General features: G+C 62.3%; 53 protein-coding genes. 19 read left to right on the top strand and 34 right to left on the bottom strand.

Annotated elements, in window-relative coordinates:
* The 3 genes from R0J92_RS13860 to R0J92_RS13850 all read right to left on the bottom strand — a co-directional run.
* On the bottom strand, nucleotides 1–107 hold a 107-nt coding region (locus R0J92_RS13860; protein ID WP_170444454.1), incomplete at its 3' end, for a GTP-binding protein.
* Between the two features lie 113 nt (nucleotides 108–220).
* Entirely contained in the window at nucleotides 221–832 is a 612-nt protein-coding gene (locus R0J92_RS13855) for a hypothetical protein (RefSeq protein WP_411052074.1), read from the bottom strand.
* 142 nt (nucleotides 833–974) lie between these two features.
* Nucleotides 975–3,323, bottom strand: coding sequence for a DNA topoisomerase IV subunit A (locus R0J92_RS13850; protein WP_106164289.1), 2,349 nt, complete (start codon nucleotides 3,321–3,323; stop codon nucleotides 975–977).
* Nucleotides 3,324–3,626: 303 nt separating this feature from the next.
* Between R0J92_RS13850 and R0J92_RS13845 the strand changes: the two genes are divergently transcribed.
* The 6 genes from R0J92_RS13845 (at nucleotide 3,627) to R0J92_RS13820 (ending at nucleotide 7,971) form a co-directional block, all read left to right on the top strand.
* Complete coding sequence (locus R0J92_RS13845) at nucleotides 3,627–4,292, top strand: SH3 domain-containing protein (protein ID WP_317385265.1); 666 nt, start codon at nucleotides 3,627–3,629, stop codon at nucleotides 4,290–4,292.
* Nucleotides 4,293–4,323: 31 nt separating this feature from the next.
* Nucleotides 4,324–5,154, top strand: a complete 831-nt coding sequence (locus R0J92_RS13840; RefSeq protein ID WP_411052073.1) for an SDR family NAD(P)-dependent oxidoreductase — start codon at nucleotides 4,324–4,326, stop codon at nucleotides 5,152–5,154.
* A gap of 75 nt (nucleotides 5,155–5,229) precedes the next feature.
* Nucleotides 5,230–5,433 (top strand): twin transmembrane helix small protein, encoded by a 204-nt coding sequence (locus R0J92_RS13835; protein ID WP_106164286.1) that lies wholly within the window; start codon nucleotides 5,230–5,232, stop codon nucleotides 5,431–5,433.
* 2 nt (nucleotides 5,434–5,435) lie between these two features.
* Entirely contained in the window at nucleotides 5,436–6,008 is a 573-nt protein-coding gene (locus R0J92_RS13830) for a cob(I)yrinic acid a,c-diamide adenosyltransferase (RefSeq protein ID WP_411052072.1), read from the top strand.
* Nucleotides 6,009–6,283: 275 nt separating this feature from the next.
* A complete protein-coding gene (locus tag R0J92_RS13825; RefSeq protein WP_317385262.1) occupies nucleotides 6,284–7,042 on the top strand; it encodes an electron transfer flavoprotein subunit beta/FixA family protein in 759 nt (252 codons plus the stop codon).
* Nucleotides 7,042–7,971: an electron transfer flavoprotein subunit alpha/FixB family protein gene (locus tag R0J92_RS13820; RefSeq protein WP_411052071.1), complete on the top strand. Its 930-nt coding sequence runs from the start codon at nucleotides 7,042–7,044 to the stop codon at nucleotides 7,969–7,971. The genes R0J92_RS13825 and R0J92_RS13820 overlap by 1 nt, the downstream gene beginning before the upstream one ends.
* Before the next feature lie 128 nt (nucleotides 7,972–8,099).
* On the opposite strand, the gene R0J92_RS13815 is transcribed toward R0J92_RS13820, so the two are convergent.
* The gene (locus R0J92_RS13815; protein WP_207796934.1) at nucleotides 8,100–8,924 is read right to left on the bottom strand and encodes a DUF6473 family protein; all 825 of its coding nucleotides are present in this window, start codon (nucleotides 8,922–8,924) and stop codon (nucleotides 8,100–8,102) included.
* Nucleotides 8,925–9,091: 167 nt separating this feature from the next.
* On the opposite strand from R0J92_RS13815, the gene R0J92_RS13810 reads away from it, so the two are divergent.
* Nucleotides 9,092–9,967 (top strand): 3-hydroxybutyryl-CoA dehydrogenase, encoded by an 876-nt coding sequence (locus R0J92_RS13810; protein ID WP_106164281.1) that lies wholly within the window; start codon nucleotides 9,092–9,094, stop codon nucleotides 9,965–9,967.
* Nucleotides 9,968–10,076: 109 nt separating this feature from the next.
* Here the strand turns inward: R0J92_RS13810 and R0J92_RS13805 are convergent, their stop codons facing one another.
* Genes R0J92_RS13805 through R0J92_RS13775 form a run of 7 tightly spaced genes read right to left on the bottom strand, consistent with a single transcriptional unit; the run spans nucleotide 10,077 to nucleotide 15,522 of the window.
* Nucleotides 10,077–10,976, bottom strand: coding sequence for a lysophospholipid acyltransferase family protein (locus R0J92_RS13805; RefSeq protein WP_207796933.1), 900 nt, complete (start codon nucleotides 10,974–10,976; stop codon nucleotides 10,077–10,079).
* A 37-nt stretch (nucleotides 10,977–11,013) separates the two neighbouring features.
* The gene (locus tag R0J92_RS13800; RefSeq protein ID WP_106164279.1) at nucleotides 11,014–11,283 is read right to left on the bottom strand and encodes an HPr family phosphocarrier protein; all 270 of its coding nucleotides are present in this window, start codon (nucleotides 11,281–11,283) and stop codon (nucleotides 11,014–11,016) included.
* Nucleotides 11,284–11,691, bottom strand: coding sequence for a PTS sugar transporter subunit IIA (locus R0J92_RS13795; RefSeq protein WP_411052070.1), 408 nt, complete (start codon nucleotides 11,689–11,691; stop codon nucleotides 11,284–11,286).
* A 9-nt stretch (nucleotides 11,692–11,700) separates the two neighbouring features.
* Nucleotides 11,701–12,603: an RNase adapter RapZ gene (gene rapZ / locus R0J92_RS13790; RefSeq protein ID WP_411052075.1), complete on the bottom strand. Its 903-nt coding sequence runs from the start codon at nucleotides 12,601–12,603 to the stop codon at nucleotides 11,701–11,703.
* Nucleotides 12,587–13,015: an HPr kinase/phosphorylase gene (locus R0J92_RS13785; protein WP_411052069.1), complete on the bottom strand. Its 429-nt coding sequence runs from the start codon at nucleotides 13,013–13,015 to the stop codon at nucleotides 12,587–12,589. The genes rapZ and R0J92_RS13785 overlap by 17 nt, the downstream gene beginning before the upstream one ends.
* A 32-nt stretch (nucleotides 13,016–13,047) precedes the next feature.
* Complete coding sequence (locus R0J92_RS13780) at nucleotides 13,048–14,781, bottom strand: sensor histidine kinase (RefSeq protein WP_106164275.1); 1,734 nt, start codon at nucleotides 14,779–14,781, stop codon at nucleotides 13,048–13,050.
* Between the two features lie 39 nt (nucleotides 14,782–14,820).
* Nucleotides 14,821–15,522: a response regulator transcription factor gene (locus R0J92_RS13775; RefSeq protein ID WP_106164274.1), complete on the bottom strand. Its 702-nt coding sequence runs from the start codon at nucleotides 15,520–15,522 to the stop codon at nucleotides 14,821–14,823.
* A gap of 364 nt (nucleotides 15,523–15,886) precedes the next feature.
* Between R0J92_RS13775 and R0J92_RS13770 the strand changes: the two genes are divergently transcribed.
* Nucleotides 15,887–17,485: a phosphoenolpyruvate carboxykinase gene (locus R0J92_RS13770; protein ID WP_411052068.1), complete on the top strand. Its 1,599-nt coding sequence runs from the start codon at nucleotides 15,887–15,889 to the stop codon at nucleotides 17,483–17,485.
* 109 nt (nucleotides 17,486–17,594) lie between these two features.
* On the opposite strand, the gene R0J92_RS13765 is transcribed toward R0J92_RS13770, so the two are convergent.
* Nucleotides 17,595–18,275, bottom strand: coding sequence for an SGNH/GDSL hydrolase family protein (locus R0J92_RS13765; protein WP_411052067.1), 681 nt, complete (start codon nucleotides 18,273–18,275; stop codon nucleotides 17,595–17,597).
* Nucleotides 18,276–18,427: 152 nt separating this feature from the next.
* Nucleotides 18,428–20,125 carry an acyl-CoA dehydrogenase family protein gene (locus R0J92_RS13760; RefSeq protein WP_411052066.1) on the bottom strand — a complete coding sequence of 566 codons (1,698 nt, stop codon included), beginning with the start codon at nucleotides 20,123–20,125 and terminating at the stop codon, nucleotides 18,428–18,430.
* A gap of 148 nt (nucleotides 20,126–20,273) precedes the next feature.
* On the opposite strand from R0J92_RS13760, the gene R0J92_RS13755 reads away from it, so the two are divergent.
* The 3 genes from R0J92_RS13755 to dgt all read left to right on the top strand — a co-directional run bounded on the left by R0J92_RS13755 (nucleotide 20,274) and on the right by dgt (nucleotide 23,576).
* The gene (locus R0J92_RS13755; protein ID WP_411052065.1) at nucleotides 20,274–21,041 is read left to right on the top strand and encodes a sulfite exporter TauE/SafE family protein; all 768 of its coding nucleotides are present in this window, start codon (nucleotides 20,274–20,276) and stop codon (nucleotides 21,039–21,041) included.
* 4 nt (nucleotides 21,042–21,045) lie between these two features.
* On the top strand, nucleotides 21,046–21,969 hold the full coding sequence (locus R0J92_RS13750) for a cation diffusion facilitator family transporter (RefSeq protein WP_411052064.1): 924 nt from the start codon (nucleotides 21,046–21,048) through the stop codon (nucleotides 21,967–21,969).
* Between the two features lie 239 nt (nucleotides 21,970–22,208).
* Nucleotides 22,209–23,576 (top strand): dGTP triphosphohydrolase, encoded by a 1,368-nt coding sequence (dgt, locus tag R0J92_RS13745; RefSeq protein WP_411052063.1) that lies wholly within the window; start codon nucleotides 22,209–22,211, stop codon nucleotides 23,574–23,576.
* Nucleotides 23,577–23,816: 240 nt separating this feature from the next.
* Here the strand turns inward: dgt and R0J92_RS13740 are convergent, their stop codons facing one another.
* The 13 genes from R0J92_RS13740 to folK form a co-directional block, all read right to left on the bottom strand.
* On the bottom strand, nucleotides 23,817–25,700 hold the full coding sequence (locus tag R0J92_RS13740) for an alkaline phosphatase PhoX (protein WP_411052062.1): 1,884 nt from the start codon (nucleotides 25,698–25,700) through the stop codon (nucleotides 23,817–23,819).
* 159 nt (nucleotides 25,701–25,859) lie between these two features.
* Complete coding sequence (gene recO / locus R0J92_RS13735; RefSeq protein ID WP_411052061.1) at nucleotides 25,860–26,585, bottom strand: DNA repair protein RecO; 726 nt, start codon at nucleotides 26,583–26,585, stop codon at nucleotides 25,860–25,862.
* A 3-nt stretch (nucleotides 26,586–26,588) separates the two neighbouring features.
* On the bottom strand, nucleotides 26,589–26,918 hold the full coding sequence (locus tag R0J92_RS13730; RefSeq protein WP_317385252.1) for a DUF1491 family protein: 330 nt from the start codon (nucleotides 26,916–26,918) through the stop codon (nucleotides 26,589–26,591).
* A 208-nt stretch (nucleotides 26,919–27,126) separates the two neighbouring features.
* On the bottom strand, nucleotides 27,127–28,032 hold the full coding sequence (gene era, locus R0J92_RS13725) for a GTPase Era (RefSeq protein ID WP_411052060.1): 906 nt from the start codon (nucleotides 28,030–28,032) through the stop codon (nucleotides 27,127–27,129).
* Nucleotides 28,029–28,715, bottom strand: coding sequence for a ribonuclease III (gene rnc / locus R0J92_RS13720; protein ID WP_411052059.1), 687 nt, complete (start codon nucleotides 28,713–28,715; stop codon nucleotides 28,029–28,031). Before rnc ends, era begins: the two co-directional genes overlap by 4 nt.
* Before the next feature lie 281 nt (nucleotides 28,716–28,996).
* Nucleotides 28,997–29,833: a signal peptidase I gene (gene lepB / locus R0J92_RS13715; protein ID WP_106164264.1), complete on the bottom strand. Its 837-nt coding sequence runs from the start codon at nucleotides 29,831–29,833 to the stop codon at nucleotides 28,997–28,999.
* Nucleotides 29,834–30,035: 202 nt separating this feature from the next.
* On the bottom strand, nucleotides 30,036–30,449 hold the full coding sequence (gene acpS, locus R0J92_RS13710) for a holo-ACP synthase (RefSeq protein WP_106164263.1): 414 nt from the start codon (nucleotides 30,447–30,449) through the stop codon (nucleotides 30,036–30,038).
* A 19-nt stretch (nucleotides 30,450–30,468) separates the two neighbouring features.
* The gene (locus R0J92_RS13705) at nucleotides 30,469–30,906 is read right to left on the bottom strand and encodes an ABZJ_00895 family protein (protein WP_317385249.1); all 438 of its coding nucleotides are present in this window, start codon (nucleotides 30,904–30,906) and stop codon (nucleotides 30,469–30,471) included.
* Nucleotides 30,903–31,661 carry a pyridoxine 5'-phosphate synthase gene (locus R0J92_RS13700; protein ID WP_411052058.1) on the bottom strand — a complete coding sequence of 253 codons (759 nt, stop codon included), beginning with the start codon at nucleotides 31,659–31,661 and terminating at the stop codon, nucleotides 30,903–30,905. The genes R0J92_RS13705 and R0J92_RS13700 overlap by 4 nt, the downstream gene beginning before the upstream one ends.
* A 178-nt stretch (nucleotides 31,662–31,839) precedes the next feature.
* Nucleotides 31,840–32,544, bottom strand: coding sequence for a DUF2062 domain-containing protein (locus tag R0J92_RS13695; RefSeq protein ID WP_317385247.1), 705 nt, complete (start codon nucleotides 32,542–32,544; stop codon nucleotides 31,840–31,842).
* Between the two features lie 31 nt (nucleotides 32,545–32,575).
* A complete protein-coding gene (locus tag R0J92_RS13690; RefSeq protein ID WP_106164259.1) occupies nucleotides 32,576–34,708 on the bottom strand; it encodes a RelA/SpoT family protein in 2,133 nt (710 codons plus the stop codon).
* A gap of 36 nt (nucleotides 34,709–34,744) precedes the next feature.
* Nucleotides 34,745–35,098: a DNA-directed RNA polymerase subunit omega gene (gene rpoZ / locus R0J92_RS13685; protein ID WP_106164258.1), complete on the bottom strand. Its 354-nt coding sequence runs from the start codon at nucleotides 35,096–35,098 to the stop codon at nucleotides 34,745–34,747.
* Nucleotides 35,099–35,208: 110 nt separating this feature from the next.
* Nucleotides 35,209–35,778 (bottom strand): 2-amino-4-hydroxy-6-hydroxymethyldihydropteridine diphosphokinase, encoded by a 570-nt coding sequence (gene folK / locus R0J92_RS13680; RefSeq protein WP_411052057.1) that lies wholly within the window; start codon nucleotides 35,776–35,778, stop codon nucleotides 35,209–35,211.
* Between the two features lie 136 nt (nucleotides 35,779–35,914).
* On the opposite strand from folK, the gene R0J92_RS13675 reads away from it, so the two are divergent.
* The 7 genes from R0J92_RS13675 (at nucleotide 35,915) to R0J92_RS13645 (ending at nucleotide 40,534) form a co-directional block, all read left to right on the top strand.
* On the top strand, nucleotides 35,915–36,487 hold the full coding sequence (locus R0J92_RS13675) for an NYN domain-containing protein (protein ID WP_106164256.1): 573 nt from the start codon (nucleotides 35,915–35,917) through the stop codon (nucleotides 36,485–36,487).
* Between the two features lie 167 nt (nucleotides 36,488–36,654).
* Nucleotides 36,655–37,605 carry a 4-hydroxy-3-methylbut-2-enyl diphosphate reductase gene (gene ispH / locus R0J92_RS13670; protein WP_411052056.1) on the top strand — a complete coding sequence of 317 codons (951 nt, stop codon included), beginning with the start codon at nucleotides 36,655–36,657 and terminating at the stop codon, nucleotides 37,603–37,605.
* A 139-nt stretch (nucleotides 37,606–37,744) separates the two neighbouring features.
* On the top strand, nucleotides 37,745–38,362 hold the full coding sequence (locus tag R0J92_RS13665; protein WP_411052055.1) for a LysE family translocator: 618 nt from the start codon (nucleotides 37,745–37,747) through the stop codon (nucleotides 38,360–38,362).
* Nucleotides 38,362–38,820: a DUF3429 domain-containing protein gene (locus R0J92_RS13660; protein WP_411052054.1), complete on the top strand. Its 459-nt coding sequence runs from the start codon at nucleotides 38,362–38,364 to the stop codon at nucleotides 38,818–38,820. The genes R0J92_RS13665 and R0J92_RS13660 overlap by 1 nt, the downstream gene beginning before the upstream one ends.
* Nucleotides 38,817–39,416, top strand: a complete 600-nt coding sequence (locus R0J92_RS13655; protein WP_411052053.1) for a class I SAM-dependent methyltransferase — start codon at nucleotides 38,817–38,819, stop codon at nucleotides 39,414–39,416. The genes R0J92_RS13660 and R0J92_RS13655 overlap by 4 nt, the downstream gene beginning before the upstream one ends.
* Nucleotides 39,409–39,867, top strand: coding sequence for a ribonuclease HI (gene rnhA, locus R0J92_RS13650; protein ID WP_106164251.1), 459 nt, complete (start codon nucleotides 39,409–39,411; stop codon nucleotides 39,865–39,867). Before R0J92_RS13655 ends, rnhA begins: the two co-directional genes overlap by 8 nt.
* 43 nt (nucleotides 39,868–39,910) lie before the next feature.
* Nucleotides 39,911–40,534, top strand: coding sequence for a trimeric intracellular cation channel family protein (locus R0J92_RS13645; protein WP_317385242.1), 624 nt, complete (start codon nucleotides 39,911–39,913; stop codon nucleotides 40,532–40,534).
* 164 nt (nucleotides 40,535–40,698) lie between these two features.
* Here the strand turns inward: R0J92_RS13645 and R0J92_RS13640 are convergent, their stop codons facing one another.
* The 6 genes from R0J92_RS13640 to def (R0J92_RS13615) form a co-directional block, all read right to left on the bottom strand.
* Nucleotides 40,699–40,935, bottom strand: coding sequence for a GlsB/YeaQ/YmgE family stress response membrane protein (locus tag R0J92_RS13640; protein ID WP_411052052.1), 237 nt, complete (start codon nucleotides 40,933–40,935; stop codon nucleotides 40,699–40,701).
* Nucleotides 40,936–40,966: 31 nt separating this feature from the next.
* Nucleotides 40,967–41,203, bottom strand: coding sequence for a hypothetical protein (locus tag R0J92_RS13635; RefSeq protein ID WP_106164248.1), 237 nt, complete (start codon nucleotides 41,201–41,203; stop codon nucleotides 40,967–40,969).
* A complete protein-coding gene (gene fmt, locus R0J92_RS13630) occupies nucleotides 41,200–42,126 on the bottom strand; it encodes a methionyl-tRNA formyltransferase (protein ID WP_411052051.1) in 927 nt (308 codons plus the stop codon). Before fmt ends, R0J92_RS13635 begins: the two co-directional genes overlap by 4 nt.
* 165 nt (nucleotides 42,127–42,291) lie before the next feature.
* Entirely contained in the window at nucleotides 42,292–42,789 is a 498-nt protein-coding gene (gene def, locus R0J92_RS13625) for a peptide deformylase (protein WP_106164246.1), read from the bottom strand.
* On the bottom strand, nucleotides 42,786–43,295 hold the full coding sequence (gene def / locus R0J92_RS13620) for a peptide deformylase (RefSeq protein ID WP_411052050.1): 510 nt from the start codon (nucleotides 43,293–43,295) through the stop codon (nucleotides 42,786–42,788). Before def (R0J92_RS13620) ends, def (R0J92_RS13625) begins: the two co-directional genes overlap by 4 nt.
* Entirely contained in the window at nucleotides 43,292–43,816 is a 525-nt protein-coding gene (gene def, locus R0J92_RS13615; protein ID WP_106164309.1) for a peptide deformylase, read from the bottom strand. Before def (R0J92_RS13615) ends, def (R0J92_RS13620) begins: the two co-directional genes overlap by 4 nt.
* Nucleotides 43,817–43,979: 163 nt before the next feature.
* Here def (R0J92_RS13615) and R0J92_RS13610 point away from each other — a divergent pair, with 163 nt between their 5' ends.
* Nucleotides 43,980–45,152: a MalY/PatB family protein gene (locus tag R0J92_RS13610; protein WP_411052049.1), complete on the top strand. Its 1,173-nt coding sequence runs from the start codon at nucleotides 43,980–43,982 to the stop codon at nucleotides 45,150–45,152.
* A 127-nt stretch (nucleotides 45,153–45,279) separates the two neighbouring features.
* Here R0J92_RS13610 and R0J92_RS13605 read toward each other — a convergent pair whose 3' ends face one another.
* Nucleotides 45,280–45,444, bottom strand: coding sequence for a hypothetical protein (locus R0J92_RS13605; protein WP_411052048.1), 165 nt, complete (start codon nucleotides 45,442–45,444; stop codon nucleotides 45,280–45,282).
* Between the two features lie 503 nt (nucleotides 45,445–45,947).
* Entirely contained in the window at nucleotides 45,948–46,313 is a 366-nt protein-coding gene (locus R0J92_RS13600) for a hypothetical protein (RefSeq protein WP_106164243.1), read from the bottom strand.
* Nucleotides 46,314–46,571: the final 258 nt, after the last annotated feature.

Here is a 46,571-nt window from a genome sequence, read left to right as displayed (position 1 = left end):
AAGTATTTGGTGATTGCTGCGGTCAGCGTGGTTTTACCGTGGTCAACGTGGCCGATGGTGCCGATGTTGACGTGCGGTTTGTTACGCTCAAACTTTTCCTTTGCCATTCCTTAGGCGCCCTTTTGAATATTGGGGGGTCCGACGGGACCCGGTTTCCTCTGCGCGCGCGGCTTATTTGGTTTGCGCGCAAAAATCAAGCGGTTCGTTCTTGACAAACGCGCTATTCGCTGGCGGTGGACGGGCTGTTCCAGCTTTGCACGGGCTTTTTCGCCGGTGCGGGAGCAACTTCGCCCTCCGCTGCAAACCAGCGATTTTCCGCGTGATTCTCCGCCATCCAGATCTCGATCTCCTTCACCGCATTGCGCGCCAGACCCAGCATCTGCTCGTCGCGGGTGCGGGTATGGCCCGAGCCGAGCAGGAAGCTCTCGCCCGAGGTGGTCTCGAACACCGTGAAGGTCTCTGGCTCAGCGTTCAGCTTCTTGTTGGCGGCGTCATCCCAGACCGTGACCTTGATGGCGAGCACGGATTTCGGGCTCAGCACCAGGGGCACACCACCGGGGGCCACAAAATAGCCCTCGACGCTCAATCCGAAGTGATAAAGCTGATCGCCCTCGTAACGCGAGAACCGCGCCGCCATTTCATTGGTCAGAACATCCACCCATTCATCCGGCTCCACCTTGCGGGACCCGGGCACCATCTGCACCTTTGGCGCCACGACGATATTATGGCCCAGCTTGAAACGACCAAGATCGCGCAGCTCGTCATCTGGGGTCGGTGGCGTACAGGCAGCAACCAGAACGGTCAGGGCCAGAAGGGCAAGGGTGCGGATCATGAATTCTCTCTAGCTCGCGGTCGGGTCAGGGTTGCCAAGTGATAGACCGGGTTTTTGCTCCCGGTAAACCCGCAAGACGGCGAACCCCCGCGCGGTTGCGCGGGGGCCACATGTTTTCAGGCATTCTGGCAAATTATTGCCGTCATTTGAATTTGTAGTCCTTGGGGAACCCATAGGGCGGGCGCTTGCCAACACCGGCACGTTTGCCCAGCCACTGGCTCAGGTCGGTCTCATGCCGGGTCTTGCCGCCCCCCATTTCCCACTGCAGCCCGTCGTCCCAGTTGAAGGTGGTGACATCCGCCAGTCCGCCATCAAGCTCGAGCGAGCCCTGTCGGCCGCGGGCCATATTGTACTTCTGCAGGCGCACACCTTTGCCACGGGTCAACTCCGGCAGTTCCTCAACCGAGAACACCAGGAATTTGCCATTTTCCGACACCACTGCCACGTGGTCACCGGAGACCGGAATGCAGATCTTGGCGCGGTCGTCATCTTTGACGTTCAGCACCTGCTTGCCGCCACGGGTCTGGGCCACGATCTCCTTCTCGGCGCAGATAAACCCGTTGCCCGCATCCGAGGCCACCAACAGGCGACCATCGGGATTGTGGATGAACAGATCGACGATCTCCACCTCGTTGGGCAGGTCCACCATCAACCGCAACGGCTCGCCCATGCCGCGCCCGCCGGGCAGGTTGGCTGCCGACAGCGTGTAAAAACGCCCGTTGGAGCCAAACGCCAGCAACCGGTCCGTGGTTTCCGCATGGAAGATGAAACGCGCGCCGTCGCCGTCCTTGAACTTCAGCTCGCGGGTCAGGTCGATATGGCCAGTCATCGCCCGGATCCAGCCCATCTGGCTGCAGACCACCGTGATCGGCTCACGGTCGATCATCGCTTCCAGCGGCACGTCCTCGACGTCCCCCGCTTCGGCAAAGCGGGTGCGGCGAGCGCCACCTGCGTAGCTTTTGCCGAACTGCTTCTTGGTGTCGCGCAGCTGCTCGGTGATCTTTTTCCACTGCAGATCTTCGCTGTCCAACAGCTCCGCCAGACCGGCCCGCTCCTCGCGCAGAGCGTCGCGCTCGCGCGTCAGTTCGATCTCCTCCAGCTTGCGCAAGCTGCGCAGGCGCATATTGAGGATCGCTTCGGCCTGAACCTCAGACAGCTCTCCATCACCAGGCGGCGGGGTCAGATACTCCGCTTCGGTAAAGGCCCGGGGCTGCTCACGCCCCCAATCTTCGCGCATCAGCGCCGCCTTGGGGTCGTCGTCGTAACGGATGATATCGATCACCCGGTCGAGATTGAGGAAGGCGATGATGAAGCCGTCGAGCACCTCCAGCCGGTGGTCAATCTTGGCCATCCGGTGCCGCGTGCGGCGTTGCAGCACGTCGCGGCGGTGGTCGAGGAAGGCGCGCAGCACCTCCTTCATCGAGCAGACCTTCGGCGTCACCCCGTCGATCAGCACGTTCATGTTGAGCGAGAACCGCACCTCCAGATCGGAGCTGCGATACATCAGCCCCATCAGCACCTCCGGGTCGACGTTCTTGGACTTGGGTTCCAGAACGATGCGGATGTCCTCGGCGCTTTCATCGCGCACATCGGCGAGGATCGGCACCTTCTTGGTCTGGATCAGCTCGGCGATCTTCTCGATCAGCTTGGACTTCTGAACCTGATAGGGAATTTCCGTAACCACGATCTGCCACTGGCCACGGCCAAGGTCCTCGATCTCGTGGGTTGCCCGCAGACGGAAGGAACCACGCCCGGTCCGATAGGCCTGGGCGATGTTTTCCGGCGGCTCCACGATCGTACCCCCGGTGGGGAAATCCGGTCCCGGCACATATTGCAGCAGCGTGTCGTCGCCCGCATTCGGCGATTTGATCAGATGCACGCAGGCGTCGACCAACTCGGCAATGTTGTGCGGTGGGATATTCGTCGCCATGCCGACAGCAATACCGCTGGAGCCATTGGCGAGGATATTGGGGAAGGTCGCGGGCAGAACGCTCGGCTCTTGCAGGCGGCCATCATAGTTGTCGCGAAAATCAACCGCGTCTTCGCCTAGGCCTTCCAGCATCGCCTCGGCGATAAAGGTCATCCGCGCTTCGGTGTAGCGCGAGGCGGCCGGGTTGTCGCCGTCGATATTGCCAAAGTTACCCTGGCCATCGACCAGCGGGTAGCGCACGGCAAAATCCTGCGCCAGTCGCGCCATCGCATCATAGATCGCCGCATCACCGTGAGGGTGGAAGTCCCCCATGGTGTCACCGGAGATCTTGGCGGATTTCAAAAAACCACCGGAGGAGGACAAGCGCAGGCGGCTCATCGCATAGAGAATGCGGCGGTGCACGGGCTTCAGGCCATCCCGCGCGTCGGGCAGCGCACGATGCATGATCGTGCTCAATGCATAGGTCAGGTAACGCTCACCAATAGCGCGACGCAGCGGTTCGCGCATCTCGGCGTGGTCAGGCGGGTCGGCGGGCGTGGGATCGTCAACGATGTCGGTCATGAAAACCTGATACTGCCCACCTCGTCGAGCGGCAAGCAGGCATCTTTGGTTTTCATCAGATCAAAGCAGGAGCGTGGCCGCACAGCCCTGTGAAAATTGAGTTTTCGCGTCGCAATCTGCCCGTTGGGGGAGGAAACACGCAGCTCTCCCCCTCGTTTTATGTTAAGATTGTGGAGTATTGATCGCACCTGGGGCGATTCTCGTTGCCATTTCTGGTCTGGAACATCTTTGTGCCTGCCGCGTTGCACGCGGGAGCGGGAACGTCCGATTGTTTAATGCGATCTGTTGTAGGGAGTATGCGCCATGTCGCGGTTTTTGATGGTTTCATTTGCGGGCCTGGCCCTGGCCTTCTACGAACTCAGCGGCGGCGCGGATTTCACACCTCCTGCGCATCCCACGACTGACACGCAAATCCAGCAGGCCACCGACAGCGACACGCGCAACCGCATCATCAGCCGCCCGGCAGAAACGCAGTTGGCGACGCCGGTTCTCACCCCCTATTCCGCGCCGGAGCGATCCGCGGTCAGGACCGCCTCGAACGATCAGGCTGCTCCCGCACCGGAGAGAGCCGCGCGCAGTGCCGCCAGCGTCATCAACGTGACTCTGCGTGAGCCATCCTCCGTCGTCGACGTGCCGCAACCCATCTCGCTCAACCTGCCTGCAACCGGCCTGCGCATCGGGTCCATCGAAGGTGGGCTAAGCACCATCACCACTGCCGCAACCGCCCCTACCCCGATTGCGACGGTCGCCGCACCGGAACCCATCGGTGACATGCGCAGAATACGCGCCTCCCGCGCCAACGTCCGTCTTGGTCCCGGCACCCGCTTTCCGGTGCTGGTTCAGCTGCTTGCTGGCGACAAAGTACGTGTCCTCAATGAGGACCCGTCCGGCTGGTCGCTGCTCGAAAACCCAAAGACGGGTCAGGTCGGCTGGATTGCTGCTTCCCTGCTGAGCGCGAAAGCGTCATAACTCGGCCCCGGACACATTCCGGGGACCTTTTATGACCAAGACACTTTTGATCACCGGCTGCTCTTCCGGCATCGGCCATGCTGCGGCTCATGACATGCGCGCCCGTGGCTGGCGTGTCTTTGCCTCCTGTCGCACCAAAAGCGATTGTGACCGTTTGCGCGCCGAAGGGTTCGACAGTCCTCGTATCGATTATACCGACCCCAAAACCATCCGCAGTGGGCTCGCAGAGGTGCTCGACGCCACCGGCGGCACCTTGGGCGCGCTGTTCAACAATGGCGCGCATGGGCTGCCGGGTGCGGTCGAAGACCTGCCAACCGACGGGTTGCGAGAGATTTTTGAAACCAATGTCTTTGGCTGGCACGAGCTGACACGGCAGGTGATTCCGGTGATGCGGGCGCAAGGCCACGGCCGGATCGTGCAGAACTCTTCGGTGTTGGGATTGGTGACCTACCCTTGGCGCGGCGCCTACGCGGCCACGAAATTCGCCATCGAAGGGCTCACCGACACGCTGCGGCTGGAGTTGTCCGGCACTGGCATTCACGTGATGCTGATCGAGCCCGGCCCGGTCACCTCAAAAATCCGGGAAAATTCGATCCCGCACTTTGAAAAACACATCGACTGGAAGACCTCTCCGATCCGCGACCGCTACGAGCAATCTTTATTGAAACGCCTATACGAATCGCGCGGCCCCGATAGCTTTGAGCTGCCACCTTCGGCAGTCTCGAAGAAACTCGCCCACGCACTGGAGGCCGCTCGGCCCCGCCCGCGTTACTATGTCACCACCCCGACCTATATCGCTGGCACCCTGCGGCGAATACTCTCAACACGGGCAATTGACCGCATTCTTCTGCGCTATAGATAGTCCCACCAGGGCCCGATGGGCCGCAGCACACGCCGCACACGGCGTGCTTCAGGACAATAAAGGACCAGACAGACCATGGGCTCTTCACTCTACATCTTGGGCATCCTGGCAATGGCGGCTGTGGTCGTCGTGTTGGCGATCGGCATCGGCGGCTTCGGCGCTGGCGGCGAATTCAATCGCAAGAATGGCAATAAGATGATGCAGCTGCGGATCTTCTTTCAATTTCTGGCCGTGGTTCTGCTGCTGGCCTTTGTCTTCTTTACCAGCGGAGGAAACTGAGCATGGTGGTTCTGAGCAAGATCTACACCCGCACCGGGGACAAGGGCGACACTGCGCTTGGCAATGGCAGCCGTGTTGCAAAGCACTCCGCCCGCGTCACCGCCTATGGCACATCGGACGAGTTGAACGCTCAGGTCGGTGTCGCGCGGCTGACAGCCGAGGCCGAACTCGACACCGGTCTGGCGCGCATCCAGAACGACCTCTTCGACCTGGGCGCAGACCTGTGCCGGCCTGACATGCATTTGGACGCGGAGGCAGAGTATCCGCCCCTTCGCCTGGCGCAAGCTCAAGTGGATCGGCTCGAAGCCGAGATCGACGAGATGAACACATTGCTCACGCCCTTGCGCAGCTTTGTGTTGCCGGGTGGCAGCGCATTGTCCGCGCATCTGCATGTGTGCCGCACGGTCGCCCGCCGGGCCGAGCGTCTGACAACCGAACTGGCAACGCTGGAGGATGTGAATGAGGCGGTATTGATCTATCTGAACCGGCTTTCAGACTGGTTTTTCGTCGCCTCCCGCATTGCCAATGAAAACGGTGAAAAAGATGTGCTCTGGGTTCCGGGCGCCAACCGCTGAGCAGACACAGCGCGTCAGCGTAGAACCGATTCGACACTGCTACCGCAAACATCCCCGTGCCAGTTGGCGCGGGGGTCTTTTTTTGCGCCTCATGCGCGGTTTCTATTCCGAAAATTCCGCAACGAAATTCGCAACTCTTTCTGCAAACGCGACGTCCGCGACCCACAACGTGACGATTTTACCCTGTTGTCGTGGCCCTCTAGTCGATATCAACACTCCGAGAGCACTCATGGGACCCGTGTGAGCGGATCCCGATTGTTAAGGAGAAACGCACTATGAAGGTACTCGTGCCTGTCAAACGCGTGATTGATTATAACGTGAAAGTCCGCGTCAAAGCGGACGGAAGCGGTGTCGATCTCGCCAACGTCAAGATGTCGATGAACCCCTTCGACGAGATTGCCGTCGAAGAGGCGATCCGCCTCAAGGAAGCCGGCAAGGCGGATGAGGTCATCGCAGTCTCCATCGGCGTCAAGCAGTCTCAGGAAACCCTGCGCACTGCCCTGGCCATGGGTGCCGACCGCGCCATCCTGGTGGTTGCTGCCGACGATGTGCATCAGGACATCGAGCCGCTCGCGGTTGCCAAGATCCTCGCCAAGGTTGTCGAAGAAGAACAGCCCGGGCTTGTTCTTGCGGGCAAGCAGGCGATCGACAACGACATGAACGCCACCGGCCAGATGCTCTCCGCGCTTCTGGGCTGGAGCCAGGCGACCTTCGCCTCTGAGGTGGACATCGACGGCGACAACGCCAAGGTCACCCGTGAGGTCGACGGCGGCCTGCAGACCATCTCCGTCAAGATGCCGACCATCGTTACCGTCGATCTGCGTCTCAACGAGCCGCGGTATGCGTCCTTGCCGAACATCATGAAGGCAAAGAAAAAGCCGCTCGACGAGAAAACCGCTGCTGACTACGGCGTCGATGTCACCCCGCGCCTGACCGTGGTGGAGACCAAGGAACCCGAGGCCCGCTCCGCTGGCATCATCGTGGGCTCCGTCGACGAGCTGGTTGCGAAACTCAAAGAAGCGGGAGCTGTATAATGGCTGTTCTTCTCCTTGCCGAAGTTACCAATGGTGAGCTGGCATATGACGCCACTGCCAAGGCCGTATCTGCTGCCAAGTCTCTGGGCGATGTGACCGTACTGGCCGCTGGCGCCTCTGCTGCCGCAGCCGGTGACGCCGCCGCCAAGATCGACGGTGTTGCCAAGGTGCTGGTCGCCGAAGACGACAGCCTCGGCCATCGTCTGGCAGAACCAACTGCTGCACTGATCGCGGGCCTCGCCTCCGACTTCAGCCACATCGTTGCGCCCGCGACCACCGACGCGAAGAACATCCTGCCCCGCGTGGCGGCTCTGCTCGACGTGATGGTGATCTCCGACGTGACCGCCGTGGTGGACGCCGACACCTTCGAGCGTCCGATCTATGCCGGCAACGCGATCCAGGTGGTGAAGTCTTCCGATGCGAAGAAAGTGATCTCCTTCCGGACTTCCACTTTTGACGCCGCAGCCGAAGGCGGCTCTGCCTCCGTGGACAGCGTCTCCGCCGCCGACAACCCGGGCCTGTCGTCCTGGGTCGAGGACAAGGTCGCCGAGAGCGACCGCCCGGAACTGACCTCCGCAGGTGTGGTTGTGTCCGGTGGCCGCGGCGTTGGCTCCGAGGAAGACTTCAAGATCATCGAAGCACTGGCCGACAAGCTGGGCGCCGCTGTTGGCGCATCCCGCGCTGCGGTCGATTCGGGCTTTGCACCGAACGACTGGCAGGTGGGTCAGACCGGCAAAGTGGTTGCACCGGAGCTCTATATCGCCGTGGGTATCTCCGGCGCGATCCAGCACCTCGCGGGCATGAAGGACTCCAAAGTGATCGTTGCGATCAACAAGGACGAAGAAGCGCCGATCTTCCAGGTTGCCGACTTTGGTCTGGTCGCAGACCTTTTCGCTGCAGTGCCAGAGCTGACCGAGAAGCTCGGCTAAGCGGTCCTGAAAGGTCCCAAACACCGGAAGAGCCCGTGCATTGCGCGGGCTCTTTTACTTTCCGACCCCGACTGAAACCCCGATGCGCGCTCCGACAGATGCGGCGGATAAAGACCGCATTTGCGGGGTCATGCCGCGGCCAACAAACTCAACAGATGTGATGCCACCGCATCCGAAATGCGATCATGCTCTTTCGGCCCCAGCATCAGCCGTGCCGCCGGCAGATCCATCGGGCCAAAAATCATACCCGGAACATCCTGCGCCTGCGCGGCAGTTGCGACCTCCAACTCGATTACACCATCAACGCTAGGCCGCAGCACGTCCACCATGGAGCGCTCCACGAGGCTCGGCGACGGCCCGAGGGTCTCGGCGGTTCCCATGTCGTAGCGCAGCCACAGCAACACCACACGCCCCTGCAGCCCCTCGATCAACCGCCCCATGCGCATGAGCCAGGTTTCCTGCAGCTCCGCACAGACCCGCTCGAACCGTTCCGAGGACACGGCTTTCAGCGATGTCAGCATGTGTTTGTTGAAATGGTAGTCGGTAAAGTCGATTTCAGGAAACAAATGCACCAGCGCATCATAGGGGCGCAGAAAACGGTCATTCCGGCGCGGATGCACCTTGTAGAAACTGTTTGTAAGGTTCTGTGCCCCCATCACCTGCAGGATCGTCAACTGCCCCCCGGCAGCGACCTCCATCAGGCTGTCATCATACACGAAGGCATCGACACCAGCATTTATCGACCCCAGGTTGACACAGGCCAGCCCCACCTGCCCTTCTACACCCTGCGGGAACGGTCGTTCCACAAACCGGCCAAACACCTCAGTCCCGCCTAGGAAACTGAGATAGGGATCGCGCAAATCCCGCGCGGGCCCCCTGACATGCAGCCGTGACTCTCCGTAGCTGCATATTTCGCTCACAAGCGCGTCGGCGCTTTTGAGTTCATAGCTCATTTCGTCCACCACTTTTTCACCCAAGAGCCATATTGGCGTCAGAATCTTTCCAAACTGCTAAATGGTGATTTTGCCGAAAACCCGATGTATCTTGCCGGATCGGCCTTGTTTCTGCAGTTGCGAAACCGGTAGTATCCCGCCGCAGGCACAAGGAAAGGCCAACCATCATGGATGTGAAAACAGTCGGGATTATCGGGGCAGGTCAGATGGGCAATGGCATCGCCCATGTCATGGCATTGTCCGGATTTCATGTTGTTCTCAATGACATAAGCCAACAAGCGCTCGACAGCGGCCTGTCTCTGATCCAGAAGAACCTTGCCCGTCAGGCCGGGCGCGGCAAGATCTCGGACGAGGAAGTGGCCGCCTCTATGGAGCGGATTTCGACCACGCTGGTGCTGGCCGACATTGGCAAGACCGATCTGGTCATCGAGGCCGCAACCGAACGTGAGACCGTAAAGCAGGCAATTTTCGAAGACCTGCTGCCGCATCTCCTGCCGCATACGATTCTCACCTCCAATACGTCTTCGATTTCCATCACCCGCCTGGCCAGTCGCACCGACCGACCGGAGCGCTTCATGGGATTCCACTTTATGAACCCGGTGCCGGTGATGCAGCTGGTCGAACTCATTCGCGGCATCGCCACCGATGAGGACACGTTCAAGACCTGCCAGGCCGTGGTGGAAAAGCTCGGCAAGACCGCAGCCAGCGCCGAGGACTTCCCGGCGTTCATCGTCAATCGCATCCTGATGCCGATGATCAACGAGGCGGTCTACACGCTCTACGAGGGGGTTGGCTCGGTACGTTCGATCGACGAATCGATGAAGCTGGGCGCCAACCATCCGATGGGACCGCTGGAGCTGGCGGACTTCATCGGCCTCGACACCTGCCTTGCGATCATGAACGTGCTGCACGATGGGCTGGCGGACACGAAATACCGCCCCTGCCCGCTGCTCACCAAATACGTCGAGGCTGGCTGGCTTGGTCGCAAGACCCAGCGTGGCTTCTACGACTACCGCGGTGAGACCCCGGTCCCCACGCGCTAAGCGATCCAAGCCGCGTCGTCATCGCCTGCCGTCAGAACGCAGGCGATGATGCAGACGCAAAGCTGTTGTCTTGGCGACCGGAAAACAGGCCGCCAGGACACAAGACCTCTCAGCCCTTCTTTCCAAGATTGAGCGTGTGTTCGCGCAGCCAGGCCATGAAGCCGCGTGGATCGCTGTGCAGCCGCTCCATCTGCTCTTCCGTCAGCGCCTCGCCCACCACAGGGGCCTGAGGTTTATTGCATGATCGAACGATTTCATGCAGCAGCAACCCCTGCCGCAAGGTCGGTGAGATCCTGCAGGCAATCTGATAGGCGCGCGAATTCCGGCCCGGGAAGAACATAGGCACGACCTTGGCGCCGGAACGGCGAATGAGCTGCGCGGTGAAGACGTTCCACTCCTGCTCGACCGGAGGGCCAAACCAGCTTTCGGACGACATCACAACGCCGGACGGGAACAGCGCGACCACACCGCCTTCTTTCAGATGCGCCATTGCCTTGGCGCGCATCTCAACCATCTTGCGCTGCGCATCCGGGTCGTGCGGGAACGGCACCGGGATCATGAAAGACGTGGCCGCCTCGTCCAGTCCGGTCAGCACCGAGCGGGTCAGGATACGGTAATCGAGCCGCCGCCGCCCGATCAGGTCGGCAAAGATCATGCCGTCGACCATACCGTGCGGATGGTTTGCCACCACAACCACCGGGCCGTCTTCGGGAATATTGTTGATCTGCTCGTCTGGAGTCTGCAGCTCGATGCCCATGACGTCGAGCGCGCCGCGCCAGAACTTGTTGCCGCGATAGTCGGCGTTGCGCTTCTCGAACTTCGAGACCATGCGCAAAATGGTAAGCTTGCCCGTCAACCACTCCAGAGTACGGATCGCCAGCGAGGTCCAGCGGTCGTCAAAGGAATTGGCGTAAGTCAGAGTGCGACGATCATAGACCTCGCCCGTGGAAACGCCCTGCGCGTCCTTCGACGTGAGGCCGGAATCGTTATTATGTGCGGTGTCAGCCACTTTCACCTGTCCCGTCTTTTTGGACCGTTCCGACAGACTAGTAGCCTTCGCCAAATTTGTCAGCCACCAAGGCCGCCACGGCAGAGGCCAACGCGTCTGCGTCAGGTCCCGAGGTTTCGACGTCAATAGTCGTTCCCTTCGACGCTGCCAACATCAAAAGCCCCATGATGCTGTCACCTGAGGCCGACATACCATCCTTGATGACTTCTGCGGAGGCATCAAAGCCCTCGACCACTTCCACCAACTTGGCGGACGCACGGGCATGAAGGCCCTTCTCGTTTATTATTTCTAGTGTCTTTCGAGCCATTTATTCTGCCGCGCCCCCTTCAGGGTTCACATTTTGGGAATTGATATATTTGCGCCCTGCTTCCATTGCATGGCGAACTGCATCTGCCACCGGCAGATGGCGGGACTTCGCCAGCTTGATCAACATGGGAAGATTGGCACCATAGAGAATCCGACGGTTGGCGGGCGCACAGGCGCGCAGGCTGAGGTTGGAGGGGCTGCCGCCAAAAAGATCTGTAACCACCACCACACCGTCGCCAATGTCGACGGTATTCGCTGCAGAACAGATCTCATCCTGCTTGGCATCACGGTCGTCATCAGGGCCGATGGCGATGGCCATCAGCGCAGGCTGACGCCCGACGACATGTTCAACGGCAGCCAAGTATTCCTTGGCCAACCCTCCATGTGCAACAATCACGATCCCGATCAAGCGGCTCTCTCACTTCAATGGCTGGCCAGGCAGCTCGCGGTGCCTAATTGACACCTGCTGGCCTGCGCGTGCAAGGGCCTTTGCCAAGGTTTCGGCCAAAGTTACCGAACGGTGTTGCCCACCTGTGCAACCAAACCCGATGGAGAAATGGGATTTCCCTTCCTCGCGGTAGGCCGGGAGCAATGAAAGTGTCAGATCCAGGACCCGATCAAAGAACCCCTGAAACTTGGCATCCGCCATCACGTAGTCTTGGACTTCGACGTCGCGCCCGTCATGGGATCGCAGCGCTGGTTCCCAATAGGGGTTCGCCAGAAACCGACAATCGAACACCATATCGACGCTGCGCGGTATGCCGCGCTTGTATGAAAAACTATGCAGTGCCACAGCGAGCGCGCGGCCACCCTTAGGCGCAAACGCCCGCTCTACCTCGGCCCGCAGCTGATGCACATTCAGCTCGGAGGTATCAATGATGACATCCGAACGGTCACGGATCGCGCGCATCAGATCCAGCTCGCGACTGACCCCCAATTCCGGACTCTCTGCCGGCGACAGCGGATGCCGCCTGCGGGTCTCGGAGAACCGGCGCAGCAAGACTTCGGGTCGCGCGTCCAGATAGACCACAGTGGTTTCGATCCCGCGCCGGCTCTTCAGCAGATCAATCACATCGATCAGCGCTTCGGTCGAAAAATCACGGTTTCGCGGATCCAGCCCCAACACCAGAGGACGATCCGCACCGCCCGCATCCACAAGCCCCGGAACCAGCCGCAATGGCAGGTTGTCGATCGCCTCAAAATCAAGATCCTCCAGCACGTTGAGTGCGGTGGTCCGCCCGGCCCCGGACGGACCGGTCACCAACACGAGGGGCGGCGGCCGCGAGGCAACAGCACCGTTCGCATCACAAAGGGGTTCGATCTCCGTCGGGGTCAATGGCTCCGCCTTTCAGATACTGGATCAGCGCGGCCGCGAAATGGTCGCCTTCCGCGCGCTTCAGACTGGGCAGTGACACGCCCAGAACCTGCTGTCGTACGTGGCGCGGAAGCCGGTCAGTTTCAAGCTGGCTCATGTCCACAATGACGTGAAGTTGTACCTCAGCCACCACATCAGCACGCAAGATGCCCACGCCGCGTGCCTCGATCAGACCGCAGATCGGCGCTGGTGCCTTTGCGAGCAACGCGGCGCCCGCTCGACGGATCTCCGTGCGATCATCGGCCACCAGCACCGCCCCGCGTGCCATCAACTCAAGCGCCAGAGCAGATTTACCGCTCCCCGACGGGCCGGAAATGAGAACGCCGCGCCCCTCGAGCGCGACGCAACTGGCGTGCAATACAGTGCCGGCAGACGCTCCGGTGACCACGGTCAGACCGGCAGGCCGACCACGAAACGCGCGCCAAGTGGCTCGGAGGTCAGATCCGCTTCGGTCGGGCGAATGTTCTCAGCCCAGATCACGCCGCCATGCGCCTCGACGATCTGCTTGGAAATCGCCAGACCAAGGCCCGAGTTGTTGCCGAAATGCTCGTCCGGACGCTGCGAGTAGAACCGTTTGAAGATCTTCGACAGTGCCTGTTCCGGAATACCGGGGCCCGTGTCCTCGACCACCACAAGCACCCGATTTTCGCGCCGACGCGCCCAGACCCGGATCGCATCGCCCTCCTCGCAGAAAGAGATCGCGTTGGAAATCAGGTTGACGAACACCTGTGCCAGACGCGCTTCTAGCCCGCGGATCTCGATCGGCTCATTCGGCAGTTCGGTGATGTAGTCGATGCCCTTGCCGCGCGCATCCTCGCCCAGATACTGGTTCAGATTGCCGAGCATGTGGAGCAGGTCGAAATCCTCTTCGTCCTCCTTCACCAGTTCCGCATCGAGCCGCGACGCGTTGGAGATATCACTCACCAACCGGTCGAGGCGGCGCACATCATGTTCAATCACTTCCATCAGCTTCTCCCGCTGGTCCTCCCGGTGAACCATGCGCAGCGTGCCGACCGCAGACTGCAGGCTGGCCAGAGGGTTCTTGATCTCATGTGCCACATCAGCTGCAAATTGTTCGTTACTATCGATACGATTATATAGCGCTTTCACCATGCCACGCAGCGCGCGGCTCAACCGACCGATCTCATCCGGGCGCGCAGAGAGGTCCGGAATGCGAATTCGACCCGGTTTTACCTTGTCATCGTCGCGATCCTTACCCAGTTCCGCCGCCTCTGCCAGATCGGCGAGCGGGTTGGCGATTGTCGAGGCCAGCACGAGACTGAGGCCGACAGACACCATCAGCGCCACAATGAACATCTGTAACACGCGCTCGCGTTCGATTCGCACCAACCGGTCGATTTCACCGGTTGCCGATGTCATCACCAGAACACCCGCGGTCTGCCCGGCCTGCATGATCGGCGTGGCTGCGGCGTAAACCGTCCCGCCCGCTGTATCCGGCACCGCTGCGACCTGGGTGCCATCCCGCAAGGCCCGCTCCGTCAAATTTGTCAGCTGGCCTTCGGAAATTGCGACTGCCCCGGTCTGTTCCGGTGCACGACTTCCTCCGACCGCCGTCCAGAGTGCCGTGAGCGTATCGGAGATCAGCGTCGAACCGCCTTCGTTTTCGTTCAGCAGGTTCAGGGTGTCAGCCCGCGCAACACCTTTCTGCCGATCCACCAGCGCCTGTGCCGTGTCAAACACGAAGACTTCGACCCCGGCCCGCAGCGACAGGGTCTCCAACGTGGGCTCCACATCGGAATCGGTGATCGCAACCGGCGCGCCTGCAGTCTCTGTTGGCAGCTGCGCTTCTACAACGTCGGCTGCCAGCATCGCCTCGGAGACCAGCGTGCCCAGCCGCTGATACACTAGGCTCTGACGCGCGGAATTCAGGTATAGGATGCCTGACACCATGATGATCAGAGCGATCAGGTTGAAGGTGATAATCTTGCGCGTCAGGGGCGAGCTGCGCAGGGACAAAAATCCCCGGCGCGCCCGCTTCGCCTGCATCTCGCGCCCAACGGTCTGTTCGGGGGCAACCCAATCGTCACCGAGAACAAGGTCATTGTCCCGACGTTCATCCCGATCCATCTGCCGGTACGAATCCGTCATGCCACTGTCGCGCATGCGCGTATGTCTCCACCCAAGCTCCCGAAGATCGGAAACTTACTCTTCATTGTAGCGATAGCCGATCCCGTAGAGGGTCTCGATCGCCGCAAAATCAGGATCCGCGCTCCGCATCTTCTTGCGCAGGCGTTTGATATGGCTGTCGATGGTCCGGTCATCCACATAGACCTGATCATCGTAGGCCACATCCATCAACTGATCGCGGCTTTTGACAAATCCGGGGCGTTGCGCCAGGGCCTGCAACAACAGGAACTCGGTCACGGTCAGGGACACGTCCTGCCCTTTCCAGCTGACCGCGTGGCGCAACGGGTCCATGCGCAGCTCGCCGCGTTCCATCACCTTGGTTTCAGGCGCTGTGCCGACCTCATCGGTGGCCACGGCTTCCTGACGGCGCAGCAGCGCACGGATGCGTTCCACCAACAAGCGCTGTGAAAAGGGTTTCTTGACGTAATCGTCCGCGCCCATGCGCAGGCCAAGCACCTCGTCGATCTCATCATCCTTGGAGGTGAGGAAGATCACCGGCATCTGGCTTTTCTGGCGCAGGCGCTGCAGCAAATCCATGCCGTCCATCCGGGGCATCTTGATGTCCAGAACCGCCATGTCAGGCAGGCGTTTGTTAAAGGCGTCGAGTGCAGCCTGTCCGTCGTGGTAGGTTTCGACCTCGAACCCTTCGGCCTCCAGCGTCATAGACACCGAGGTCAGAATGTTCCTGTCGTCATCGACCAAAGCAATCTTTGACATCGGAATTAGCCCTATCTGCTCATTATTCGTTTATTTTACGTCCTTTGTCGCTTGGAAGACGCCGCGAATCAATCCCTGATTAACGAATCAGGCAAAATCTTGGCATCCATTGACGCAAAAATGTCTTAGCATTGGTTAAAGACCGCCAAGTGAAACTGCGATGGCGCCTATGCGAAACATTGGTGGCGCTAAAGGTTTGCGTGGTTGCGCTAACTGCGCCAAAGCGTCCTGTTCTTTCCGCAAAACCTCATGTTAAGACCCGTTCAGGAGGTGCTATTATTGCGCCTCGGTGCCAATCGGCGCAGCGAAAGTTCCATGCGGCCACAGCCCTACGCAACAGGCCGACACCCAGGAGAGACAAGCGATGACATCTGGACGGGTAAACCCGCAATTCCGCCTCGAGGATCAAGGGATCGAGGGTCTGGGCAATGTCTATTACAACCTCATGGAGCCTGCGCTGGTCGAAGCGGCCCTGGGCCGCGGCGAAGGCACGCTGGGCAAGGGCGGCGCCTTCCTGGTGACCACCGGCAAGTTCACCGGCCGCTCCCCCAAGGATAAGCATGTGGTCAAGAGCGACAGCGTCGCCGACACCATCTGGTGGGAGAACAACGCAGAAATGACCCCCGAGGGGTTCGACGCGCTCTACCTCGACATGCTTGAGCACATGAAGGGCCGCGAGTATTTTGTGCAGGACCTCGTGGGCGGCGCCGACCCGGTGCATGCGATCAACGTGCGCATGGTGACCGAGCTGGCCTGGCACAGCCTCTTCATCCGCCACCTACTGCGGCGTCCCGACCTTGAGGATCTGGATGATTTCGTGTCCGATTTCACCATCATCAACTGCCCGAGCTTCCAGGCCGACCCGGCCAAGCACAATTGCCGCTCCGAAACCGTGATCGCGCTCAACTTCGACCGCAAGTTGATCCTGATCGGCGGCACCGAATATGCCGGCGAGAACAAGAAATCCGTCTTCACCCTGCTGAACTACCTGCTGCCGGAAAAGGGCATAATGCCGATGCACTGCTCCGCCAACCACGCCAAGGGCAACCCTGTCGACACTGCGGTGTTCTTCGGCCTCTCCGGCACTGGCAAGACCACGCTCTCCGCCGACCCGGACCGGGTGCTAATCGGCGACGATGAGCACGGCTGGGCCTCCAACGGCACCTTCAATTTCGAAGGCGGCTGCTACGCCAAGACCATCAACCTCAACCCCGAGGCCGAACCCGAGATCTACACCACCACCGAGAAATTCGGCACCGTGATCGAGAACATGACCTTCGATCCGCAGACCTTCGACCTCAACTTCGAGGACGACAGCCTGACCGCCAACATGCGGTGTGCCTACCCGCTGCACTACATCTCCAACGCCTCGGCCTCGGCGCGCGGCGGTCACCCCAAGAACATCATCATGCTGACCTGTGATGCCTTTGGCGTGCTACCTCCGATCGCCCGTTTGACCCCGGCGCAGGCGATGTATCACTTCCTCTCCGGCTTCACCTCCAAGGTGGCGGGCACCGAGCGTGGCGTGACCGAACCGGAGCCCACGTTCTCCACCTGCTTTGGTGCGCCCTTCATGCCGCGCCGCCCGGAGGTTTACGGCAACCTCCTGCGCGAGAAGATCGCCCAGCATGGTGCCAGCTGCTGGCTGGTGAACACCGGCTGGACTGGCGGCGCCTACGGCACCGGCTCGCGGATGCCGATCAAGGCGACCCGCGCGCTCCTGACCGCTGCCCTCGACGGATCGCTCGCCAATACGGATTTCCGCAAGGATCCGAACTTCGGCTTCGACGTGCCGGTCGCGGCCCCCGGCGTTGCCGAAGTGCTGCTGGATCCGCGCCGCACCTGGGACGACACATCCGCCTATGACGTCCAGGCCGAGAAGCTGGTGCAGATGTTCTCTGACAACTTCGAGCAATACCTGCCCTATATCGACGATGACGTGAAAGCCGCGGCGATCTGCTGATCCCTGCCCTCGGTCAGACATAAAGTGAAACACAAAAACCCCCGCCATCGTGCGGGGGTTTTCTGTTGCAGGCGTTCAGTGCGACCGATCTCTACTCGTCAGCCTGAGGTCAGTTCTGCTGCCGGATGACGGTTGCCACCATGCCACCAATGACCCTGCTGCCCTTGATAGAAGGATGCATCCGGTCCGCGGCATGAAAGCTGAGGTCGCCATGCGGCACCAACCCGGCAGCCGGCAGAAAGGTCACCCCGTCGTCCCGCGCCGCCAGTTGGGTCAGCCGGGCATCCAGAATGTCGCCCTCGTCCCGGCACGACTCGATCGGTGAGGAGCGTCCGGGACTGCGCAGATACCCCAGCACGATAACCTTCGCACCCGCCGCACGAATGCGGGCCACCAACTCTGGCAGGGCGCCCTGCGCGCCATCGTCCGAGATCAGCTTGTCCAGCTTGCGGTCGCAGACCGCACAGCCGCACCCCAAGAGCAGGTCGTTGCCACCGCCGTTCAGGACCACCCAATCCCAAGGACCGGCGCGGTATTGCTTGGGGATCGACAGCCCCGCCGCGCCACTGATGGGCAGCCGGTAAATCATCCGCGCGCCCGTCACCGAACGGTCGATGACCGGCTCCTGCAACTCGGATGCGACCACATCGGGGATCGACTGGCCGCTGAGGCCGTTCCACGCCATCATCGAATCGCCCATGGCGAGGATCCGGGCCTCCCGCCCCACGGGGCTGTCGCCGCAGGCAGTAAGGAAAAGCAGGCTGAGGAGCAGGAAAGGGATACGGATCATAGTCACCTGCATAGCATGAGCCCCGCCAATTGGCAGATGATAAAGTCGCAAAGGGCAGCGCCTGCCCCTGGGTGGGGGCGAAGCGCCCTCCCGTGGGGAGGGTCGGGCGCTGTCCGGCCTGCAGGCCGAACGCATAGTCTCTCAAATGGGCGTTACGCCAGCAGCCGCCGCGCGATAACCTGCGCCTGGATCTCCGCCGCACCTTCAAAGATGTTCAGAATGCGCGCATCACACAGCACCCGCGAAATCTTGTATTCCAGCGCAAACCCGTTGCCGCCGTGGATCTGCAAGCCATTGTCCGCTGCAGCCCAAGCCACCCGCGCGCCCAGCAGTTTTGCCATCCCGGCCTCCAGATCGCAGCGGTGGCCATTGTCCTTTTCCCATGCGGAGAAATAGGTCAGCTGCCGCGCCACCATCACCTCGACCGCCATCATCGCCAGCTTCGATGACACCCTCGGGAAGTTGATCAGCGCCTTGCCGAATTGCTTGCGGTCCTGCGCGTATTGCATGGAGATATCGAGCGCCGATTGCGCCACCCCGATGGCCCGCGCCGCGGTCTGGATGCGGGCGCTCTCAAACGTCTCCATCAACTGCTTGAAGCCCTTGCCCTCTTCGCCACCCAGAAGGTTTTCGCCCTTCACGTGGAAGCCATCAAAGGCCAGTTCGTATTCCTTCATGCCGCGATAACCCAAGACCTCGATCTCGCCGCCGGTCATGCCGTCGGTCGGGAACGGGTTCTCATCCGTGCCCGGCACCTTCTCCGCCAGGAACATCGACAGGCCGCGATGGTCCGTGGTCTCCGGGTTGGTGCGTGCCAGAAGTGTCATCACATGGGTGCGCGCCGCATGGGTGATCCAAGTCTTGTTGCCGGTGATCGTGTAGTCGCCGTTGTCCCCCTTGACCGCCCGCGTCCGCAGGGCGCCAAGGTCGGAGCCGGTGTTGGGCTCGGTGAACACCGCCGTCGGCAGGATCTCCGCGCTGGCGATCCTCGGCAGCCAGTTGGCTTTTTGGTCGTCGGTGCCCCCCGCCAGGATCAGCTCGGCGGCAATCTCGGAGCGGGTGCCAAGGCTGCCGACGCCGATATAGCCGCGCGACAACTCCTCGGAGACCACGCACATGGAGGCCTTCGACAGGCCAAAGCCGCCAAACTCCTCCGGGATGGTCAGGCCAAAGACCCCCATCTCCGCCAGCTCCTCGATCACTTCGATCGGGATCAACTCGTCCTTGAGGTGCCAGTCATGGGCAAAGGGCTCGACCTTTTCCTGCGCGTAGCGGCGGAACTGGTCGCGGATCATCTCCAGCTCCTCGTCGAGACCGGAGGTGCCGAACATGGTGCTGCCGGACTGCTGCTCCATCAGCTCCACCAGCCGCACCCGCGCGGCCTGGGTGTTGCCGGACTGTGTCAGCGTCATCACTGCCGGGACCATCAGCGCACGTTGATCGTCCTGGCCGAGGCCTAGATCCTGCAGGCGCAGCACCTCGCCCTGGTTCATCTGAATGCCGCCGTAGATCTGCCAGAGGTATTCGCCAAAGGCGATCTGGTGGATCAGCTGCTCCATCTCGCCCAGCTTACCCGCGCCCGAGAGCGCCTCGGCCCAGCGGTGCATCTGGCGCAGCGCATAGACATAGGTGGCCAGCCAGGCCAGCCCGTGCGCGGCATATTGGTTCTGCTCGACCAAAGCGCCCGAGACCCGATCCCCGTCGCTGACTGTCGCACGCACCCGGGCTGTAGCGATCTCCAGCAGCTCATCCAGTGGCGTCAGAGCGTCTCGTGTAAGCGCCAGCAAATCCGGCAGCAATGGCGCGCTTGGGTTCATGTCCTGTCCGTCCATTTGTCCGTCATGGGGCATCGGTCACATCCTCTTCAGGTCTGGCTCGGTGATAGGCTACTTTGCAGGTGCAGCGCAACAATAAATCCGAAATGATCCATCATTCATTCATTAATTACCCTTTCGTTTTTGCAGTGCAGCGCCCTCCGGATGTGCTATGCGCAAGTTTATGATGGATCTTTTTCCCCTTCTCGCGCCGGCCGGATTCGTGCTGGCCTTTGCCGTGGCGCTGGTCGCAGGCACCATCAAGGGCATTGTCGGCTTTGCCATGCCGATGATCATGGTCTCGGGACTGAGCTCGATCATGGCACCGGATCTGGCATTGGCCGGGCTGATCCTGCCGACGCTGGTGACCAACGGGTTTCAGGCAATGCGGCAGGGCCCTCGCGCGGCCTGGCAGTCGATGAAGCGCTTTCGCGCTTTCCTGCTGGTGGGGGGCGTCTTCCTCATGTTGAGCGCGCAGCTGGTGCGGGTCTTGCCAGCGCAGGTGATGCTCCTGATCATCGGCGGGCCGATCACACTCTTTGCCGTGACCCAGCTGATGGGCAAGCATCTGGTGTTGCACGCCCCCTCGCGCCGGATGGAAATCGGCATCGGTGCCTTTGCCGGCTTCATCGGCGGCTTTTCCGGTATCTGGGGGCCGCCCACTGTCGCCTATCTGACCGCGCTTGGCACCGAAAAACGCGAGCAGATGCGCATCCAGGGGGTGATCTACGGGCTGGGTGCGGTGGTGCTGTTTTTTGCACATGTCGGCTCCGGTGTGATGCGCAGTGAAACGCTGCCATTCTCGATCCTGATGATCCTGCCGGCACTGTTTGGCATGTGGCTGGGTGGACGATTGCAGGACAAGATCGACCAGAAGACCTTTCGCCGGGCGACCCTGTTTGTGCTGCTGATCGCGGGGCTGAACCTCATGCGCCGCGCGCTGGTGGGCTGAGCCGATGTCACTGGATCTCAGCACTCGCCTTTCAGCCAGTCAGATCGCCGGTGGCACCATTGTCGTGTCGCTGCTGGTCCTGGCGCTAAAGCTCGGCGCCTGGGCACTGACCGACTCCGTCGCCCTGTTCTCCGACGCGATGGAAAGCCTGGTGAACGTTTCGGCCGCAGTGTTGGCGTGGTTCGCCATCCGCTACGCCGAACGCCCGGCGGACGACGGCCATCCGTTCGGACATCACAAGGCCGAATACTTCTCTGCGGTGATCGAAGGCATTATGATCATTCTCGCCGCCGCACTGATCGTCCATCAGGCGATCTCTGCGCTGACATCGGGCGCCATGGCAAACCTGACACCCGTCGCCCTGGTCGTCAATGCGGCTGCACTCGCGGTCAACCTCCTCTGGGCGCAGATCTTGCTGCGCTCAGGTCTACGCCTGAAATCACCCGCCTTCGAGGCCGGCGGACGCCACCTGATGAGCGACGTCTGGACGTCGGCCGGGGTGATGGGCGGGCTGATACTGGTTCTGGTCACCGGCTGGACGGTTCTGGATCCGATCCTGGCGCTGCTTGTTGCGGTGAACATCCTTCGCGAGGGGCTGCATGTGGTCTCCGACTCCGTGGACGGTCTGATGGACAAGGCCGCATCTGACGAGGAACAGGACAAGATCCGTGCTGTAATCCTCGGCTCTGGCGACGGCGCACTGCAGATCCACGACATCAAGACCCGCCGCGCGGGTAAGGCGATTTTTGTGGAGTTCCACATGGTCGTCGACGGCGCAATGACGGTGGCGCAAAGCCATGACATCTGTGATCGGCTGGAACACGAGATCGAGGCCACCCTGCCCGGTGTGCATGTCACCATCCATGTGGAGCCCGACCACAAGCTGGAAGACAGCGGGCTGGAACCGACGCCCCCTGCCCCCCGCTGACAGCCCACCCCTGCAAGAGGGTTTGCGCTGCGCTCCGCGCATCGCGCGGGGGCGGGGGCCGCGCCTGCGGCGCGGCCCCCGCCCGGCCCAACTGCCATGTGGCAGCCGACCGAAAGGTCGGATGAGCATGGCGGGCGGGAGCACCCCCTTGCGACGACATCATACGGACAGGTTGCAATTCCGGAGCCGAGAGGCTTTTTAGGCCAGAGCCCACCAACTGGCACAGGAGAGAGCACCCGATGGACTGGACCCAGCTGCTGAACCCGGGACGCCTGTGCCGCCCCGACTACGCCGACAAACCGGATCGCCCGGCCTATCTGCAGGACTACGACCGCATCCTGTTCTCGGAACCGTTTCGCCGCCTCGCGCAAAAGACGCAGGTGCACCCGCTTTATGACCACGACCATGTGCATCATCGGATGATCCACTCGATGGAGACCTCCTCGGTGGGCCGGTCGCTGGGCATCCAGGTCGGACAGGCGCTGGTCAAGGACGGGCGCCTGCAGGAGGGGCTGCAGCATGTGATCGCAGGCACCGTGCAGGCCGCTTGCCTAGTGCATGACATCGGAAACCCGCCGTTTGGTCACTCCGGCGAGGCGAGCATCGGCGCATGGTTTGCCCAGAAGTTTGCCGCCGACGCGGGCAAGCGCAGCGGCATCGCCGGAGGGATTCCCCCGGAACGTCGCGCCGAGTTTACCGCCTTTGAAGGCAACGCACAGGGCTTTCGCATCGTGTCCCGGCTGGAGATGGCCCGGCGCGAGGGCGGCATGCGCCTGTCCTATGCCACCCTTGGTGCATTTGCCAAATACCCCTGCACCGCCGCCGCAGCAGCAGACGCAGGGCACTCTTACGTTGGCCTGAAGAAATTCGGCACCTTCGCAAGCGACGAAGACCTCTTTGCCGAAGTCGCAACCGCCCTCGGCCTGCCCGAGGAGCGCACGGCCGCAGGACATCGCTGGTGGCGCCGCCATCCGCTGGCCTTCCTCGTCGAGGCGGCGGATGACATCTGCTACCGCATTCTGGACCTCGAGGATGCCGCTACCGTGGGCGACCTCGACAGCGCCGTTGTGTCGGAGATCCTCGAAGAGATCACCAGCAAGCCCAACCGCGCACCCGATCCCGACATGACGCTCAGCGACCGCACAGGGATGCTGCGTGCCATGGCAATCGGCGCAGCCATCGACAGTGCGGTGACGGCGTTCCTCGACCACTACGATGACATCATGGCGGGCACGTTCAATGACGGGCTGATGGAAGTTTCCTCAAAGGCCTCCGCCTTCAAACGTCTCAAGGAGATCTCCAACGCCCGCATCTTCACCGCCCAGCGCAAGACCGAGTTGGAGGTGGTGGGACGCAAGGTGCTGTTCACCATCCTTGACGAGTTCCATGACCTGTTCATCGCCTTGAAGGACTGCAACTGGGACGCGGAACAGCTGCTGCAGGAGCATGGCTACTGGACGCAACTGGTGCGCGCCGTGGATCTGGATCTGCGCGGGATCGAGGACGACTATACCGCGGCCCATGCGCTGACCGATTTTGTCTCCGGCATGACAGACCGCTACGCCCTGCGGGTGCGGGACATGATCACCGGGCAGGTGCCCAGCTAGAAGCACCGGCACGGGCGCTGTCCAGGCGCATCACGGGACAGCGCCCAGGCGATACGACAGCCCTTCTGACCCAATGTTTCGCGCGCGAAATAATAGGGCAGCACACGCAACCTATCACTCTGTTTTTATTAAACATTCCAAACACATTCCGAACACTGCGCCCGATGCAACGGCAACAACTGCACGGCAAAAAGCCCCCTCCGTTCGGAGAGGGCTTTCCACAGATCTTCGGCCTATGACTTAGCCGAAAGCGGCGCCGTCTTCGCGCCAGACGGTGACCACGGCAGAGCGTGGCTTGCCGTTGCCATCGGGCCATGCGCCACCCGGATGCTGCACGCCGACGAAAGCGACTGTCTTGTCCAGCGACCAGCACAGGCCGGTGACCTCGGCGCCGTTCGGCACCGTCATGAAGCGGGCGATCTCACCCGATTCCGGGTCGCCGACCAGCATCTGGTTGTTGCCCTGACCGGCGAATTCACCCTCGTTGCTGTCGTCGCCATCGGTCTGGATCCACAGCATCCCATCGGAGGAAAAGGCCATGCCGTCGGGCGAGTTGAACATGTTGCCCGGGTTGACGTTCTCGGACCCGGCATAGGCGTTGTTGTAGACCGTCGGGTTGCCGGCCATCACGTAGAGATCCCAGGTGAAGGCATCGCCGGCGTGATTGTCGTCCGCCGGGGTCCAGCGCACGATTTGACCGTAGTTGTTGGTCTCACGCGGGTTCGGCGCGTTGACCGAGGTGTCGTCGCCGCCAGCATTGGGTTTCACGCCACGGTTCTTGTTGTTGGTCAGCGCGCAGTAGCCTTCCGCCTTCAGCGGGTTGCAGGCCACCCACTCGGGGCGGTCCATGGTGGTGCCACCCACGGCAGAGGCCGCCATACGGGTGAAGCAGAGGATTTCTGCCGCGTCCATGCCGGTGGTCTCGGGCGTCAGGGCGAGCCATACGCCAGTCATGTCGTCGTTGAACTTCGCCACATAAAGCGTGCCGTCGTCCAGCAGGCCATCAGTTGCATCGCCTTCGGCCCAGGTGTTTGCGGAGACGTATTTATAGAGGTACTCACCGCGCTCATCATCGCCCATGTAGACCACGATATGGCCATCGGCGGCGTGCACCATCTCGGCGTTTTCATGCTTGAACCGGCCCAGGGCCGTGCGCTTCACCGGGGTGGAGGTCGCATCCGCCGGGTTGATCTCGGTGATGAAGCCATGGCGATGCGGCTCGTTTGGCTCTTTCGACAGGTCATAGCGATCATCGAATTTCTCATAGGCGTAGCGGCCCGCGCCGCCGATGCCGTAGCGGATGTAGCCCTCGCCCTCGGGCATCTCGCCGGTGGCACCGAAGTAGCCGTTGAAGTTCTCTTCGCAGGTCAGATAGGTGCCCCAGAGAGTCTTGCCGGAGCCGCAGTTGTTCATGGTGCCCTTGACGGTGCGCCCTTCGGGATCGGCCTTGGTCTTGACCAGATCGTGACCGGCAAGCGGACCTGCGAGGGTCATCTCGGTCTCATGGGTGATGCGGCGGTTCAGCGGGCTGTCTTTCACCACGGCGTAGCCACTTTCGCCCTTGGCGATTTCGATCACGGTGACGCCCTGCAGGTTTTTCAGCAGGTTTACCTCGTCGGCCGTCTGCGGCACCCCGTCAGAGGCGGCGGGCAGGTTGATCTTCGGGTTCACATATTCGGAGTTCACCGCGATGACCTCGCGGCCCTCGACCTGGAACAGCTCCATGCCGTCGGTGTTCTCGCCAAAGACCTTGTCGGACATCTCGACCGAGACGCCGTCCTCAGCGGAATAGGCGCCCTCAGCTTCGGACCAGAGCGCATCGCCCCAGCGCACCAGAACCTGGCTCTTGTAGCCGGCGGGCACATGCACGGCGTGGTCGGTGGCAATGCCGATGGGGTCAAACGCGAATGTGGCGCCACCGGAGGCGCGCGATGCGGTGGTGGAGGACATCAGCCCGGTGCCGAAAACCGCCGCGCCGGAGCCAAACGCCAGCGCACCGCCAAGGAACCCGCGACGCGACACCGCGCGTTCGACCACAGCGTCGAATTGGTTTTCATCGGGACGGGGATCGCGATGCTCGTCAAAGTCGTCCCAAGAAAGATCGATGAGGGTCTTAACAACCATTTTAGTGCGCTCCTCGCTGTCAAATTGGCTGGGATACGACCCCTTCTGCACGGGCCGAACCGCAAGGGCGTTCTTCCCCTCAAGATGTATCATGCGTGTGACGTCGGTGGCCGGGTCTTCGCAGTGTCGCACGAGGCGGCGGTTTTCTGCGCGTGCCGCCTAGAGCCGCCGCGCCAAAACATCGAGAAACCGCCCTCGCGCCTCGGGCACGGGCCGGTTGCCAAGTGCCGGGGCCAGTTTTGATTCGAAGAAAAACCCGGTGGTTCTGAGGCCGGTGAGGACTTCGATATCCTCTGCCGCGCCCTGCCCCAGCATCACCGGCGGCAATTGCAGCAGCCGGTCCGCCCACTCTCCGGCACCGTCCTGCGACACCGCACGGCCGGTTTTCGGCGATACATAAGTCAGCCCCTCGGTCGCCCCCGTGACGGCACAGGCCGACAGGTCCAGCCCGTAGCCCAGCTCCTCCAGCAGCGCCATTTCCCAGCGCAAATAGGCCAGCGGCCAGAGGTCGTCATTGTCCAGCAGGTCCAGCAGCGCCTCGCTGCGACGGTACAGCCCCGGATGGGGTTCCCGGTCCGGCAGGGCAAAGGCCAGCAGAGCGCAGACCGCGTTGAGCCCGGCGAGCGCCAGCCGACCGGAGAGCGCCGCCGCCGCCCGGCTGCGCAGCGGTTCGGCCTTGAAGGTGCCAAGGTGATCCTCCAGCCGCGCTGACCAGGCCAGATCCAGCTGCGCACCCGGTTGCAGCATCGGCGCCATGCGACGGCTGGCGCCCCCTCGCACGAGCCCGGAATGGCGACCGTGGTGTTCCGTGAAGACCTCGATCAGGGCGGAGGATTCGCCGTGGCGACGTACCGTCAGCAGAATGCCCTGATCGCGCCAGTCCATTGCTTACTCCAGACCGGGTTCATCAAGCAGGTGGCGACCCGCGCGGTCCTCCACCTCGATCACCCAGAGGTCGCTGTCGAACTGGCGCTGCCTGGCGATAGCGGCTTCGGCTTCGGCATCCTCGCCTGCAGTGAGCTCGACCCATTTGCGGTCTCCGGTCATCAGGTCAAACGATCGCTGATAGACTTGGGCCTGCCCGTCGAGCGTGTTGAGCTTGACCAGCACCGCACCGGCGGTGTCATCACCATGGGCCGTGACAAAGGCCGGAATATCCTGAAACCGCAGGCGGGCCAGATAGGCGTCGACCCAGAAACGGGCGGTGAGGCGGGTCATGAGCGCTCCTGCTGCAGTGGCGACCTGCATGGACGCCTCCGGCAGTATTTAGGGAAAGATGGCGGCGCGGCGCAAGGGGCGCGGAGGCTCCGCCGGAGGCAACGGGAGGAGCCTCCGGCGGGGATATTTTCGAGAAGATGAAAGGCTTTTCGCGCCCGCGCCGGGCGACGGGATTGCAGCGCGGCAGTCAGGTTGCGTCAGCGCGGGGTCAGTTGCCGTCCTTGAACTCCAGGCCCATTTCCGAATAGCGCTCGGATTCCTCGAGCCAGTTGGGCCGCACCTTGATCTGCAGAAACAGGTGGATCTTGCGGTCGAGGAATTCCTCCAGCTCGGCGCGGGCGGCCTGCCCCACCGCCTTGATGGTCTCGCCGCGCTTGCCGAGCACGATGCCCTTGTGGCCGTCGCGCACCACATAGACGATCTGGTCGATGCGGGCGGAGCCATCCTTGCGCTCCTCCCATTTCTCGGTCTCGACGGTGAGCTGATAAGGCAGCTCCTGATGCAGCCGCAGGGTCAGTTTCTCGCGGGTCATCTCGGCAGCGATCATGCGCAGCGGCAGGTCGGCAATCTGATCCTCGGGGTAGAGCCAGGGGCCTTCGGGGACTTCCTGGGCCAACCATTTGCGCAGATCTTCGGTGCCATAGCCCTTTTCCGCGGAGATCATGAAGGTCTCGGCAAAGGCAAAGCGGTCGTTGAGATCCCTGGTCAGACCCAGCAGCACGTCCGACTGCACCCGGTCGATCTTGTTGATCGCCAGCGCCACGCGGCGGCCCTCACCCACTTCGGCGAGGTTCTCCAGGATGCGCTCGACGCCTTCGGTAACGCCGCGATGAGCCTCGATGAGCAGCACGATCACATCGGCATCCGCAGCCCCGCCCCAGGCGGCGGCGACCATGGCGCGGTCAAGGCGGCGGCGCGGCTGGAACAGGCCCGGCGTGTCGACAAACACCAGCTGGCTGTCGCCTTCCATGGCCACGCCCCGGATGCGGGCGCGGGTGGTCTGCACCTTGTGGGTGACGATGGAGACCTTGGCCCCCACCATGCGGTTGAGAAGCGTGGACTTGCCCGCATTGGGCTCGCCGATCAGGGCGATGAAGCCCGCGCGTGTACTCATGACTTTTGCTCCAGCTTGGTCAGCAGCGCCTTGGCTGCAGCCTGTTCCGCCAGCCGTTTCGATCCGGCGGTGGCCTGTTCCTCGGTGCCGTCCTGCAAGCGGGCGGCAATGGTAAAGACGGGTTCGTGGTCGGGCCCGCTGCGCGCGACCAGCACATAGGCGGGGGGCGGCTGCCGGCGGGCCTGGACATATTCCTGCAGCGAGGTCTTGGGATCGCGGGCGTCTTCGTCCACGGTACCGACGCGCTTGCCCCAAAGCCGCAGGATCACCGCTTGTGCTGCCTCAAAGCCCGCGTCCTTGTAGACGGCGGCGATCACCGCCTCCATCGCATCGCCCAGCAGCGCCTGTTTGCGCCGCCCGCCCGAGAGCATCTCGGAACGGCCCAGTTTCAGCACCGCACCGATGTCGATCTCGCGGGCCACATCGGCGCAGGCTTCCTTGCGCACCAAGGCGTTGAAACGGGGCGCCAGCTGACCTTCGGTGGCCTGCCGGTCATGATCCAGCAATGCCGTGGCCATCACCAGACCCAGCACCCGGTCGCCCAGAAACTCCAGCCGTTGATTGTCCTGCCGGTTCGGCGATGAGACAGACGAATGGGTCAGTGCCCGGATCAGCAGTTCGGGGTCGGCGAAATCATGGCCGAGCCGTTCCTGAAAGGCATGGATATCCTTGGATAGCTTCACGTGTGGTCCTCAAACTCTGGGGGCAGCGGCTGCCCCGACGGGATCGTTCCTTATCCCAGCGCCGCAGAATAGGAAAGCGCCCCCGGCGGGCTGTTTCCCTGCTTTTGATGACAAACAGGCCCGGCGATGTCCGAGGGTCGCATATGCGGGTCCCGTTTGACTAGCATGACGTGCGGCCGCGACAAAGCGACATCGCCGAGGCGTGGCAGGGACGGCCCCGAACGGCACGAGGCCGCGGAGATACACCGCGGCCTCGTCGAAGTGGTCAGATCTCAGTGTGCTCAGTTGACAGCCTTGAAGAACCGGTCACTGCGCCACGTCCAGAAAAACAGCATCGACCGCCCGGCGGAGGAGAACATGATACGGTCCGCACGACCGATCAGGTTTTCAAAGGGCACATAGCCGACGCCGCCCACGGCCTGTGGCACGCGGCTGTCGGTGGAGTTGTCACGGTTGTCACCCATGAAGAAGAAGTGCCCCTCGGGCACATGATAGACCTTGGTGTGGTCGCTGGACTGATTGCCGATATTGATGATCGCGTGGGAAGTGCCGCCCGGCAGCGTTTCGATCTGACGGGACTTCTTGCAGACGCCGCCCTGCCCCACCGGATCATTCTCGCAGCGCGGGAAATTGCCCTGCGGGCCCTGACGCTCCATCGCTTCCTCGAAGTCGCCATCGTCCATCAGCCCGACAGCGGCGCCATTGATGTGCAGCACGCCGTCCTTCATCTGCAGCTTGTCACCGGGAAGGCCGACGAGGCGCTTGATGTAGTCGGTGCGGTTCACTGGATGGCGGAAGACCACCACATCACCGCGCTCCGGCTCGCCCCCAAGGATACGGCTGTTGTCACCATCAAGAAAGCCACAGATATCCTGCGCGTCGATATTGAGGCCGACCGCCCCGAGACGGATCGAGGGGCAGGAGGCGTAGGAATAGCCATAGGCCATCTTGTTCACGAACAGAAAATCGCCAACCAGCAGCGTTTCCTTCATCGAGCCGGAGGGAATCCAGAAGGGTTGAAAGAACAGGGTGCGGAAGACACCGGCAATCAACAGCGCGTAGACAATTGTCTTGATCGTCTCGAGGATTGAATTCCCGGCAGTGGTTTTCGACGCCATCAGGCTCTCCGGTCTTTTGTGGGCGGGTCGGGGCGTACATGCGGGCAGGCCCGGCGCAAGTCAAGCGATGCCGTCGGGACGGGCCAGATGTGGCTCAGCTGTGGGCACTCTGCCGCAGGTATTGCGGCTTGCCTGCGCGTTGGCCCGCCGCGCGCCTTCGCGGTCAACGGGATGAAACCGAGGCGGAGGTGCAGCCGGGCGCTCACTCCGAGGCCGCGACCACCAGACGGGCCTCAATCAGGACAAAGGCCTGTGCCCAGGGGTGATCATCGGTCAGCGTGACGTGGATGATCGCCTCATGTCCCGCCGGGGTCAGCGCAGCCAGACGATCTGCCGCCCAGCCGGTCACATGCATCACCGGCTGCCCGGTCGAGAGGTTGGAAACCGCCATGTCTTTCCAGGCGATCCCCATGCGCAGGCCGGTGCCCAAGGCCTTTGAACAGGCTTCCTTGGCAGCCCAGCGTTTGGCGTAGGTGCCCGCAACATCGCGCCGTCTTTCGGATTTTGCCTGTTCCACATCGGTAAAGACCCGATTGCGGAACCGGTCCCCGAAACGGTCCAGCGTGCGCTGGATGCGGTCGATGTTTGCCAGATCGGTGCCGATTCCCAAGATCATCCTCGCCACCAACCGGGCCTCAGCCCCGGCCCTCCTGGCGGTCACGGGTCCGCAGCACGGATTTCGCACCGCTGGCCAGAAAGAACCGAACCAACAAGAACGACATAACCGTCTGGAACAGAAGCGCCCCGGCCACGAACAGCGCACCATAGGGTTGCGACACCATGTACTGCAGCTCGGGAAGCGCCAGACTGAAGGCGACAGCCGAGAGCAGGATCAGCCCCAGAATGACAACCGAGGCGCGGCGGGCAAAGCCCCACATCTCGGATGTGTCAGGCATGCGGTTCTCGGCTTTGGCAAAAGCCTGCCCCTCGACCATCGAGGCCCCCATGGCCGGGATCAACGCCATACCGGCATTGGTGATGTCGAAATCGGCGAGGATCTGCACCAGAGCGCTGACGATGATGATCGCAACGATGATCGCAAGATAAACTAGGGTGAAGCGGCGCAGCTTCATGCGACATCTCCGCGACGGGCCGCATCCATCAGGCGGCGCATTTCCTGCACGGCCGGGGTGAGGCCGCGAAACACCGCCTCGCCGATCAGGAAATGGCCGATGTTCAGCTCAACCACCTCGGGGAAGGCGGCGACGGGCGCGACCGTTTCATAGGTCAGACCATGGCCCGCGTGCACCTCGAGCCCCAGCGCATGGGCAAAGGTGGCCATGTCGCGCAGCCGGTCCAGCTCCGCGTCGCGGGCGGCGAAATCCCCCTCGGCGTGGTGGTCGCAATAGGCGCCGGTGTGCAGCTCGATCACCTCAGCGCCGATGCGATGGGCGGCCTCGATCTGGGCCGGATCGGCGGCGATGAAGATCGACACCCGGCAGCCCGCATCGCGCAGGGGTGCGATGAAATGGGCCAGCTTGTTTTCTTCACGGGCGACTTCCAGCCCCCCTTCGGTGGTGCGTTCCTCGCGCTTTTCCGGCACGATGCAAACCGCGTGGGGTTTGTGACGCAGGGCGATCTTCTGCATCTCATCCGTCGCGGCCATCTCAAAATTGAGCGGTACGGTCAGGGCCGCCATCAACCCGTCGATATCGGCGTCGGTGATGTGGCGGCGATCTTCGCGCAGATGGGCGGTGATGCCGTCGGCGCCCGCCTCCTCGGCCAGTTTCGCGGCACGGATCGGGTCCGGATAGGCCCCACCACGCGCGTTGCGGACGGTGGCCACGTGATCGATATTCACGCCGAGGCGCAAGTCATTCTGGGACATGAGACGGTCTCTTTGTCATTGGAGGTCTTTTGCCCGAGAGCCTAGCTGGCAGGTTCGCAGAGGCAAGGACCAACGCCCCGAGTGATACAATTCTTCGCACGGCGTCTGCCTCCCCCTCACCCTGATCCGTGGTCTCTTGTGGCCAACGAGACAGGCCCTATCGCCACCCTGGAGAGGTTTATTCAGGTCGCCCGACCTTGGGGCTGCGGCCAGGCGGAGGGGTCCCGCTTGGCGCATGGGGGCTGTTCACGGCCTCCAGCTCGGCACGTTTCTTGATCGCGTCGAACTTGGCCTTGATCTTGCGGCGACGACGCAACTGATAGGTCCGGATCACCGGGACGGAGAGGATATAGCCCACGGTCGCGACAATGACCCCAGGAAGCAACCCGCCAATCATATAGGGATAAAACACCTCATCATAGAAGATCACCAGCCCGGTCCAGTCCGTCGGCGTGCCGGTCGCATAGGCGTAGACGTTGTACCAAAGGTCCCATCCAGCGGCGAGAAACTTGTCCGTCAGCGTCGCGTCCACCTCGGCCACCGGCTGGCTGCCCAGCAACCAATGCCCGGTCTGCAGAGAGATCACGCCGATCGGCACATAGGTCAGCGGATTGCCGAAAAAGGTCGCCGAAAGTGCCGCAAGAAGATTGCCATTCATCACCCGCGCGATGAGGGCAGCCACGAAAAAATGCACACCGTAAAAGGGCGTAAAAGTGGTAAAAAGCCCAGCCCAGATACCGCGCGCGATACGCTCCGGGTTGTCCGGAAGACGGCGCACCCGGTGTTTGACATAAAGAAACGCCCTGCCCCAGCCTCCGCGAGGCCAGAGAAACTCCGCAACCGCCCTGAGCGGCGGGCGTCTGTCTCGGCGCCTGAATACCAAAGGATCATCCCTATTCTTCGTACGGAAGAGGCTAGATCGTACGGTGTTGCGCTCCAGGCCGCTCCCGGTAGCGCGCGACCGCGGCGACGTGGCTCTCTGCTTCCAGCGTCAGTATCAACGAATGCAGCTGCTCCACATCACGCAATTCCACATTGATCATCAAGCGGTAAAAGTCTGGTTTCCGATCCTTGAATTCAAGGTTGGAAATATTCGCCTTCTTCTCGCCAATCAACGTGCAGATCCGCCCCAAAACGCCGGCGTCATTGCCGATCGTCAGTTCCAGGGTCACACTGTAGACTGCCGGATGGGTGCCGGAGTGCCAGTGCACGTCGACCCAGCGGTCCATCTGGTCCTCGAACTCGCCCAAGCGGTCGCAATCTGCGGTGTGCACAACCACGCCGTGCCCCCGCGAGGTGATGCCGATGATACGTTCGCCCGGCAATGGTTCGCAACAGGCGGCGCGCTCGAACTTCTGCCCCGGTTCCAGGCCGATCACCGCGCGGCGTGGCGATACTTCGTCGCCGTCCTTGGCGGTCAGCTCCGGGTAAACGGCCTGAACAACATCATGGGCGGTGATCACCGCGGCCCCGAGCCGGGCCAGCAGCTCGGTCACATCGCTGACACGCAGGGCGCGGGCGGCGGTTTCCAGCGCTTTGTCGGTGGCTTTCTTGTTCACATGCTCAAAGGCGGAGCGTGCAAGTTCGTGGCCCAGTTTCACAAAACGTTCGCGGTCTGCCTCGCGCAGGGCGCGGCGAATGGCGGTGCGCGCTTTGCCGGTGGTGGCGATCTCCAGCCAGCTCACCTGCGGGGTCTGACCCTCGGCGGTGATCACCTCGACCGACTGACCATTGCGCAGCCGGGTCCAGAGCGGCACCCGGATGCCGTCCACCTTGCCACCAACACAGGCATGGCCGATGCGGGTGTGGATGGCATAGGCAAAATCGATCGGGGTGGCGCCCTTGGGCAGCTTGATCACATCGCCCTTGGGCGTGAAGCAGAACACCTGGTCCGAATACATCTCCAGCTTGACCGCTTCGAGGAATTCGTCGTGGTCATCCTCACCGTCAAACTGCTCGGTCAGGGAGGCGATCCACTTGGCCGGATCCACGGCAAAGGGGTTTTCGGTGCGCACACCGTCGCGATAGGACCAATGCGCCGCGACGCCCGACTCGGCGACGTCATGCATCTGGCGGGTGCGGATCTGCACCTCCACCCGCTTGCCGTCACGCCCCGACACGGTTGTGTGGATCGAGCGGTAGCCGTTGGATTTCGGCTGGCTTATATAATCCTTGAACCGCCCCGGCACCGCCCGCCAGCGCTGGTGGATGGTGCCCAGCGTGCGATAGCAGTCTTCTTCGGTGCGGGTGATGACGCGAAAGCCGTAGATATCGGACAGGCGCGAAAACCCCTGATCCTTTTCCTGCATCTTGCGCCAGATCGAATAGGGTTTCTTGGCGCGGCCAAAAACCTCGGCCTCGATGCCGGCCTTTTCCAACTCGCCGCGCATGTCTCCGGTGATGCGGTGAATCACGTCGCCGGTTTCGCGCTGCAAGGTGACAAAGCGGCGGATAATCGACTGGCGCCCCTCCGGGTTCAGCACCTTGAAGGCCAGATCTTCCAGTTCCTCGCGCATCCACTGCATCCCCATGCGCCCCGCCAGCGGCGCGTAGATGTCCATGGTTTCGCGCGCCTTCTGGGCCTGTTTCTCAGGCCGCATGGCGCGGATGGTGCGCATATTGTGCAGACGGTCGGCCAGTTTGACCAGAATCACCCGCAGGTCCTTCGACATCGCCATGAACAGCTTGCGGAAGTTTTCCGCCTGCTTGGTCTCGCGAGAGGACAGCTGCAGGTTGGTCAGCTTGGTGACCCCATCGACCAGCATCGCCACCTCCTCGCCAAAACGCGCGGCGACCACTTCGTAAGAGGCCTTGGTGTCTTCGATGGTGTCGTGCAGGAGGGCCGTGATAATCGTCGCATCATCCAGCCGCTGTTCCGTGAGGATGGCGGCGACGGCAACGGGATGGGTGAAATAGGCCTCACCCGAATGACGAAACTGGCCGCCGTGCATCTCCTCGCCAAAGGCGTAGGCATCACGCAGCCGTGCTTCATTTGTCTTGGGGTTGTAGTCGCGGACCAGGGAAATCAGGTCATCAGCAGATGTCATTGCCGGTCCGCAACCTCTCTTTTCATGCAGCCTGGATCAGCCTTGACCCTGGGCCTCCATCAGGGCGCGCAGGAGCTTCTCTTCGCTCATGTCGTCTTCCTGAGGTTTGTCGGCTTCACCACCCATCAGCAGCGCCATGGAATCTTCTTCCGGCTCGTCGACCTCGATCTGAGACTGGTTGCTCTCGATCAGGCGTTCGCGCAGGGCGTCGGCGCTCTGGGTTTCATCGGCGATCTCACGCAGGGACACGACCGGGTTCTTGTCGTTGTCGCGGTCAACGGTGAGTTCGGAGCCAGCAGAGATCTCGCGCGCACGATGTGCGGCCAGCATCACCAGCTCAAATCGGTTGGGAACTTTGTCAACGCAGTCTTCAACCGTCACGCGGGCCATGGGCGACTCTCCAATATAGTTCTGGGTCCAGAGAGAGTGCTTCTAGGATGAATCACGGGACTTGACAAGTCGAGACATATCACAATCGCAGGAAAACCCCTGCAACCGCTTTAGAGAGCCGCAACCTCGGCCCGCTCCGTGGCCGGACATGCGGCCAGCATCTGCCCGACGCTCAGCCCGAGAGCCGGGTGAACCCAGTCGCGCGCCACATCCGCCAGCGGCACCAATACAAAGGCACGGTCCTGGATGCGCGGATGCGGTAGAATCAACTGGTCCGGACTGTCCTTGCGCTGTCGCTCGGCTGGCAGGGTTTGCCAATATTCAAAGGTTTCCCGATCAGGACGCATCTGCTGATCGACCGCCAGCAGATCGAGATCAAGCGTCCTCATGCCCCAACGCTCCGTACGGGTGCGTCGAAAGTGAGCCTCGATACGGTGCAGCGCAGCCAGCGCATCACTGGCAGAAAGATCGCCAGTCAGGACCACAGCCGCGTTCACATAGTCCGGCCCGGCCCCTGCCGGAAAGCAAGGCGTGGCAAAAAACCGTGAAATCGCCGAGAGCTCAAACCCTTCTTTACGAAACTCGGTCAAGCATGTTTGCATGGTCGCGAGGGGGGTCGTTCCCTCGTTTTCCAGATTGCTTCCGAGCGCAACGAGAAAGGTTGACCGATTTTCGGTCATGCTTGACCCCAATTCCCAAAGACCTGACACTTGCGGGGAGTGCCAAATAAACTAGATTAAGTCCACCCGCGGATCCGGACATTTATTAAACTCACTCACGGAATTCGGTCCCCGCGACACCAGAAGGACACATTTAATGTTTTACAAGGACGAACGGCTTGCGCTGTTCATAGATGGCTCGAATTTATATGCCTCCGCCAAGGCATTGGGATTTGACATCGACTACAAGCTTCTGCGCCAGGAATTTATGCGGCGCGGCAAACTTGTACGGGCTTTCTATTACACAGCGCTGCTGGAAAACGACGAATACTCGCCCATCAGGCCATTGGTGGACTGGCTGCACTATAATGGCTTCAGCATGGTGACCAAGCCTGCCAAGGAGTACACGGACAGCATGGGTCGCCGGAAGGTGAAAGGGAACATGGATATCGAACTTGCTGTCGATGCCATGGAGCTTGCACCGCGCGTGGATCATATCGTGCTGTTTTCGGGAGACGGTGACTTCCGCCCTCTGATCGCCAGCCTGCAACGTCAGGGCGTCCGCGTGTCGGTTGTCTCGACGATCCGCAGCCAGCCTCCGATGATCTCCGACGAACTGCGCCGTCAGGCCGACAACTTCATCGAACTCGAAGAACTGCGCGATGTCATCGGGCGGCCACCGCGCGACGTCCCGAGCGAACCGCGCACGCCGCCTGCCGAGACCGACTGACGCCAAAACACTCAGGCAACCACTCACGATAGGACCACCCGGTGTGACATAGGCGCCGGGTGGTTTCTTTTGCGCACCACTGTTCGCCCGGCACTGGACCTCGGGCGGTACAGGCCTTACCTCTGGGGCACATCCTGACCACCCTCGATCTCCGGGACCGCGCACTGATGACCACGAAACCAGCTCTCACCCTCTATCTCGCGGCGCCCCGCGGGTTCTGTGCCGGCGTCGACCGCGCGATCAAGATCGTGGAGATGGCGTTGGAAAAATGGGGCGCACCGGTCTATGTGCGCCACGAGATCGTACACAACAAATTTGTCGTCGATGGGCTGCGCGAAAAAGGCGCGGTGTTTGTCGAGGAGCTGGAAGAATGCCCCGATGACCGGCCGGTGATCTTTTCCGCCCATGGGGTGCCGAAATCGGTGCCCGCCGCTGCCCAGGCCCGCGAGATGGTCTTTGTCGATGCCACCTGCCCGCTGGTCTCAAAGGTGCATATCGAAGCGCAGCGCCATGCCGAGGCCGGATTGCAGATGATCATGATCGGCCACAAGGGCCATCCGGAGACCGTCGGCACCATGGGGCAACTGCCTGAGGGCGAGGTCCTGCTGGTCGAAACCGTGGCGGATGTGGCCGATGTGACGGTGCGCGACCCGGAGCGGCTGGCTTTTGTCACCCAGACCACCCTGTCGGTGGATGACACCAAGGATATCGTCGCGGCCCTACAGGCGCGGTTCCCGGCCATCATCGGCCCGCACAAGGAAGACATCTGCTACGCCACCACCAACCGTCAGGAAGCGGTCAAGGCGGTGGCCCCGAAATCCGACGCCCTCCTGGTGGTCGGCGCGCCCAATTCCTCCAATTCGCGCCGTCTGGTCGAGGTGGGCGCCAAGAATGGCTGCAGCTACGCGCAGCTGGTGCAGCGGGCCGAGAACATCGACTGGCGTGCGCTGGAGGGCATTCGCTCGGTGGCGATCACCGCCGGGGCCTCGGCGCCGGAACTCCTGGTGAACGAGGTCATCGACGCCTTCCGTGCCCGCTATGATGTCACCGTGGAACTGGTGGAGACGGCGGTGGAAAAGGTCGAATTCAAGGTACCGCGCGTGCTGCGCAGCGCCTGAAGACGACCCGCGTGCCGCCGGGTGCCGTCACCCCTACCCCGCCTTGCACGCAGCAGCGGCTTGCGCTCCGCGGCGGCGTGACTACCTTGGAGAGGCATTCCATCCTGCATGTTCATGCCTGTCACAAGGAACCGATCCATTGATTTCCCTGCAGTTTCTTCTCACCGCCTTTGTTGTCGTCCTCGCGCCGGGCACAGGTGTCATCTACACGCTGGCGCTTGGCCTCGGACGCGGACGGCGCGCGGCGATCTGGGCCGCGCTTGGCTGCACCGTCGGCATACTGCCGCATCTCGCCGCCGCCACGCTGGGGTTGGCGGCAGTGCTGCACTCCTCGGCGCTGCTGTTTCAGGGCGTGAAGATCGCCGGTGTGGTCTACCTGCTTTACCTCGCGTGGCAGATGCTGAAGTCCGATGGCGCGCTGTCGGTTTCAGCCGCAAAGCCTGATCCGCAGCCCGGCCTGACCATCGCCAAGCGCGGGGCGCTGATCAATATCCTGAACCCGAAGCTGTCGATCTTCTTCCTCGCACTGATGCCGCCGTTCCTGTCCGGATCTGCCGCCAGTGCAACGCAGGAAATGGTGCTGCTGGGCGCGGTGTTCATGGCGCTGACCTTTGCGGTTTTTGTCCTATACGGGCTGTTTGCGGCGCAGGCGCGCCGGTTGATCCTCGGCTCTGAACGGGTGGTCACATGGCTCAACCGCAGCTTCGCGGCGATCTTTGCCGCGCTTGCCCTGCGGCTGGCGATGGAGCGCGCCTGATGTTGCGTGGCATTCCGACCGCCCCGCTGCTCCTCGGCCTTGCCGGGGTGATCCCCTTTGTCTGGGGCGCGCTGACGGTGCTGGTGCCGGCCCTGCAGAGCTGGGGGATCGGCGCTCTGGGATCGCGGTTTGTCGGCCCCTATGTGCAGTTGTTCTACGGTTCGGTGATCCTCAGCTTCATGTCCGGGGTGCTCTGGGGCTATGCCACCCGCGCCTCCGGGCGGCTGCAATCGGCGGCCTGTTACGCCCTGTCGGTGATCCCGGCGCTCTGGGCGTTTTTCATGACCGGCGGCGGGCCGGTCAGCGCTGGCATGAACCTGATCTGGGGCTTTCTCGGCCTGTTGCTGCTGGACATGATGTTCAGTCTCTGGCGGCTGACACCCAGCTGGTGGATGCGCCTGCGGGTGCTGTTGACCGGCATCGTTGTCATCTCGTTGTCTGTCGGGGTGTTCTTGTGAGCGATGAAGAAACCATGGCAGTCTATGCCCAAGCGGCGGAAGACTACGGCAAGGGCTTTGCCCGTGCGAAGGACACGTTTCACGAGCCCGACTATGCGGCCTTTGTGGCAGGCCTCCCCGAGGGCGGCACGGTGCTGGATCTGGGCTGCGGCCCCGGCCATTGGGCGGCGCGGTTTCGCGACGATGGCTATCGGGTCACCGCCGTAGACGCCTCACCCGAGATGGCGGCCTATGCAAAGGAGACCTTTGGCATCGAGGTCAGCATCGCGGAATTCGAAGATATCGAAATCGACGCGATGTTTGACGGCATCTGGGCCTTCTTCAGCCTGCTGCACGCGCCACGCAACGATTTCCCCGGCCATCTGCTGCGCCTGCACCGCGCGCTGGTGCCCGGGGGGCAGCTGAGCCTTGGCATGAAACTCGGCGAAGGCGAAGGCCGCGACACGCTGGGCCGGTTCTATTCCTATTACGGCGAGGAGGAGCTGACCGGCCTTCTGGGCGCTGCGGGCTACACCGTGCTGAGCACGCGACGCGCAAATGGCAAAGGATTGGCTGGCGCTGCGGAGACCTTTGTCGTAGTGACCGCGCATGCCTGATTTATATGCCTATACCGACGGAGCCTGCTCCGGAAATCCCGGCCCCGGCGGCTGGGGCGCCCTGTTGCGTGCCATGGATGGTGCGACCATCGTCAAGGAACGCGAATTGCAGGGCGGCGAGAAAGACACCACCAACAACCGGATGGAGCTGCTGGCCGCGATCCATGCGCTGGAAAGCCTGGCGCGCCCGTCGAAAATCACCGTGGTCACCGACTCCGCCTATGTGAAGAACGGTGTCACGGGCTGGATCTTCGGCTGGAAAAGGAACGGCTGGAAGACCGCTGCCAAGAAGCCGGTGAAGAATGTCGAGCTGTGGCAGCGTCTGGACGCAGCACAGGCCCGCCATGACGTGACCTGGGAATGGGTCAAGGGCCACGCGGGCCATCCCGAGAACGAACGCGCCGACGAGCTGGCCCGCGCTGGCATGGCACCGTTCAAGAAAGGCGGCTGAAACACTCGTCGCCTTTTGTCACGCGCGGTAGGGAGGCTGCGGCATGACCATCCTGACATTGCTGGATTACGCCGCGGCCATCGTTTTTGCCGCATCCGGCGCCATGGTGGCAAGCCGGGCGCAGCTGGACATCGTCGGCTTTGCCTTCATCGCCTGCCTGACGGCGGTGGGCGGCGGCACCGTGCGTGACGTGCTGCTGGACCGTAACCCGGTGTTCTGGATGGGTGATCCGATGCCGATCCTGCTGGCCACCGGGGTGGCGGTGCTGGTGTTCTTCACCGCGCATCTGGTGGAAAGCCGCCTGCGCTGGGTGGTCTGGCTCGACACATTTGCGCTGGCGATCGCGGTGCCTGCAGGCGCCGGGGCGGCGATGGAACTGGGGCACGGGCCGGTGATCGTGGTGTTGATGGGCATGGCGACCGGCAGCCTTGGCGGTTTGATGCGCGATGTGGTCTGCAACGAGGTGCCCTTGGTGCTGACGCAGGGTGAGCTCTATATTTCCTGCGCCATGGCCGGAGCGATCACCGCGGTGGTTATGGTCTGGTTTGGCCTGCCAGCGGGACCGGCCCTGCTGGGCTGCGCCGGGGTCACCTGGGTGACCCGTGCCGGCTCCCTGGCCTTTGGCTGGCATCTGCCGGTCTATCGCCCGCGCCCGCCTCGAAGCTGAACAAAACGTCAGGGAACTCTCCCGCCAGAGCTTTGCGCCCCTGTGGGACGCGCGCAATGTTGGGCCGAGCGCGGTGGCGCGCCCAAAGGGCGCGCCACCGCGCGGGTCGCTTCGGGCTCTGCCCGAAGCGAAACACCTGCCACACTTGGGCCTTGCCCCGCTTACTACTTATTCTGGATCTTCTGCCACAGCAGGATCAGCACCACCGCGCCGAGGATTGCGCCGACCAAGCCGGCCAGCATGCCCATCACCGCAAGAAGCGCGCGCAGCACCAGACCGCCGATCAACGCCCCGGCAATGCCGATGGCGATAGTGGTGATGAGATCCGCTTCGATCCGCATGATCCGCGTGGCGATCAACCCCGCCGCCGCACCGATGATGATCAGGAACACAACCGACATTCTTGTCTCTCTTTCTGCCCCGTCAAAAGGCCTAGCGCCGCCAGTGGAACGGCACGATGATGAGCGCGCCGATCGAGGACAGGATGGCGTTCCAGCCCGGCGCGTTGAAACCGATACCGAACATCAGCCGCAGAAAGAAGAACAGGAAGGCGCCGCCGACGCAGATGATGATCGATTGCACTACCCCGTTGTGGGTGAAGCCGCTGCGTTCGGACAGGTAGCCGACAATACCCGCGATCACCACGGTGCCAAACAGCGCCAACATCATGTCATCGCCTCCGGCACGGACAGCTCAGAACCGGTCGCAATCGGAAACCCGCGTAAGAAGGTCTCGCGGTCCTGCGCGCCCTTGCCGGCCCGTTGCAGGCGCAGGAGCTCCACTGCGCCACTGCCACAGGCGATAGTCAATGCCTGGTCCAGAACGGCGCCCGGCGCGCCGGATCCCGCGGCCAGACGCGAGGCGAGCACCTTTACCCGCTGGCCGTCGATGTCGCACCATGCGCCGGGAAACGGCGAGAGACCGCGGATCTTGCGGTCGACCTCTTCCGCCGGGGCGCGCCAGTCGATCTGGGCCTCGGCCTTGTCGATCTTGCTGGCGTAGGTGACGCCCTCCGCGGGCTGTGGCTCCGGCGTCAGATCCGGCAAGGCCATGAGAGCCTCCACGATCAGCCCAGCGCCGATTTCGGACAGGCGATCATGGAGTTCGGACGTGACTTCCTCGGCCCCGATCAGGGTCTCCTCGCGCATCAGGACAGGGCCGGTATCCAAGCCAGCCTCCATCTGCATGATGCAGATACCTGTTTCTGCGTCGCCCGCCATGATCGCGCGGTGAATAGGTGCCGCGCCGCGCCACCGCGGCAGCAGGCTGGCGTGAATGTTGAGGCAGCCCCGTTCGGGCGCATCGAGGATGGCCTGCGGCAGGATCAGCCCATAGGCGACCACAACGGCGACGTCAGCCTTGAGCGCTGCAAAGGCCGCCTGTTCTTCGGCGTTTTTGAGCGAGACTGGGTGGCGCACATCAAGCCCCAGCGCCTCGGCCCTTGCGTGTACCGGAGTGGGGCGGTCCTTCTTGCCGCGCCCGGCGGGACGGGGTGGCTGGCAATAGACCGCGGCGATCTCGTGACCTGCGGCCACCAGCGCGTCCAGCACCGGGACCGAAAACTCCGGTGTTCCCATGAAGATAACCCGCATCGCGCTGCCCTTCCTGCCGTGCATTGGTGTTGAGCACAGGCTTAACGCAGGACACGGCACAGGGCCAGAGCGGACGCGCATATGCGCGACAGCATGCGCCTGCCCCTGACGGGTCAGGCTGGGGCCTCCGGCGGAGATATTTACAAAAAGCTGAAAGCCAACAGGTCAGCGCGCCAGTTTGCGCGCCTTCTTGATCAGCATGTCGCGCTTCATCCGGGAGAGATGGTCAAAGTACATCTTGCCGTTCAGATGGTCGATCTGATGCTGCACGGATGTGGCCTCGATTCCGACAAAATCGCGCCGGTCCACCACGCCGTCCTCGTTGAGGAAACGCACGGTGACCGCACGTGGGCGCTGTATCTTGGCCGCCACGCCGGGGAGGTTGGGGCTGGCTTCCTCATGTTCGCGCAGCTCGATCGAGGAATGCAGGATTTCCGGATTGGCCAGCCGTACCACGCGGCCCCGCTGCGTGGAGCCGTCGACCACCGCCAGCCGCAGCATCACGCCGATCTGTGGGGCAGCCAGACCCACACCCGGCATCGCCTCCATCGTGTCGATCATGTCGTCCCAGATCGCGCGGATCTCTTCGGTGATCTCCGGCACCGCGTCGGCGGCGGTGCGCAGGCGTTTGTCGGGCCAAGGCAGGCAGGTACGGATGGTCATGAGCGCGTGTCCTCATCAGGCTGGTACTGTGCGTCTGCCGCCGCGCGGGCCTGAGGCGACAGGTGATCGAAGGTCACACGCCCATCGAGATGGTCGTATTCATGCTGGATGCAGCGGGCGGCGAACCCGTCAAATTCCTGTTCGCAAGGCTGGCGTTCAGCATCCAGCCAACGCACATGCACACGGGTCGGGCGCGATACTTCGGTGGAGACCCCAGGTATCGACAAACAGCCCTCTTCGCCCACAGCCGTCTCTTCCGCGCGCCAAAGGATCTGCGGGTTCATCATCACGACCGGGTTCCGCGCCCCGTCCTTCCAATCCACATCCATCACGAAGAGGCGCTTGAGCACGCCAACCTGCGGCGCCGCCAGGCCCCGGCCCGGCGCGTCATACATCGTCTCCAGCATGTCGGCGATCAGAGTGGTCACATCCTCGTCCGCGTCCACCGGCCTGCAGATCGTCGAAAGACGCCGGTCGGGCCACAGAACGATCGGCAGCAGGCTCATGTATTGCCACGCGCGATTTCGCGCTTCAGCTTCTGCATCTTGCGGGTGATCATCTGGCGTTTCAGCGGCTTGAGATAGTCGATGAACAGCTTGCCCTCGAGATGGTCAATCTCATGCTGCACGCAAGTGGCCCAGAGCCCGTCGAAGGTCTCGCTTTGCAGGTTTCCGTCACGGTCGAGCCATTCCACATCCACCACCTTGGGGCGGGTCACCTCGGCATATTGCTCGGGGATCGACAGGCAGCCTTCCTCGTAGACGTTCTCCTCGTCCGAGGCGGCGATGACGCGCGGGTTGAACATGACGAGGGGGCGCGCGGCGCCGTCCTCTTCCTTCACGCAATCAAGCACGATCAGGCGATCCAGAATGCCGATCTGCGGCGCGGCCAGGCCGATGCCGGGCGCTGCATACATGGTTTCCAGCATGTCGTCGGCCAGCGCGCGCAAATCATCGGACAGGTCCGGCACTTCTGCGGCGGTCTTCTTCAGACGCGGGTCGGGGTGTATCAGGATCGAACGTTTCATGGCCAATGCCTTTAGGCCAATCGCTGCAAACCCGCAATGTCTCTTCGCGGTGGCCGTGATCGGCAAGCGACCGCGCTGTGTTTGTACCAGCACATTGGCGGGGCTTTGCACCGCAGGCGCAATCCCCTAGCGTCTGCCCCGAACACGACGGAGACAGAATTTCATGGATTTCGACAAGATCATTGATCGCCGCGGCACGAATTGCGTCAAATGGGACATGATGGAGCCACTCTACGGAGTATCCCCCGAAGAAGGGCTGGCGATGTGGGTCGCTGACACGGATTTCGCCGTACCGGAGGTGGTCTCGGCAAAGATGCGCGAGATGGCCGATCACGGCATCTATGGCTACGAGAATCGCGAGTCCGAGTACAAGGGCGCGATCCAGTGGTGGATGGAGAACCGCCACGGCTGGCGCGTCGATGCGGATGCGATCTTCACCACCACGGGCCTGGTCAACGGCGTCGGCATGTGCCTGGACACCTTTACCGATCCGGGCGACGGCATCGTGTTGTTCACCCCGGTCTACCACGCCTTTGCCAAGGTGATCCGCCTGGCGGGGCGCGAGGTGGTAGAATGCCAGATGGTGCAGGAGGACGGCGCCTACAGCATGGATTTTGCCGCCTATGACGCGCAGATGACCGGCAAAGAAAAAATGGTCATCCTCTGCTCGCCGCATAATCCCGGTGGCCGGGTCTGGAGCCAGGACGAGCTGCAGGGGGTCGCCGATTTCTGCAAGCGCCACGACCTGATGCTGATCTCTGACGAGATCCATCATGATCTGGTGTTCAGCGGGCACAAGCACCTGCCGATGCCGGTTGCCGTACCGGAGGTTGTCGACCGGCTGATCATGCTGACAGCGCCGTCGAAAACCTTCAACATAGCCGGACTGCACACGGGTCAGGTGATCATCCCGGACGAGGCGCTGCGCGAGCGTTTCCGCCGTCGCATGCTGGCGATCTATCTGCAGGGCAACACGGCCGGCGAAACCGCCACCATCGCCGCCTATTCTTCCGAAGGGGCGGCCTATGTGGACGCGCTGGTGCCCTATATCGAGGGCAACAAGGCGCTGTTTGACGAGGCTGTGAATGCCATTCCGGGGCTGAAATCCATGGCACTGCAGTCCACCTACCTGGCGTGGGTCGACTTTAGCGACACCGGCATGGAGCGGGCGGAGTTCACCCGCCGTGTCGAGCAGGATGCCAAGATCGTGGCAAACCATGGCACCACTTTTGGCACCGGCGGCGAGACCTTCCTGCGGTTCAACCTCGGCACCCAGCGGGCGCGGGTGGAAGAGGCCTGTGCGCGCTTGGCCAGGGCGTTCTCTGACCTTCAGTGACGCATTTCGTGCGGGCCTTGGCCCGGGTCGAGGAGACGCAGGGCACGCTGGTCGTGTGCTGCGCCTGATTCTATGAGCAGCGGCTGGGGCCCGCACCGCCGCCATCTCCAGTGGCGGCGGTGGAACATCAGATGGTCGGCACATCCGGTAGGGCGGCTGCGGTGATAGGATGTGCCGAGGGCAAGGTCGTGTTGCGGATGCAGGTGGCGCGTGTCTCTGCCTCCCAAGGCGCCGCGTTTGCGGAGGGCGACGGCAATACGCCGGAGGGGCGCTTCAGGTTCGACCGGCGCAATCCAGGCAGCGCCTATCCCCTCTTGCGCAGCCACCATAACTTGCAAGCAAGGGATCAGGCGCACACCGCCACCGCGAGACGCGATCCGCACGGCGAGATGTTCATCCACGGGAAGCCGAAGGCTCTACTGGAATTGGTGAGCATGCGCGGCGAACAGCGGCGCCCGCGGCAATACACAGCTGCGGCACGTATCGGATCTAGTCGCTGTTGGCACCACGGTGGATGTCCAGCCCTGACCGATTGCCCGGATTGGCTCATTGGCTTTTTTCGGAGGTATCGGAGATGTTTCGCTTCGGGCAAAGCCCGAAGCGACCCGCGCCGCGCGCGCCCGTTCCGGGCGCGCGCGGCGCTTGACCCAACCGTCAGGGTCATGTCCTGAACAGGATATGGCGCTTATAGGCGGGAGCTTCGCCGTCTGCAAATCTCGCAACGTCACGTAGCGTCGGCTGGTGCGCACACGCCAATGCGCACAGGCCCGGAAACATTACTCCAAGGGCGCTGGCTTAGCCCTCGCCCAGATGATCATGTCCCAACAAACCGACTGGCGCATCCGGCGCGCGATAGAAATCGAGCGGTGCGCTGTCTGCTGCGGCGGTCGCGCGCTTGAACTCATAGCGCATTTCGCCTGCTTCGGCCTCGGAGGCCACGATCAGACATTGCGACAGATGACGTGTGCCATCGTAGAGATCCACAAGGCCGCGCAACTGCGGCACCACCTCCGCCTCGACCGAGAACCCGTCAGTCCACTGGCGAAGCACCGGATAGATCTCCTCGCCCGCATGCACGCGCAGGCGATTCTTTTTCTTCATGCCCTGCAGGCGCGCCTTGTCCAGCGCGTCCTGAACGGACTGGGGAACGTAGGTGGTCATGGCCTTTACCTCCGGCATTAGAGGACCGACCCTTAGTTTGGCTTGGAATTGGCTAAAATCAAGTGAAGGCGGCGCGCCCCTCCGCTGCAATTTCGAAGTGTGATCGGTTGGCCGCGCGCCTTTCTACGTTCCAATGCCTCGCTGCCTGAACAGGCTCCCTGCATGAGGCCTGTGCGCGGATGCAGAGGAGCTGCGCAGTCGCACAGGTGGTCGCGCCACTGCTCTGGCCCTATCCTCAGTCGCAACCGAAAAAAGGAA

It is taken from the genome of Tritonibacter sp. SIMBA_163 (assembly GCF_046535935.1).
In the GTDB taxonomy this organism is placed as follows: domain Bacteria; phylum Pseudomonadota; class Alphaproteobacteria; order Rhodobacterales; family Rhodobacteraceae; genus Epibacterium; species Epibacterium scottomollicae.
Note: the sequence above shows the minus strand (reverse complement) of the source record. Positions and strands in the feature narration are given on the sequence as shown.

Excerpts from the sequence above, each read along its gene's own strand:
- rpoZ (WP_106164258.1), bottom strand. The coding sequence starts at position 35,098 with ATGGCCCGCGTGACGGTTGAAGACTGCGTTGACAAAGTTCCCAACCGA.
- acpS (WP_106164263.1), bottom strand. The coding sequence starts at position 30,449 with ATGATCTTGGGAATCGGCACCGATCTGGCAAACATCGACCGCATCCAG.
- R0J92_RS13740 (WP_411052062.1), bottom strand. The coding sequence starts at position 25,700 with ATGGTTGTTAAGACCCTCATCGATCTTTCTTGGGACGACTTTGACGAG.
- R0J92_RS13600 (WP_106164243.1), bottom strand. The coding sequence starts at position 46,313 with ATGACCACCTACGTTCCCCAGTCCGTTCAGGACGCGCTGGACAAGGCG.
- R0J92_RS13845 (WP_317385265.1), top strand. The coding sequence starts at position 3,627 with ATGTCGCGGTTTTTGATGGTTTCATTTGCGGGCCTGGCCCTGGCCTTC.
- rnhA (WP_106164251.1), top strand. The coding sequence starts at position 39,409 with ATGCCTGATTTATATGCCTATACCGACGGAGCCTGCTCCGGAAATCCC.
- R0J92_RS13660 (WP_411052054.1), top strand. The coding sequence starts at position 38,362 with ATGTTGCGTGGCATTCCGACCGCCCCGCTGCTCCTCGGCCTTGCCGGG.
- R0J92_RS13635 (WP_106164248.1), bottom strand. The coding sequence starts at position 41,203 with ATGATGTTGGCGCTGTTTGGCACCGTGGTGATCGCGGGTATTGTCGGC.
- era (WP_411052060.1), bottom strand. The coding sequence starts at position 28,032 with ATGAGTACACGCGCGGGCTTCATCGCCCTGATCGGCGAGCCCAATGCG.
- R0J92_RS13800 (WP_106164279.1), bottom strand. The coding sequence starts at position 11,283 with ATGGCTCGAAAGACACTAGAAATAATAAACGAGAAGGGCCTTCATGCC.
- ispH (WP_411052056.1), top strand. The coding sequence starts at position 36,655 with ATGACCACGAAACCAGCTCTCACCCTCTATCTCGCGGCGCCCCGCGGG.
- R0J92_RS13825 (WP_317385262.1), top strand. The coding sequence starts at position 6,284 with ATGAAGGTACTCGTGCCTGTCAAACGCGTGATTGATTATAACGTGAAA.
- R0J92_RS13775 (WP_106164274.1), bottom strand. The coding sequence starts at position 15,522 with ATGTCAAAGATTGCTTTGGTCGATGACGACAGGAACATTCTGACCTCG.
- R0J92_RS13760 (WP_411052066.1), bottom strand. The coding sequence starts at position 20,125 with ATGCCCCATGACGGACAAATGGACGGACAGGACATGAACCCAAGCGCG.
- R0J92_RS13820 (WP_411052071.1), top strand. The coding sequence starts at position 7,042 with ATGGCTGTTCTTCTCCTTGCCGAAGTTACCAATGGTGAGCTGGCATAT.
- R0J92_RS13770 (WP_411052068.1), top strand. The coding sequence starts at position 15,887 with ATGACATCTGGACGGGTAAACCCGCAATTCCGCCTCGAGGATCAAGGG.
- R0J92_RS13810 (WP_106164281.1), top strand. The coding sequence starts at position 9,092 with ATGGATGTGAAAACAGTCGGGATTATCGGGGCAGGTCAGATGGGCAAT.
- R0J92_RS13675 (WP_106164256.1), top strand. The coding sequence starts at position 35,915 with ATGTTTTACAAGGACGAACGGCTTGCGCTGTTCATAGATGGCTCGAAT.
- R0J92_RS13640 (WP_411052052.1), bottom strand. The coding sequence starts at position 40,935 with ATGTCGGTTGTGTTCCTGATCATCATCGGTGCGGCGGCGGGGTTGATC.
- R0J92_RS13850 (WP_106164289.1), bottom strand. The coding sequence starts at position 3,323 with ATGACCGACATCGTTGACGATCCCACGCCCGCCGACCCGCCTGACCAC.
- R0J92_RS13815 (WP_207796934.1), bottom strand. The coding sequence starts at position 8,924 with ATGAGCTATGAACTCAAAAGCGCCGACGCGCTTGTGAGCGAAATATGC.
- def (WP_106164309.1), bottom strand. The coding sequence starts at position 43,816 with ATGAAACGTTCGATCCTGATACACCCCGACCCGCGTCTGAAGAAGACC.
- def (WP_411052050.1), bottom strand. The coding sequence starts at position 43,295 with ATGAGCCTGCTGCCGATCGTTCTGTGGCCCGACCGGCGTCTTTCGACG.
- R0J92_RS13645 (WP_317385242.1), top strand. The coding sequence starts at position 39,911 with ATGACCATCCTGACATTGCTGGATTACGCCGCGGCCATCGTTTTTGCC.
- recO (WP_411052061.1), bottom strand. The coding sequence starts at position 26,585 with ATGGACTGGCGCGATCAGGGCATTCTGCTGACGGTACGTCGCCACGGC.
- def (WP_106164246.1), bottom strand. The coding sequence starts at position 42,789 with ATGACCATCCGTACCTGCCTGCCTTGGCCCGACAAACGCCTGCGCACC.
- R0J92_RS13780 (WP_106164275.1), bottom strand. The coding sequence starts at position 14,781 with ATGCGCGACAGTGGCATGACGGATTCGTACCGGCAGATGGATCGGGAT.
- R0J92_RS13755 (WP_411052065.1), top strand. The coding sequence starts at position 20,274 with ATGATGGATCTTTTTCCCCTTCTCGCGCCGGCCGGATTCGTGCTGGCC.
- R0J92_RS13830 (WP_411052072.1), top strand. The coding sequence starts at position 5,436 with ATGGTGGTTCTGAGCAAGATCTACACCCGCACCGGGGACAAGGGCGAC.
- folK (WP_411052057.1), bottom strand. The coding sequence starts at position 35,778 with ATGACCGAAAATCGGTCAACCTTTCTCGTTGCGCTCGGAAGCAATCTG.
- R0J92_RS13730 (WP_317385252.1), bottom strand. The coding sequence starts at position 26,918 with ATGACCCGCCTCACCGCCCGTTTCTGGGTCGACGCCTATCTGGCCCGC.
- dgt (WP_411052063.1), top strand. The coding sequence starts at position 22,209 with ATGGACTGGACCCAGCTGCTGAACCCGGGACGCCTGTGCCGCCCCGAC.
- lepB (WP_106164264.1), bottom strand. The coding sequence starts at position 29,833 with ATGGCGTCGAAAACCACTGCCGGGAATTCAATCCTCGAGACGATCAAG.
- R0J92_RS13765 (WP_411052067.1), bottom strand. The coding sequence starts at position 18,275 with ATGATCCGTATCCCTTTCCTGCTCCTCAGCCTGCTTTTCCTTACTGCC.
- R0J92_RS13840 (WP_411052073.1), top strand. The coding sequence starts at position 4,324 with ATGACCAAGACACTTTTGATCACCGGCTGCTCTTCCGGCATCGGCCAT.
- R0J92_RS13700 (WP_411052058.1), bottom strand. The coding sequence starts at position 31,661 with ATGTCCCAGAATGACTTGCGCCTCGGCGTGAATATCGATCACGTGGCC.
- R0J92_RS13705 (WP_317385249.1), bottom strand. The coding sequence starts at position 30,906 with ATGAAGCTGCGCCGCTTCACCCTAGTTTATCTTGCGATCATCGTTGCG.
- fmt (WP_411052051.1), bottom strand. The coding sequence starts at position 42,126 with ATGCGGGTTATCTTCATGGGAACACCGGAGTTTTCGGTCCCGGTGCTG.
- R0J92_RS13610 (WP_411052049.1), top strand. The coding sequence starts at position 43,980 with ATGGATTTCGACAAGATCATTGATCGCCGCGGCACGAATTGCGTCAAA.
- R0J92_RS13750 (WP_411052064.1), top strand. The coding sequence starts at position 21,046 with ATGTCACTGGATCTCAGCACTCGCCTTTCAGCCAGTCAGATCGCCGGT.
- R0J92_RS13855 (WP_411052074.1), bottom strand. The coding sequence starts at position 832 with ATGATCCGCACCCTTGCCCTTCTGGCCCTGACCGTTCTGGTTGCTGCC.
- R0J92_RS13690 (WP_106164259.1), bottom strand. The coding sequence starts at position 34,708 with ATGACATCTGCTGATGACCTGATTTCCCTGGTCCGCGACTACAACCCC.
- R0J92_RS13835 (WP_106164286.1), top strand. The coding sequence starts at position 5,230 with ATGGGCTCTTCACTCTACATCTTGGGCATCCTGGCAATGGCGGCTGTG.